Genomic DNA, 57,235 nt, shown 5'->3' on the forward strand with positions numbered 1-57,235 from the left:
CCGCCGACAGCGACGACCCGGACCTGGTGCCGGCCGCAGAGAATCCCGACCTGAACGAGATGGTGGTGACCACTGATGAGGAGGGCCGGATCACCGCGACCGCGGATCTCGACGTTCTCACCGGGGAAGAGTTGCAGGCCGCGCTCGACCCACTGTGTCGGCCAGTACCGTCCCCGGACGGCTCACCCGACCCACGCAGTACGGGTCAACGTCGCGCGGACGCACTCGGGCAGATCATCCGCACCTACCTCGCCGGCTCCGAACGCCCGAGCAGTGGCGGCGTCCTACCCCACGCCACCCTGATCGTCCCCACCGTCCGGGCGCCAGGAGAGGAGGTCGCCCGGTTCGGGTTCGCTGGCCCGGTCTCCCCGGCCACGGTCGGACTCGCGTTGTGTACCGCCGCCGTCACCGCCGTCCGGGTCGACGGTGAGGGGGTTCCGCTCGATGTGGGGCGCGAGCACCGGTTGTTCACGCCGGGGATCCGGAAGGCACTCGCGGTCCGTGATGGCGGGTGCGCGTTCCCCGGCTGCGGGCGCCCGGTCTCCTGGACCGACGCGCACCACTGCACCCCGTGGGCCCACGGTGGAGACACCTCGGTCGGTAACGGAGTCCTGTTGTGTCGGATGCACCACGTGAAAATCCACCACACCGGATGGGAGGTGTTCATCGGCCACGACGGACACCCCTGGTTCCGCGAACCCACCGACCCGCAGCACCCGAACCGGCACCGCGAACCACTCCGGTCACACGCACGACGCACCATGACCGCCCACCCCACCGCAGTATGAGAGTCGTATCTCTCGTCTACTGCGGGAACGCCTGGTAGCAGCCAAAAATGGAGCGGGCGGCAGGAACGGCTCGCACGATAGCGGTGCCGCAGACGACGGCCCGGTCTGTACGGTGCAAGAAGAAGACCGCATGAAACCACGCACGATTATTGAGCGAAAGGACATGCATGGCTACGCCTGCACCGACGTCATCGACCAAGGCGCCGAAGGAGCCCGACAAGGGATATGTGGCGCTACTCGGCTGGAGCCTGGGAGCGATTGAGGCACTCGACGCCTTCGACCGGCGATACGTGGTGGTCGCCCCCGACTGGGCCGAAGAGTATTGCACCGAACACGACATTCCTTATCTCCCCTGGAACTTCGAGCGGCTCAACGATCGTTCGATGGAGATCGCCGAGACGCTGCAGGAAATGGGCGTCGACGTCGCCATCCCGCTGTTCGAGGAGACGGTCGAGTGGGCCGGCGCCATCAACTCGGTCCTGATGGACAAGCCCCGCCTGTTCGGACAGGCCATGCTTCTCCGCGACAAGGCGCTGATGAAGCGCCGAGCCCAGCTCGGCGGCATCCGCGTCGGCATCTTCGAGGAGGCGCACGACCGCGAAGACGTGATCCGGTTCCTGCGGCGCGTCAACCAGACGCTCCTCAAGCTCGACGGCGACCCGAACGACCCGATCCACCTCAAGGCGTTCGACAAGGCCGGTTGCTTGGGTCACCGCGTCGTCCGCACTCCGGACGACGTCGACTCGATTCCGGACGAGGAGTTTCCGGTCCTGATGGAATCGCACCTGGACGGCTGGGAGTTCGCGGTCGAGGCGTGGATCCACAACGGCAAGATCAAGTTCCTCAACATCTCCGAGTACGTGACACTCGGATACTCGGTGTTCGTGCCCGCGACTCCGGAACTCGAGAAGTACCGGCCGCAGATCACCGCTCAGATCGAGAAGCTGATCAAGGCCTTCGACATCGACTTCGGCTTCGTCCATCCCGAGTACTTCGTCACCAACGACGGCGAGATGTACTTCGGTGAGGTCGCGTACCGGCCGCCAGGGTTCAAGGTCTTCGAACTCCTCGAGCGCGCCTACGGATTCAACGCATACCAGGGCATGGTGCTCGCGTTCGACCCGAAGACCACCGAGGAGGAGATCGACGCGTTCTTCCCGAACGAAGTGGTCGACGCGAACGGTGTCGCCGGATGTTTCGGCGTCTACCCGCGACGTCGCGTGGTGTCGTCACTGGAAGTCCCCGAGGAGACGGCCGACGACGACTACTACGAGACCAACGACCTCGCGGCCCCGCTCGAAGAGACCGTCACCAAGCGGACCGCGTTCGGTACTCACTGGGGTCTCCTGTACTTCTTCGGTGACGATCCGTATCGGATGCGCGACCTGTTGAAGAGGCAGGAAGAACTCGACTTCTACGTATAAGGAATGATCGGGCGATGGAAGACTCTCAACCGAGCCCGGCGCTGACCTCGCGGGTGGAGCAACTCGATCACGCGGTGACGTCGATGCGCGAGGCGCCCGATTACACCAAGTCGGCGAAGCTGCGCCGAGTGTTGGACTCGCTGCGCCGGGTGCTCACCCAAGACGGTGGCCCCGGTGCCGTCCGCGAACGCGCACAGGTGATCGAGGCTGCCGGCGTCTTCGGCGGAACAGACTGGGACAGTCCCGCGATTCTGGTCCCGGCGCTGGCCGGCCCGAGCCTGCACAGCGAGAACGTCGACACCGTGGTCTTGGAAGCGGTCAGCGAACTGCGTCTGGTGGCGATCGCCCAGGGCGACTACGAGCACGCGGACATGACAGCCGACGATGCGCGACGCTTCCTGTCGCAGGTCCTCGCGATCAACCTCGACCTTCTCCTCGCGGCGCCCTCGGAGGCCGAGCGTGTCCAACAGGGCAAGTCGGCGACGATGACCCGCGATGTCGTGGCATACATCGTGGACCAGATCGGTTACGCGGCAGTGCTGGACGAGTTGGGCGACGAGATCTGGCGAATCCTGCGGCAACGGCCGATCCAGGTGGACCACGTGAAGGCGATGGTCACCCGAATCGCCATCGTGCGCAGCGACCCCGACACCGAGCACGGCGCCGCCGGACAAGGACTGGACCGACTGACCACTGCGCTCTTCGGCCCCACCGAAGCGTGCCGTGAAGACCCGGGCACCGACGTGTACCTGTCGCGTATCGAGGCGATGGACGTCGAAGCGCTCGAATCGGAGGCTCGCGGCTTCGCCCGCGCGATGCACGACACCGGACTGGTCTCCGCGTACCACGCCGTCCTGGTCACGTATCTCGCCGAATCGAACGTGTACCTGCTGCCCGAAGTCCTCGGCGTCTCCGAGGTCGGCCGCAACTGCATGCTCCGCTACGCCGACCTCGTGCAAGAACTGATCCGACGGGCGGTCTCGCCGCAGAACGCCCAGTGCCTGTACGGGCTGGCACTGCTGCTCGACCGCGGCATCCTGCACCAGCCGCCCGTCGTTCCGTCGCTGTGGCGTCAACTCGCTCTCAAACTCGCACCCCGAGTGCGGGAACGACTGCAGTCCGCCTTCGGGCCTGCGGTGGAGCCGGAGTCATTCCTACTCGGCGGCCTCCTCTCGATGCTCGGCCAGCCCCTCGGCGTCGGCCAGGGCGACAACCCCACCTGCCAGTCCGCGCGCGCACTCTCGATGTGGGCGTACAACGACCCGGACTACCTGCTACAGGTAGTCGCGTGGGCAGCGCGCGACGACGAGGTGACCGCGCACTTCGAAGGGCAGTCGATCTCGTCCTCCGACCTCATCGCCGGGGTCGCTTCCGGGGACCCCATCGACCTCGACCCCGTCTCACTGTTGGTGGTGCCGCACCTGGACCGCATCTACGCCGAGATGATCCGGCGATGCGCCGACCGGCCGGGCGATCCGCATCGGTGGGTCAATCCCGAATTCCACGGCTGGTGGGCGGCACGCGGCTTCCGGATCAACGTCGACGTCGGGACCGGAAGTCTCGACGCGCCCGACGAGTTCATCCGGCGGTTCTACGCCGCGTACCACCCGGAGTACAACGGCAACCAGCCGCTGATCCACCCGCAGCCCGCCGGCATCGCCTTCACCGACAGCGCAGCCCGCTATGTCGGCTGGCACGCGATCACCATCCTGCGGGTGGCGAACGATCCAGACGGCGTCGTTCGCGTCTACTTCTTCAATCCGAACAACGACTCCGGGCAGGATTGGGGTGACGACGTCGTCGTCGGCACGGCGGGCAACGGAGAACGTCCAGGAGAAGGCTCACTGCCGTTCGACCAGTTCGCGTCACGCCTGTACATCTTCCACGCCGATCCGCTCGAGGACGGCTCAGCCGACCTGGTTCCGGACGCCGACGTCGCCCGCGTGCTCGGATACGTGGAACGCAGTTGGGGCGTCGGCCGGATGCCCGCCTGACGTTCGGCGTTCACTCGTGTCGTGGCGCAGCGCCCAGGCGCCAAGGACCGCCGCGACGAGGCAGACGCCGACCGCCACCCACGTCGCCTGCCCGAGCCCGTCCACGAACACGTCGGCGACGACGACACGGATCTGTTCCGATGCCGCCTGCGGGGCACGGCCTGCCACCTCCGCGCCGGCCATCACCGACTGCTGAGCGATCTCGCTCACTTCGGCCGGAACGCCCAATCGGTCGAGACGCAGTCCGACGTTCGCGGCGTAGACCGACGTCATCACCGACCCCAGCACGGCGACGCCCAGAGTGCCGCCGACCTCCCTCGTCGTATCGTTGATCGCCGAGCCGGCTCCGGTCTGATGCTCGGGGAGCGCGTCCATGATCACCTGAGTGCACGGCCCCGAGATCATCGCGAGCCCCGCGGCCATCAGCATCATCGACCAGATGATCAGACCGAAGTAGGTCGACTGCCGATCGGTCAGTTCCACCACCGCGAACCCCGAGGCCATCAGCAACGCGCCCGCGGCAGCCACGGTTCGCGGACCGAATCGGTGCGAGAACGCCATCGCCACCGGTGACAGCACTGCGACAACGACCGCGAACGGCAGAGTTCGAATACCGGCCTGCAGCGGCGTGTAGCCCATAACGCCCTGGAAGAACTGGGTGATCAGGAAGATGAAGCCGAACAGGGCGAAGAAGGCGACGCTGATCATCCCGGCCGCCGCCGCGAACCTCCTGTTGGCGAACAGTCGGACGTTGAAGATCGGGTGGGCGCTTCGCGCCTGATGGACGACGAAGACCACCAATACCGCGACCGCGACGAGGAGACCACCGATCGTCCGCACCGTCGCCCAGCCGACCGACGGTCCTTCGATCACGGAGTACGTCAGCAATCCGAGGCCGACGACCGACAGCGCGATGCCAGTGGCGTCCAACCGGTGAAGCAGTGCCGGCCGCCGTTCCGGAGCGCGCACCGCAACCACGATCGCGGCTGCAGCGACAGCACCGAAGGGGACGTTGACCCAGAACACCGACGCCCAGGAGAAGTGGTTCAGCAGCCATCCGCCCAACACCGGTCCGACCGCGACCGCCGCTCCCGACGTCGCGGCCCAGACGCCGACCGCAGTCGCCCGCTCCCTGGCCTCCGGAAACGCCGCGATGATCAACGCGAGCGTCGCCGGAAATACCAGGGCCGCGAACATACCGAGCCCCGCACGCGCCGCGATCAACTGCCCGAGAGTCGTCGAGGCGGCCGCGGCGACCGAGACGACCACGAATCCACCGATGCCGGCCAGGAGCATGCGCCGATGACCGAATCGGTCGCCGAGGTAGCCACCTGTCAGCAGGAGACCCGCGAAGACCAGCGTGTATGCGTCGACGATCCATTGCAGACCGGATACTCCGGCGCCGAGATCCCGGCTCATAGTCGGCAACGCCACGTTCACGATCGTGTTGTCGACCATCACCAGGAGCTCGGCGATGCACAGCGCCACGAGCGCAGCCCATCTGTTTCTCATGGTTCTCCCCATATCGTTCAGTAGTACGTTGTTCTACAACAGAAGAACACCGTGCTATTGGTGCTGTCAAGGGTTTTGTAGAACAACGTTCTGTAACCTGAGGGCATGACTGACACGTCTTCCCGGGCCGCACGAACACCCGCAGCGCACATCCGCGCCGCGCTCGTGGCTGCGGGCCGGAAGATCCTGGAGGAGGAGGGGCCCACCGGGTTGACTGTGCGGGCGGTCGCAGGCGCCGCAGGCGTCGCACCGATGGGCGTCTACAACCACTTCGAAGGCAAGAACGGACTGCTCGACGCAGTCGTCACGGACGGTTTCCGCGAGTTCGCCACGATCATCGCGGCGACCGACGCCGACCCCACTGCGCGATTGGCTGAATCCGGCCGCGGCTACCGCCGTTTCGCGATCGCCAATCCCACGGTCTACTCGCTGATGTTCGCCAAAGACTGCAATCCAGACGTGGAGTCGGCGACGAACGCGTTCGAGGTGATCGTCGAGATCGTGCGGTACGGCCAGACCGGCGGCGTCATCCGCGACGGCGACCCGAACCAACTGGCGATGAACATCTGGTCCTGCGTCCACGGCGCCGTCAGCTTGGAACTCGCCACGCCCCAGCCGCCGTCCGTCGACATGCAGGCCAACTACGAGAGCGTCATCGCGCTGATCGGGCGCGGCATCGCGCCCTGACTCACACCTCGATCGGCGATCCGTCGTACAGGACGTCGAAGAACTGGGTCGCAACCAGAGTCTCGCCCTTGTCTCGATCCATGCCGAGCGATTTCCGGTAGGCATAGACGTGCTGCAACGACAGCGCTGAGTAGAGCAGCGGTTTCACATCGTGCTTGCCCGCGTACACGTCCGACGAGCCCTTCGCAGCGTGCAGGTCCGATTTCAGTTTGGACGGGTGCATCAGGAGGTCGCGCAGGACTGCCGACTCGATGGCCTTCTTGCGCCCCGCGGGTACGACGACCAGATTGCTCGGCGCGAACATCGCCGTGTCGAACTCTTCGGTGGTCGCGATGGTGCAGCCGTCAGTCGGACGTGGATTGCACTCCACCATGTAGTGAGTGCCGTCGTCGGTCTTCATGTAGTCGAAGCTGATCTGTCCGTGCCAGTTGAGTTCCTTCGCGAACTTCTGCGCGGCGGCGAGGGTCTCCGGTGCGTCGACCGACTCGAACACGATGCCGCCGCGGTCGTCGATCGTCAACGCATGCTCGTAGGTCGAGTGCAGAACGATCTCACCGTGATGCGCGACGCTCCAACTGCAGCGGTCCACGCCTTTGAGGTACTGCTGGACGAGCCACGGATTGTCAGCCGTCGGCACGATCGCGTCGACGCTCGACTCACCGGCGAGCGGACCGGTGTTAGTGATGATGTCCATGCCACCGCGCCCATACGCGGCGCGGGCGAACCAGTGCTCCCACCTCTGGGTGGCTGCCACGAACTCGTCGTGAGTCCGGGCCGTGACTGGCTCGGCGACGGGCAGTCCGAAGTCCTTGCACATCTGGGTGAACGAGACCTTGTCGTGCACTCGGTGCAGGGTGTCCAGGTCGGGGAAGAAGAGCTCGACGCCGGGATGAGCGGCCAGAATCTTCTCGCGCGCCGCGGCGAGGTAGAACACCTCCTCGAACATGGGAACTACCCAGTTCACGTCGTACTTCCCGATCAGCTCGATGACGGCGTCGATGAACGCCGCGGATTCCTGAGTCGGGGCGGGGGTGATCGCGTGATCGCGCGCGCCCCGCGAATGGCTGCCGGGCGACGCTCTGAACGTGTCCGTCGCGATCACGTGCCGGCCGGCCTCACCGAACTTGCGGATCTCATCCACGGCGAACGGCATGCGAGAGGTGGTCGCGAGAACACGAGTATCGACTGAGCTCATATCCGAGACGGTATCTGCAGATGTCCGACGACTCTCCCCGATGGCACAGCTACCGCCTGCGGTCTGGCACAGATACGAGCTCACCCGTCCGTGAGCAGATACTTCGCGATGACCGCGACCCCGTCGTCCGGGTCGTCGACGAGCTCGCGAAGCGCGGATTCGGCGGCACGGCCACCGATCTCACCGAGCGCCTGCGCGATCCGACGGCGGACAGCGGCATCGTCTCCGAGCCTGGCGACCAACCCCTGGACGGCGTCGCCGCCTGCGATCGACGCCAATGCCTCGGCCGCATCGACGTCGGCCACCCCGGCGACCACCAGGTCGATCAGCTCGGGCACCACGTCGCGTTCACCGCGCTCGACGAGCCCGAGCACCGCACGGCTTCGTACGCCCGGATCCGTGTCCGACACCGCAGACCTCAAGGCTGCGGTCGCAGTCTCACCCGTTGTCTCCACCAGCGTCAGAACTGCTCGCCGCCGCAGCTCGACGTCGTCGTCGGCGAGGACCGACACCAACACGTCGGTGACGTCGTCGCCGGACCTCGACAGCGCCCAGCGCAGCGCCCCCGCGACGTTGAGATCGCTTTCCGCGAGTACGGCCCGCGCCAGCACCTCGCCCGCCACCGCGTCGCCCGCCAACGCGGCGCGCTGTCGGCCCGACGGGTCCTCAGAGTCGAGCCCGGACAACAGAGCGACGACGTCGAGGACTTGTTCCCAGTCGTCGGGTCCGGAGTCGACGACCTGTCGCAGCCGGTCCAGCAGCGCTCGTTCGCGCACGATCCGCTGTTCGGTGCGCGCCGCGAGGTCGGCGACGACGTCGCCGGGCGCGAACGTCGGGTCGTCGAGGGCCTGGCCGACCTCCCGCAGGGAAAGCCCCAGAGCGCGAAGGCTTTCGACGTGGAAGATGCGGACGATGTCGTCGGCCCCGTACTCGCGGTACCCGGCCGACGATCGTCCGCTCGGCGTCACGATGCCGAGCGCCTCATAGTGGCGGAGCATCCGCGCACTCACGCCCGATCGCCTAGCCACCTCTCCGATCCGCACCGGTCACCTCTCGACGTCGAACACGAACGCCGACTCCGGATCTGCCGCCAGTCGCTCGGTAGCGGCCGCGTGGCCGCGGACCACCGGATCGGGTGACTGCCGCGCCATCGCGACGGCCTCCTCTGCGGCATCGCCGAGTTCGACGAGGGCTCGGCTGAGGCTCCGGTGCAGGTCACCGGAACCTCGCCCGAACTGTGTCGCCAGTATGGCAGCCAGCGGCGCCCTCTCGTCGTCGGGAACGAGAACGACCGCGGCCCGCCACGCGCTGCGGGCCGTCTCATCGTCGACGTCGGTGAGGAGCGCTCGTGAGATCGCAGGCCACGCCGAATCGTCGCCGATCTTCGACAACGTGTGCAGCGCCTGGCTCCGTGCCTGCGGCGTCGCGGACGCGAGCTGTGCGATCACCGCGGGGACCGTGCGCGCCGCCGGGTATCGGGTGATCGCCCACGTCAACATGTCGCGGACGTAGAAGTCCGGCTCCACCCGGCACCGGTCGATCACGACGTCGAGCAGGTCGGGTATCGGGTAGGTGCCGGCCTCGAGCGCCGCCCGCAACCTGACCTCCGAACGCTCGGCTCCCAGCGCCGCCGTGATGTGTGCTTGTGACCTGTCCATTGCGATCACCTCCTGCCATACGACTGGACACCCTGACACCGTGTGAGGGTCAAGCGAGTCGTACATACTGGCCGGATGGGACTTCGAATCGTCGCGGTGCTGACCGCTGTCGTGCTCGCTCTGGTTCTCGCCCCGCCCGCGGGCGCGAGCCCGCGACCCGCTCCGCTCCCCGACGACTTCCTCTGGGGCGTGGCGTCATCCGGATTCCAGTCCGAGGGCAGTTCGCCGGACAGCAACTGGACGAGATACATCCGGCGTGGCGAGACCGCCGACCCGATCGGCACGTCGGTCGACTTCCGGCACCGCTACCGGGAGGACGTCGCACTCGCGAAGGGGCTCGGCGTCGAGGTCTACCGAGTGGGCGTCGAGTGGGCTCGCGTGGAGCCGAGGCCGGGAGTGATCGACCGCCACGAGCTCGCCTACTACGACGACCTCGTCCAGAGCATCGTCGACGCCGGGATGCGACCGATGATCACCCTCGACCACTGGGTCTACCCGGGCTGGATCGCCGACCGCGGAGGGTGGGCGTGGAGCGGCACTCCCGCTGCCTGGCTGCGACACAACACGATGATCGTCGACCGGTACACGAAGTATCACCCGCTGTGGATCACGATCAACGAACCGACCGTCTACGTGCAGAAGGAACTCCAGAAGGGCGGGATCACCCCCGACCGGGTCACGACGATGCTCGACCGACTGGTGCGGGTCCACCGCACGATCTACGATCGCATCCACCGCCGCGATCCAAACGCGATGGTGTCGTCGAACATCGCCTACCTCCCGACCGTTGAGCCGCTCGTCGACGAGGCCTTCGCGGCCCGGGTCGCCGACCGGCTCGACTTCGTCGGCGTCGACTACTACTACTCGGTGTCGCCGACGGATCTGAGTGCCGCGAACGCCGCCGTCGACCGCATGTGGGATGCGTCGATGGCCGCCGACGGAATCTATTACGCACTCCGTGACCTGCACGAACGTTTCCCCGGCAAGCCTTTGTACGTGGTCGAGGCCGGCATGGTCACCGAGAACGGGAAGCCTCGGCGCGACGGATACCGGCGCGACGACCATCTCCGCGACCTCGTCTATTGGATGCAACGTGCCCGCGCCGACGGGATGCCGCTCATCGGCTTCAATTACTGGACGCTCACCGACAACTACGAGTGGGGCAACTACGCGTCCCGCTTCGGCCTGTACACGGTGGACGTCAAGACCGATCCGAGCCTGACTCGCCGCCCGACCGCAGGCGTCGCCGCGTATCGTGCGGTCACTGCAACCAACGGCGTCGGACCGTCGTATCGGCCGAGCCGACCCGCGACGTGGTGCTCGCTGGTGTCCGCTCCCTCGAGTTGCGCGCAACCGGTGCGGAACTGACATCCGGGTCGCTTGGCCGGGCGGTTCACCTCGGTCATCCGCGCAGCGAGCCGGCGTTCACCACGGGCTGGGTTGCTCGATCGCCGCACAGGACGACCAGCAGGTTCGACACCATGGCGGCGCGCCGCTCCTCGTCGAACTCGACGACGCCCTGCTCGCTGAGACGATCCAACGCCAGACCCACCATTCCAACCGCGCCCTCGACGATCTGCGTTCGCGCGGCGACGACCTGCGCGGCCTGCTGCCGGACGAGCATGGCCTGCGCGATCTCGGGTGCGTACGCCAGGTGCGTGATGCGGGCCTCGATGACTTCGATGCCAGCCGTCGCGGTGCGCTCGCCCAGCTCGACGGTCAGCTCTTCGGCGACGGTCGCTCCATCGCGCAGACTCGTCCGGTCGGCCTCGTGTGCGTCGTACGGGTGGATGGTGGCCAGATGCCGGACGGCGGCCTCCGACTGCGTGGCGACGTACTGCTCGTAATCGTCCACGGCGAACGCCGCCTTGAAGCTGTCGGTCACCCGGTACACGACCACTGCGGCGATCTCGACGGGATTACCGTCGGCGTCGTTCACCTTGAGCATCTGTGTCTCGAAGTTCCGGACACGCAACGAGATCGACTTCTTCTCCGACATCGGTACGAGCAGCGAGAATCCGGGTTCGTCGATCGATCCGATGTAGCGCCCGAAGAACTGGACGACTTTGGCCTCGTTGGGTCCGACGACGGTCAGCCCGGTCAGCGACCCGAGCGCCGCGACTCCGACGGCCACGGCGCAGACGACGAGGACACCCCACGCCGGGGATCCGCCGTCGGAGAGCATCGCGACCGACGCAATGGCGGCGACCGCGCAGACGACGATCACCACCAGCCCGCCGATCAACCCGAAGAAGCCGTTCGCCCGCCATGCACGACGTCGTTCCATCCCGTTCCCCTTGCTATCGCAGTGATGTCGCGAAGCTATCAGGACCTCGTCATACGGCGTGACTGATTTTTCACCGTCCACGACTGCGCGAGCCGCTGACCGGTGCGGCGGTCGGTGAGTCTGTCGACGAAGTACCAGTCCATTCGCGCGGCAGCGGGCGTCACGGTCAGTACGCCGTAGCCGTGCTCGTCGGTGTCGACCCACCGAGTGTGATGGTTCGTCGCCATGATCGCGGCCGACGCGGCGCCGCCGACGGTGTGCTCGGGCGCCTTCACCATGTCGTCGAGGTTGTTGGACGTCACCGACGTGACGACGAACTCGGTGGCGACGGTGCCTGCTCCCGGATAGTTCGCGGGCTTGCGCGGGATGTCGTTGGCCCACGACATGTGGATGTCGCCGGTGATGAACACGACGTTCTTCCGGCCCGCGTCGTCGATGGCGTCGAGCAGTCGCCGGCGGTCGGCGACGTAGCCGTCCCACTGGTCGCCGTTGAACGGGATCCCGTTCTCGGGGATGCCGACGAGATCGGTGATGATCTTGGTGCGAGCAGGGTCGAGCGGCGGGATGAGCAGCGGCGAGATCATCACCGAGTTGCCGACGATCTGCCACGTCGCGTCCGACGTGGTGATCGAGTTCTTGACCCACTCCATCTGGCGGCGACCCGTGATGGTGCGCCCCGGATCCTCGGACTCGCGGGAGAACTGACCTGCCGAGACGTCGCGGTACGTGCGCAGGTCGAGCATCGAGAGTTCCAGCAGTTTGCCGTAGGCGAGGCGACGGTAGATGTGCCGATTGTCGCCGGAGACCTGCGGTCGCACCGGCATCCACTCGAAGTAGGCGCGGTCGGCTCGAGCCTTCCGCTGCGCCCACGACCCCTGAGACGGCTTGTGGTTCTCGGCGCCGCCCGACCACTGGTCGTTGGCGGCCTCGTGATCGTCCCACGTCACGATGAACGGGTGTTGGCGGTGCACCGCCTGCAGGTCGGGGTCCGTCTTGTACTGCCCATGCCGGATCCGGTAGTCGGCGAGAGACACGATGTCGTGGGACGGCTCGTGACGGCGGACCACGCCGTTCTTGCCCGCATATCCGCTCGGACCGTATTCGTAGATGTAGTCGCCGAGATGGATGACGGCGTCGAGATCGGTGCGGTCGGCGAGGAAACCGTACGAGCTGAAGTACCCGGCCTCCCAGTTGGAGCAGCTGACCACCCCGAAACGGGCTCGGGCGACGTCGGAGCCTGCGGCAGGCGCGGTCTTGGTCCGTCCGACCGGTGACACCGAGCCCGCAGCAGGCCCGCTCGTGACACGGAATCGATACCAGTAGACAGTCGCCGGCCGCAGACCCGACACGTCGACTTTGACGGTGTGGTCGCGCGAGGCGTCGGTCGTGGTCGTCCCCGAGGCGATCACTGCGCCGAACGATCTGCTTCCGGCCACCTCCCAGGTGACGTCCGACGCACCGCCGCGTCCGGATCCCGGCGTCGCCGTCGCCGTCGGCGTCACTCGGGTCCACAGGATCACTCCGCCGGGCAGCGGATCTCCGGACGCGACCCCGTGACGAAACGCCGAACGGGCGGCGTCTGCAGGGCCGACCGCGAGCGGCAGTCCGACGGCGAGCGCGCCCGCACCCGCCGCTCCGATGAAACCGCGGCGGGTGAACGTGAGGGGACTCTTCGCTTCAGACACCTCGCCGACGGTTTCACGGCTGAGTTGCGCCTCGGTGACGTCAATGCGAACGAACGGGGCCGACCCGTCGACGTCTTCGTCACCTCCGGTTCACGCGTCCATGCCAGAATCGATCGCATGATCGAGAACAGCCCCGAATCGGCAGGACCGAGCCGTCGCACGTTCCTCGCAGGCACCGCTGTCGCTGCCGGTACCGCCGCTGTCGTCGGAGCGTCCGGAGCGTTGGCTCCGGACGCCGCGGCCGCTGGGCACTTCCCGCTCCCGTTCCAAGCCGAGCGCCTCCGAGTCCTGGTCACCGGCGATGCAGGCACCGGTGAGAAGCCGCAGTACGCGGTCACCGCCGCCGCTCGACGGCTGCACGCCGCCGACCCGTTCGACGTCGCCGTCGGGCTCGGCGACAACATCTACGAGGCCGGACCGAACGGCCCGGACGACGCACAGTTCCGAAGCAAATTCGAGAAGCCGAACACCGGCCTGGACTTCCCGTGGCTGATGACACTCGGCAACCACGACAACACGGCGATCTTCCCCGGCGACGGCGGTTGGCTTCTTCGGGGCGACGACGAGGTGCGGTACCACTCGCGGTCACGCCGCTGGTACATGCCGTCTCGCTATTATTCGGTGGAACTCGGAGTGGCCGACTTCTTCATCCTGGACCTGAATCCGTTGGCCGCCTACATCCCGCCGTTTCTGTCACCCGAATGGGAGCCCGGCGGGCACTACATGACCCGCCAGGCGCGATGGCTCGACAAGGCACTCGCCGCGTCGAGCGCGCCGTGGAAGTTCGTGTGCACGCACCACCCCTACGCGAACAACGGTCCGCACGGCCCGGCCGGTGATTACGACGGCCTGCCCGCGCCGTTGAACGGCGACGCCGCGAAGGCGTTCTTCGAACGACATGTCGCGGGGCGCGCCCAGTTCCTGCTGTCCGGCCACGACCACAGCCAACAGGTCCTCGAGAACGTCTCGGGTCTGCGCGGCACCCGTCAGATCGTGTCCGGCGCTGCGGCGAAGACCGTGAACAAGCCGTCTACTAAACGGTTCCGGGCACGCTACGAGAATCTGCACGACCGCGGCTTCATGGCTCTCGACGTGACACCGTCGACAGTAGGTCTCACCGCATACGAGGTGTCCCCCGACCGCCCGCGGGCGACCAAGGCGTTCGAGACCTCGTACCGCAAGAACTGAAATACGTTCGGGTTATGCTCCGAACGTGAAGATTCGACGCGTCTCCTCGATTCTGGCGCTCACCGCTGCGGCAGCCGCACTGCTCGTCGCTCGAGGCACGGGCGACGGCGTCGCCAACGCAGGACCTGCCTCGTGCGTGCCGTTCGGAACGGCGCAACTACCGCCCGGAGCCCCCGCCAGCGGCAGCCGGGCAGGCCTTCAGGACTTTCCCGGTTACACCGGTAAGGCCGCGCCGAAGCGAGTCGACCTGCGCACCGAGACAACCCAGTTCAACCGACACTGGGATTTCGCGTTGGTGGGGCACCGCCTGATCGCCCGACCTCGCGGGTCCGCCGGATCGTGGCGGACGGTGCCGTTGCCGACGTGCCTGCGCAACCGACTCGTCGCGATCTCGCTCGACGACGACGGCATGCGGATGACGCCGAGCAAGCCCGGGCTGACCGCGACTCCACGCCACCTGATAGGGGCCGTCGAACTCGACGACGCGACCGGCTCCGGCCCCGCGGTCAAGGCGTTCGTCCGTGATTGGATAAAGGGCACGTCGATCGCGCCCATCACACTGAGCGCGACGTCCACGGATCTGGTGATCCGATGACCGGGGAACTGATCGATGTCGGCGACGACGTCCAGATCTGGGCGTCGAGCCGAGGTGACGGCCCGACGGTCCTGCTGTCGGCGGGGCTCGGCATGCCTGCCCAGACGTGGACGTTCACCGGGCTCCCCGACGCCCTCGTCGACGCCGGGTTCCAGGTCATCGAGTACTCAGCGCGCGGCATCGCCCCGTCGTCGGCTCCGCCCGCCCCGTACTCGGTGCACGACATCGCTGCGGACGCGGCCGAAGTCCTCGACCGCTACGGCGTCGATGAAGCGATCCTCGTCGGCTACTCGATGGGCTGCTACGTCTCTCAAGCAGTGCTGGATGTGTGGGGCGGCACGGTTCGCGGGCTGGCGATGGTCGCCGGACTCCGGTCGTCGACCATCGGCGTGGTCGTCAACGAGATGGAACTCGAGTTGATCGACAGGCTCGGGCACGTGCCCGACTCGGTGTCGCTGTTCGAGCAGCTGATGACGATCCCGTCCTCTTCGGTCCTGCGCGACGACGCCGAGGTCGCGAACTGGCGCGCGATGCTCGATGGCGCGAGCGGCGACGTCTGGACGTCGATCGAGGGGCAGCACGGCTGCACTCGCGCGTCGTACGACTGGATGCGATCGGGCGAGCCGACCGTCGAACGCTTGGCAGCCATCGAGTGCCCGACGTTGGTCGTCGGCTTCGGCGACGACATGTTCTTCCCCGCGTCCGGTTCGCAGGAGGCCGCGTCGCACATCCCGAACGCGCAGTGGACGCTCGTCGACGGCCTCGGCCACGGTGGCCTCATCTTCGACCCCGAGCACCGCGCGACCGCTGCCGTCGCCGCCTTCTGCCAGAGCCTCTGAGGAGCCACCGCTGGTCGAGCCTTCCGCTGCTGGTCGAGCCTTCCGCCGCAGGTCGAACGGAGTCGAGACCGATCTCGACTCCGCTCGATCAACGGGAGGCCCGCTCGATCAACGGGAGAGCCGCTCGATCAGATCGGCCGACCGTCCCACTCGTGGTCGTGCATGAAGCCGCCGTCGAGGCCGACGTGGTATTTGCGGGCGTCTCGCAGGATTCCCGCGTACGCGATGGGCATCATGAAGCCCGGCTTCGGATCGGTCTTGGAGGCGATGACGTCGTCGGCCTTACGCATCTCCGCAAGGAACCGTCGGAACGTGTTGTTCGGGTAGGAGCTCTTCTTCCAGCCGTAGATCGTCATGCCTGCACCGATCATCGTGGTGCGCCCCGCCTGCGGGGTGATCAGCTCCGTGTTCTCGCCGAAGAACGCGCGGTCCACCCGGTCCTCGTCCTTGAACATCATGATTCCACTGGTTGCACGCGGGTTGCACTCGATCGTGACGAGGCCGCGTCCGGGGTGCTCGATGAAGTCGAGCCCCATGTGGCCGGTGAATCCGACCTCCTTGACCAGTCGACGAGTCCATTCGATGATGCCCGGGTGGTCGACCTGCTCGAACGTCAGGCACGACTGTCCGCCGATCGCGTAGGCGACCGGGTAGGTGGCGTGGGCATACATCTCGCCGTCCCGGCAGATCGAATACGTGCAGTAGCGGTCGCCCTCGAGCCACTCCTGCGCGATCCACGGATTGGTCGGATCGTAAGTGAGGTAGCTGAGGTCGTCACCCGGGTAGGCCTTGTAGACCTTCTGCGAGCCGCGCGAATACGCCTGCTTGATCGCGAACGGCGTCGTGAATTCCTCCGACGCGGCGACCGCGTCTTCCGGCGACGAGATCTCCCTGAACTTGAGCGCTTCGATTCCGCGGTCGACGAGCGCCTGCTGGTACGACAGCTTGTTGTGGAGCATGTCTTCGATCTCGAATGCGGAGAGGAACAGCTCGCAGGTGGCGGGAAAGAGCCCGGCCATCATCGCGAGGATGTCGGTCTCTTCGTGAATCGGGATGACGATGTCGACCTTCTCCCGTTCGACGATCGCCGCCAACTCGCGGCAGTACTCCTGAGGCTTGTACTTGGGCGGGCTCACCCGGTGAAAGGCGGAGACGGCGTTCGAGTACTTACTGACGCCGACCGCCATGCTGTCGACCACAGTCACCTTGTGCCCGGCAGCGGCCATTCGGCGCGCCAGGTTGAGGGTCAGGAACGACCGCGCAAAAGTGATCAGGACATGTCTACGCTCACCGGATACCACGCATACAGAGTAGACATAGCCCGGTGGCTGCCGTGTAGCCTGTTGCACCGAGTGACTTTTCTCTAGCTGAATAGGATTCGCTTTGTTCGCAATCGGCGTCATCGCCGCTGCCATGGCGGCCGTGGCGTACGGCGTTTCGACCGTGCTGCGCGCTCTCGGTGCTCGACGGGTCGCTGTCGAGATGCGCGAGAACGCGGACAGCGGAGGCCCCGGATCACCCGGGCAGGACACGACGGCTCCGTCCGTCACCTCGACGATGTCGACGATCGCCGATCCGGCGTTCATTCTCGGCACGCTGATGGTCGTCGTCGGTTTCGGTGGCGGCGCGCTCGCCGCACGTTTCCTGCCGCTGTTCCTCGCGCAGTCGATCGTCGCGGCGAACCTCGTGGTCACCGCACTGCTCGGCACCCTGTTGCTCAACATCATGTTGCACACCCGCGACTGGGTCGCGATCTGGCTGGTCGTGTTGTCGCTGTTCCTCCTGGGCGTCTCGTCGGCGCAGCATGCAGAGGACTCGGTCGACCGAGGCTTCCACTGGGGTCTGCTCGGTGCGACCCTCGTGGTCAGCGCCGTCGCGCTGATCGGCGTCTACACGCTCGGCAAGTACGCGGCGGTCCTCGGCGGCGCCGCGGCAGGTCTGTTGTTCGGCATCATCGCGATCGCAGTCCGCGTCCTCGACGGCGTGTCGCCGTTCAACGTCGTCACGCTGCTGTCTGATCCCGCAGCCTGGTCGATCGCGGTGGCCGGAGCCGTCGGCTTCTACGTCCAGACGGTCGCGTTGCAGGTCGGAGCCGTGAACGGGGTGACCGCCCTGCTGGTGGTCTGCGAAACGGCCGGTCCGAGCCTGATCGGCGTCCTGTTCCTCGACGACTCCGCCCGCCCCGGACTCGCGTGGCTGGCGTTCGTCGGTTTCATCGGCGCCGTGGTCGGCGCCGTCCTCGTCGCCTGGTACAGCACGGGCGACCCAGACCACTTCGGGGAGGCTCCTCCGGAGAAGGGCGGCTGGCGTCGCGGCCGCGAAGAGCTCTCCGACGCCGACTAGTCCCCTCGCGCACTGTCACTCGCGGGCGGGGCTCGACGCCTGCGCCCAGAACCGTTTCGGGATCCGTCCCGCGCCTGCTGCGAGTCGGCCGCCGAGCACTGCGTGCCGCATAGCCGACGCCATCGCCTCCGGATCGTTGGCGCGGGTCACCGCGCTGGCGAGAAGTACTGCGTCGCAACCGAGTTCCATGGCCAGGGCGGCGTCGCTCGCGGTACCGACTCCGGCATCGAGAACGACGGGGACCCCGGCACGCGCGACGATCATCTCGATGTTGTGCGGGTTGGAGATGCCCAGCCCGGTGCCGATCGGCGAACCCAGCGGCATCACTGCAGCGACCCCGACGTCTTCGAGATGACGTGCAAGTATTGGATCGTCATTCGTGTAGGCCATCACGTCGAAGCCGTCGGCGACGAGGGCCTCGGCGGCGTCCACGAGTTCGAGTGGGTCGGGCAGCAGGGTGTGATCGTCGGCGACCACCTCGAGCTTCACCAGGTTCGTCTCGACGGCTTCCCGTCCGAGTTGCGCGCACAAGACGGCTTCGGACTTCGTATGGCACCCCGCGGTATTGGGCAGCACCGCGATGTCGAGACGGCGCAACAGGTCGAGGACTCCGGTTCCGGACGTCGCGTCGACGCGACGCATTGCGACGGTCGTCAGCTCGGTTCCGGATGCGATGAGCGCACGCTCGAGGACGGCGAGGTTCGACGCCCCGCCCGTCCCGGTGATCAGCCGGGACGTGTATCCGCGGCCTGCGACGACGAACGGGTCAGCCACCCTGCACCGCCGTCAGGACGTCGATCTCCGCGTACTCGCCGATCTCCTCGCTCCACCTGGACTTCGGGCGCACCACCCCGTCCACCGCGATCGCGACGCCCTCGTCCGGAAATCCCATGTGCGCAAGGAGTCCCGGCACGTCGACCGGGCCGTCGATCTGCACGGCGTCGCCGTTGACAGTCAGTTCCATGATCGTCTCTTCTCTCTCGGTCTCTCAGGCCAGCAGTTCCATGACGCGACTCGCCGTCCACGGCGCCAACGCGATCCCGTTGCGCCCATGTCCGGTCGCGACGAGCATGCGATCGTCGATCCGCTGCACGATGGGAAGGCCGTCGGCCGAGCACGGCCGGATCCCCGCTGCGGCTTCGACGAGCTCATAGGAGCTCAACCCCGGCATGACGGCGATCGCGTCGGCCAGGAGGTCGGCGACTCCGACGGCTTGAGGCCGCCGGTCATCGGGACCTTGGGCCTCGTACTGGGTGGCGCCGACGACGACCCCGTCGGCACGCGGCACGAGGTAGACGGGCCTGCCGTGACGGCGTCCGCGGATGACGTGTCGTGGAGGCGGCACCGACCATCGGGTCCGGCGCAGGCGGAGGATCTCGCCCTTCTCGCCGTGCACCGGGACTCCAGCTCCGGCGAGCGCGGCGCTGCCGAGTCCCGCGGCGATCAGCACCCGATCGCCCGGCAGTTCCGTCGGGTCGTCGACGGTGGCGTCCACGACCTGTCCGCCGCTCGCGCGGAGCGCTGCGGCGAGTGCGTCGATGAGCAGCCGGTTATCCACTGCGCCTTCACCTTCGGCGAGGTATCCGCCCGCGAGCCCCCGTCCGAGCGACGGCTCCGCTCGACGCAGCTCGGAGCCCGTCGACCTGCGCAGCGACGCTGCGGGCAGCCGGTCACGGACAAAAGCGACCTGGTCGTCGAGGTAGGCGAAGTCGGTGCCGGAGGCGGCCATCAGGATGCTATCGGAGGCGGTGTGGACAGCAGGGTCGCCGAGGCGACCGAGGAAGTCCGGCCAGAGCGCCGCCGACTGCGACGAGAGGTCGAGGAGGCGGTCCTCACCCGGCTGTCCTTCTCCGAGGCACCCGAGCATGCCGCCCGCGACGTGAGTGGCGCGCGCTCTCGGTCCGGCGTCGTGCACGGTGGTCGTCCAGCCTGCGTCCGTGGCGGCCAGCGCGCACGCCAGGCCGATCACGCCGCCGCCGACGACGGAGAGTTCTCTTCCCACCTTGATCAAATCCCTTCGCCGGCATTATCCGGATCAGGTCAGACGGTCAGCGACGGCTCGCGTCGCACTCTCAGCCCGGCGCCCCGGACTCCCGTGTGTCTCACTTCTTGTGCCACCAGCCTACCGTTGCGGTATGCCAGTCGATCCTCGCACCGCACTCTCGAACGCTCGCCTCTACCTCTGCACCGATGCTCGCACCGAGCGCGGCGACCTGCTGGATTTCGTCGCCGCAGCCGTGGCCGGGGGCGTCGACATCGTCCAACTGCGGGACAAGGAAATGGATGCGGCCGCCGAGTTGGAGACGCTCGCGCAGCTGCGCGACGTGGTCCACGCCGGTGGCGCATTGCTGGCGGTGAACGACCGAGCCGACCTCGCGCACGCCGCCCGGGCCGACGTCCTGCATCTCGGGCAGGACGATCTGCCGCCGAGCGCGGCTCGCGTGATCGTCGGTCCGGACACGGTGATCGGACGGTCTACTCACGACGTCGACCAGATGCGTGCTGCCGTCGAGGACCGCGACGTCGACTACTTCTGCACCGGCCCGCTGTGGGCCACGCCGACGAAGCCCGGCCGCGCGGCGACCGGTCTCGATCTGGTCCGGGCGGCCGCCGCGGGCGCCGCAGGCAAACCCTGGTTCGCGATCGGCGGCATCGACCTGCAACGGGTCCCCGAGGTCACGGCGGCGGGCGCCTCCCGGGTCGTCGTGGTGCGGGCGATCACCGCCGCCGACGACCCAAAGCAGGCCGCTTCCGCGCTCCGCGAAGCGGTGCTAGGCTGTCCGACATCATGATGTGGAAGCTTCTCGTAACCCGCCGCAGCGGGGTCTGATTCGACCGACCCCCCGCTGCGGGTTCGTCGTTGCTCCACTCATTCTCGTCGGTCACCGATTCTTCGATCGAAATGAACCGACATGATGCACTCCATTCAGATTCAGCCGACATCCTGGACTCGTGACGGGCGCGGCGACCGCCGCATGCCCGCCTGGTTTCCCCGGGAGGCGGCCACCATGACCACTGCACACTTCGACACGACGTACGCTCCGACCGGTTCTATCTCGTTGGAGGCCTTCACTTTCGAGCCGTGCCGCGCCGACCTGGTCCACTGCACCGCGAAGCTGCGAGTCAGTCAGCGCGCGGTCCGCCTGGAGGCGACGGCGTCCGGCGTCATCGGCGCGATGACCTCAATGCTCTACGACATCGACGCGGGCGTCGAGATCGTCTCGATCTCGCAGCAGGTCGACGACGAGGAAGTCACCACGTATCTGTTGTGCGACTCCAACGGACGACGCTGCTGGTCGTACGGAATCGGAAGCACCGCAGACGAATCGGCAGTCGCCGCCCTGATCTCCGGAGCCAACCAGCTGTCGAAGAACTGAGTCGCGGGCTCAGGCGAGCCGGTCGACCAACCCCGGCCATGCCGCGGCCAGGCCCGGATGGAGCGGGAGCGCCGCGACCTGCGTCGCCGGGACCCACCGCAGTTCGGTCGACTCCCCGTTCGGGGTCGTCGCAACCTGCGACGCTGCGCGGGCGAGCACCGTCGTGTACGTCCAACCGCTCGAGGCGCGATGGGTGACGACGACGTCGACGACGTCCACCTGGTCGTCGGTGATGCCTGCCTCTTCCCAGGCCTCCCGGACGGCGGCCTGCTCGACCGTCTCGTGCGAGTCGCGGGCTCCGCCTGGCAGCCCCCACGTCCCGCCTTGATGCGACCAGATCGCGCGGTGCTGCAGCAGGACGGCGACTCCGTCGTCGGTCGCGGCGGTCAACAGCAGTCCGGCGGCTCCATGCCGACCCCAGTACCGCTGGCCGTCGGCGTCGAAGACCCAGCCGTCGCCGTCTCCCTGCACGCTGCCTCCCACGCCGTCCGACGTCGATTCCGGTGTCGCCGACACCGGTGACCGGCGACTCGCCCCTCACCGTACCGGGTGTTGCCGGACGACCGCAGGCCCGACGACTAGGCTGAAACCAACCCGAGTGAAGGGATTGTCGTGACCGGCCAGGTTTCGGGAGTGCGCTCCGCGCTCACGCATGCCGGGCGAACCGTGATTCCGGAACGCCCCGGATCCGGACCGACTCTCCGACAAGTCATAGCCGACCGCCGCGAACTCGCCGCGATGACCCGGGAGCGCGTGAGCTCTCCCCTTGTCGCCTTCCGTTTCTACGCCACCACCACGCCGGGGAAACTCGTCATCATCCTGCTCGCGATGATCCTCGCCTGCACCCTGACCGGCTGGTACTCGTCGGCGGCGCTGACCACCCGAAGCCAAACGCTCTCGTCTCTGATCGACCGCAGCGAGCCACAGGCCGAGGCCGCGGAGACCCTGTACAGCTCGCTGTCGGTGGCCGACGCTGCCGCCAATTCGGCGTTCATCTCGGGCGGCCGCGAGTCGCCCGAGCTGCGCGCCTCATTCACCGATTCGATCGCCACCGCGTCCACCGCGCTGATAGCCGCGACCGACGGCTACCGGGACGACGCGTCGGCGCACACCGACGACGAGGAGGGCGCCCGCGCCGACCTCAACACGCTCGCGGTCAAGCTGCCCGAGTACACAGGCCTCGTCGAGACGGCACGGACCAACAACCGACTCGGGTACCCCGTCGGCTCGGCGTATCTCACTGTCGCGTCGACCCTCATGCAGGACACGATCCTGCCTGCGGCCCAGCGTCTCTACGAGCAGCGTTCGGCGGCGATCTCCGAGCCGCAGCGCACCCTGACGGTTCCGCCGTGGGGCGTTTACGTTGCGTTGTTCCTGATCATCGGCATGCTCCTGGTGACCGGACGATATCTGGCCCGTCGAACACGTCGCCATTTCAACGTCGGCCTGATCGCCGCGCTGACGGCCCTCGGACTCGGCACCGTGTGGCTCCTTGTCTCCGGCTTGACCTCGGTCGCTGCGGCGAACACGGCGAAAGAGTCCGGAGCCGACCCGCTTCACACGCTGACCAGCATGCGGATCCTCACTCAGCAGGCCAGATCCGCCGAGACCCTGTCCCTGGTCCGCCGGTCCGACCCGGGCGAACTGGATCGACAGTTCGAGACGTCGATGGCCCAGATCGTCGACCGCGCCGACGACCTCCAGGGCTCGGCCGAACTCGACGACGACGCCGGGATCACCGACCCGCTCGGCGACGTGAAGTCGGCCGTCGAGCGCTGGCGCTCGGCACACTCCGAGGTCGGCCGGCTCCTGACCGCGGGCGACTTCACCAGCGCTCGAGCGCTCACCATCGGCGACGGCTCGATCAGCACGGCCACCGGCTACGAAGAGGCCAATGCCGCACTCGTCGAGGCGATCGCCGAAGCGCGGTCGACCTTCCGCGCCAATATCAACACCGCTCAACGGGTCCTCGGGTTCACCGGAACCGGCATCGCCGTTCTGTGCGGCGTCGCGGCGATCGCCGTGTTCGGCGGGCTGTTTCCTCGAATCAGGGAGTACCGGTGACCAGGCGATCGGGAATCAAGCTCAGGCGCGGCCTCTCGGTCGCGGTCCTTGCCCTCGCCGTCACCGTCGGTCTCGGCGCCTGCGGCGTGACGACGAGCGAGAACGGCGATCCGCCGACGACCACGGCCGACATCCCGCTCCCGCCCAACGTCTCCTTCGACGAAGGCGACCACAGCCCGTCGGAGTCCACCGAGTCGACCGACTGCGACACCTCGAGTCTGCGGCCTCGGGGCGAACTTCCGACTCCCGGCCAGATGCCCGCGCACTCGATGATGGACCAGATCCTCAAACGGGGACGGCTGGTCGTCGGCACCGACCTCGGCTCCAATCCGCTGAGCTTCCGCGACCCGTTGAGCGGCGACGTCATGGGATTCGACGTCGACATCGCGCACTGGATCTCCGCGGCGATCTTCGGCGACCCCAACCGGGTCGATTACCGGATCGTGTCGAGCGACGACCGCATCGAGGCGTTGCAGAACGGCACCGTCGACATGGTCGTCAAATCCATGTCGATCACCTGCGAGCGGTTGGCCGCCATCGATTTCTCGATCCCGTACTTCGAGGCCTCGCAACGCATCCTCGCCTACCGGCACACGGGGATCGAGAGCGTCGCCGACCTCGACGGGAAACGGGTGTGCGTCTCGTTGTCGTCGACGTCGGCGAACCGAGTCAAAGAACTGGCGCCGACGGCGCGGTTCGCGACGACCGCCAGTTGGGCCGACTGTCTCGTGATGATGCAGCAGGGACAGGTCGACGCCATCACCTCCGACACCCCGATCCTCGCAGGCATCGCCGCCCAGGACCCGTGGGCGAAGGTCGTCGGGGAGAGTCTCGGCGCCGAGGACTACGGGGTCGGCGTCGCCAAAGGCCACCCCGAATTCGTCGAATTCATCAACGCGGTCCTCGAGAAGCGACGCGCCGACGGCAGTTGGCAGAGTTCCTACGATCGGTGGCTCTCGGTCCTTGGCCCAGGATCGCCCCCGCCGTACACCTACCGCGATTGAAGACGATGAGCGACGACGACCAGACTGACGAGACCCAGACGCAACCGGTCCAGACCATGCCGTCTGCGCCCGACGACGGGCCGGCGACGCAGGCTGCCGCCCCGATATCCACGGTCGGCACCACACCAGTCCATCAGAGCACTCAGGGGACCCAGGTCCGGCGGCTGTTCGAGGACATCACGTCGTCGCGCCGCAAGATCCGCAAGGCTCCGTCGCACATCCACGACCGCAGGCTCGGAAGCGGTCTGGTACAGCTTCCGGACGTCACCGACATCGACCCGGCGGACGCCGTCCTCGCCGACCCGATGATCGTCGAGTCCAAGCGAACCTGTTGGAAGTGCGGCGCCGAGGTCGGCCGGAGTTCCGGGCCGGGAAAGGGTCCGGCCCAGGGCACCTGCCCCAACTGCGGGTCGCGCTACTCGTTCGTCCCCGGACTCGCCCGCGGGACGATGGTCGCCGACCAGTACGAGATCGCGGGCGCCATCGCCCACGGCGGCATGGGGTGGATCTACCTGGCGGTCGATCACAATGTGTCCGACCGCCCCGTCGTCCTCAAAGGCCTGCTGAACTCGTCTGATTCACAGGCCCAGGCCGTCGCGATCGCCGAACGGCAGTTCCTGGCGTCCGTGAACGACCCGGGCATCGTGAAGATCTTCAACTTCGTCGAATGGGCCGACGACGACGGTCGGCTGTTCGGGTACATCGTGATGGAGTACGTCGGCGGTCACACGCTGAAACATCTGACGACGGGTCCCACCGGCAAGACGAAGCCGATGCCCGTCGAACAGGCGATGGCGTACATCCTCGAAGTCCTCTCGGCCGTCGGCTACCTGCACTCGGTCGGCCTGGTCTACAACGACGTGAAACCCGACAACATCATGATCACCGCCGACGAGGTCAAGCTCATCGACCTCGGTGCGGTCTCGTCGATCAACGGGTACGGCCGCCTGTACGGCACCCCCGGATTTCAGGCGCCGGAGATCGTCGATACGGGTCCGCAGGTCGCGACGGACATCTATTCGATCGGCCGCACGCTGGCCGTGCTCACCGTCGACATGCCGATGGAGGAAGGTCGGTACGTCGACGGGCTACCCGACCCGGAGACCACCCCGGTCTTCGTCGCCAACCCGTCCTTCTACTTCCTGCTGCAGCGTGCGACATCGACGGATCCGACCGAGCGGTTCGAGTCCGCCGAGGAGATGACCACGCAAGTCCTCAACGTGCTGCGTGAGACCGTCGCCCTGCACACCGGTGTGCCACGACCGTCGTTGTCGACGGTGTTCACTCCGCAGCGCTCGACCTTCGGTACCGAGCTGCTGCTGGCACCGGTCGACGGCTTCTTCAATGCGAAGGACGCCGCCATCCACGACCCGGCGGACATCGCCCGCGCACTCCCCATCCCACTGGTGGACCCGACCGATCCCGCAGCGAACGTGTTGACCTCGGCAGCGCTCTCGTATCCGCGCCAGACGTTGGACACGATCAAAGCCGCCCGCGCCGAAGGGTTCGCGTCGCTGATGTCGCCGGATCAGGTGCCGTTTCCCCGACGGAACGCCGAGCATCCGTCCCTGGAGATCGATCTCGCCGAAGCCCGAGCGCACTTGGAGCTGGGCAACCTCGACACCGCACTGCAATTGCTCGGGGAGGTCGCCGACAACCATGGCGACTCGTGGCGACTGCACTGGTTCCTCGGCATCTGTGCCCTGCTGAACGCCGAACCGGAACTCGCCTTCGACCGCTTTCACGAAGTCCTCGAGGCCCTGCCCGGCGAGGTCGCACCGAAGCTGGCCGTCGCAGGCACTGCCGAACTCATCGGCTACTGGCTGTCGGCCGAAGGCCTGTCGACCAACGATCAGGCGGCCCAGGTCGAACGGTGGTACGACATCGCCCGCCAGGCCTACCACGACCTCTGGCTCACCGATCACGCCATCGTCACCGCTGCGTTCGGTTACGCCCGGATGCTGCTCGCCGAGGGTGAGATCGCGCAGGCGATCGAGCCGCTCGACGAGGTGCCGATCACGAGCCGACACTTCGGCACCGCCCAGATCAGCGCGATCCTGTCGCTCGTGCACGGCCGACCGCCGGCCGAGATCACACCGGACGAATTGTTCGAGGCGTCGGCTCGCTTCAATCAGATCGGGCTCGACGATCCGCGCCGCCGCCGTTTGAAGCTGATCGTCCTCGGGAGCGCTCTCGGCTGGGTCGACGCGCACCCCGGGGCGGGCGAGGGCGAGGACTTCCTCGGCTTCCCCTTCACCGAGCCCGGCCTGCGCGCAGGTACCGAACGATCACTGCGCGAGCTGGCGCGCGCCACGCGAGACAACCGCGCCCACCGCTTCCTTCTCGTCGACCTCGCGAACCTGGTCCGTCCCGCGACGTTGTTTTAGCGCGCCAGCGCCGCTGGTCGAGCTCTACTTCCGCTGGTCGAGCGAAGTCGAGACCCTCGCCGCTGGTCGAGCGGAGTCGAGACCCTCGCCGCTGGTCGAGCCCTACTTCCGCTGGTCGAGCGGAGTCGAGGCCCCCTAGAACCGCACGTCGACGGCATCCGCGCCGGACAGCGACAACGCGGCGAGGGAGGTCGGGGTGATTCCTCCGCGGAACGTGGCCTTCACGCCGGAGACGTCCTGGCTCTGCGCCAGTCGCGCCGCCTGCGCGGCCGTGAGGTGCAGATCGGCGACGTCGGTTCGGCGGAGGTGGTCGTCGCCGTTCATGTCGGTCGACGATGTCTTCATCGACAGGACCCCGCGGGTCCCGCTCACGCGGATGATCGGGTCGGCGAGCGCGATCTCGAGCAGGTGGAAGCGCGTGTAGACGACGGCGGTGCCCCGGTAGCGCAGTTCGCCTCGACCGTTGCGGATGGTGTTGTCGGCGAGCTCGAAGGTCATGCGGCCGCGGGCGTCGACGTCCGCGCCGTCCTTGCCGACGAGGGCGCCTTCGGTCGCGTCAACCGCGTTCGAGAAGCTCGGCGAGTAGCCCCACACCAGGTTCTGCGCGGCCGGCTTCGGCGTGTTCGGGCCGTCCGCGGTCGAGTAGTTGAGCGGGACGTACTTCTCCTGCGCGGCGTTGATCGAGTTCGCAGCGCCGTAGGTGTAGACGCCCCACCGCTTGTTCGCGGGAGTCTTGTCCGGGGTCGCGAGCGTCAGGCGCGCGGTGAACCGGCCCTGCGCGTCCAACGGCACCCACTGCTGACGGATGGTCCGTCGGAGGTCGAACGGCGCGGCGGGCACTCTGCCGAGCGCTGACCGCGAGAGCGCCCACTTGGTCTTGCCGCGGACCTCGGCGCGCGAGGACGCTGGCGCATTCTTCGATGGCTGCCAGATTGGCGCGAAGCCGCCGAAGGTCACGAAGGTGCCGTGTGGGACGCCGGGCGGCACGGGCACGGGGAGCCCCGACGTGTTGGCTGCGGGATCGAATCCGGTGCCCTTCACGACCACCTGATCACCTGGATGCAGCACGGTGTTCCCGATCGGCGTCACTCCGTCGGCCGCATACACACTGATCTCAGGTACGAACCGCTCCGCCTGCGCCGGGCCGACTCCGGCCACGGCACCCGAGAACGCCAACGCGCCGACCACGAACAGAACGACAAGACCACGTAATCTAGACATGAGCGGAGCCTAACCTATTGCACTTCTCGGCCGATTCGGACCTTAGTCCCGTATCCGTGCCGATTTCTTCAAGACCCGATGCTCGTCTGGCGGGAGAATTCGAGTCATGAACACACGCAAAGACATGAACATCTGGCCCGGCCTCACGTGCAACGACCCACTCGCCGAACGCGACTGGCTCACCCGGTTGGGCTTCGAGCCCGGCATCCTCGTCGAGGGCGACGGTCCAGGCGAAGTGATCCACTCGGAGATGCTGTGGCCCGACGGAGGTCGCGTCATGGTGAGCTCAGCGGGCAAGACCGATTCGACGTTCGCCACCCCGATCGGAACCGCCAACGTGTACGTGGTGGTGTCCGATCCGGATGCCGTCTACGCGAAGGCCACCGACCTCGGCGCGAAGCTGGTGCGCGACATGGCCGAAGAGGACTATGGATCTCGAGGGTTCTCGATCGCCGACCCGGAGGGCAACCTGTGGAGCTTCGGAACGTACGCGGGCTGACCGCCGATCTGCACCGGGTCGGCGTCGAGGTCACTCCGTACGAGATCACGGGAGTGCGCCCCGGCACCCACCTGGGCATCCCGTCGCCCACGGTCACGCTCATCGTCGATCTGGGAGACGGCCTCGTCCTCACCGGACCAGGCTTGGCACAGGAGACGAGCTTCACGTGCGGTGTCGGCGAGCTCCACCTCGAATCGTTCACGATCCACCACGACGGGACACAGGTCGGCGTCCAGCTCGATCTGAGCCCGGGCGCCGTCCGCCGACTGTTCGGCATACCGGTCGGAGCCTTGTCGTCGATGGTCGAACTCGATCAGATCGACGCTCGCCTCACCTCGCGTCTGCGAGACGCCGTCGGAGCCGTCCCGCATGCGACGCGACGCCAGACGGCGTCGGAGGTCCTCGTCGACCACCTGACCGCGAGGTGGGACGCCCCCGGCCGCCCCGACCCGGACGCTGTCCGTGCGTGGCAGAGAATTCTGCGCACGCGCGGTCGGGTTCGGGTGTCGAGCCTGGTCGAGGAGTCGGGTTGGTCCGCCCGCAGGCTGACCGGGGTGTTCGCCGCCGAGTTCGGCATGGGACCGAAGCAGGCGGCCCGGCTCGTCCGGTTCGACGAGGCCAGGCACCTCCTCGAGGGCGGTCGCGTACCCGCGGACGTCGCCGCCGACCTCTGCTACGCCGACCAAGCTCACCTGACCCGCGAGTTCGCGTCGTTCACCGGCTGCTCGCCGACGCGGTACCTCGCGGACCGTCGCGCTGACGTACTCACCGACTCCGCTCACCTCGACGACGTTCGCTCCCCTCGGGAGGCGAGCGAACGCGCTTTACAGGAGCGGATGTCTGCGAAGTGAGCGGTTACTTCTCGATCGGGTTGCCATAGTCGTCCCAGTGCTCGGCGACCTTCTTGCTCGGCTGAACACGAGGCGGCTCGCCCGGCATCTTCGGATACGACGGCGGGTAAGGCAGATCGCCGAGACCGTCGGCATCGTCGCGGGCGACCATCTCCAGGAGTGGCTCGAGCCCGACGGCGTGATCGGCGATGTCGGCCCACGGGTCACCGCGGTGTTCCACCAGTGCGGGCACGGTGGCGATCGTCAGGTTCTCGGGGTCGACGTCGGCGAGTTCGTCCCACGTCAGCGGTGTCGACACTCGCGCGGTCGCCGACTTGCGCACCGAGTACGGGGCGGCCATCGACCGGTCGCGGGCGTTCTGGTTGTAGTCGATGAAGATCCGTTCGCCGCGCTCCTCTTTCCACCACGACGTTGTGACGAGCTCCGGTGCGCGACGCTCCAATTCGCGCCCCAACGCGATCACCGCACGCCTCGTGGCGATGAAGTCCCACTCGGGCCGGATCGGGACGAACACGTGGATGCCGCGACTGCCCGACGTCTTCACGAATCCCGTGTACCCGAGTTCGTCGAGCAGCGGTCGGACGTAGTCGATCGCCACCGCGCGCACATCGTCGAAGTCACGCGTCGCCGTCGGATCCAAGTCGATCCGCAACTGGTCAGGGTGGTCGTTGTCGGGATCAAGGGTGGGCCAGGTGTGAAGGGTGACGGTTCCGAGGTTGGCGGCCCACACGACATCGGCTGGGATCCGCGGACAGAACGCCTGGCCGGAACGCTTGGAGGGGAAGACGATTCGCGTCGATTCGACGTGGTCGGGATGATATTTCGTCAAGTGCTTCTGGTAGATCTCGTCGCCCTCGACACCGTCGGGGAAACGCTGCAGGAAGTTCGGACGGCCACCGATCGCGTCGAGCAGCGGCCCGGCGAGCGCCATCGCACGGTAGTACTCGACGAGGTCGGCTTTCCGTCCGCCTGCCTCGCCGAGTTCGGGGAAATAGATCTTGTCGGGGTTGCTGAGCTTGACCTCGACCCCGTCGACGTCGAGCATCACCGGCTTCGGTTTCGAACTCTTACTCGCCATCAGTACCTTCCAGCACGTCGTGAATGTCGTAGGTCAGCGGAACTTCGAGTTGGTCGTACCCGCAGCTGGACGGGTCCCGGTCCGGTCGCCACCGCACGAACTTCACCGTGTGCCGGAACCTTCCGTTCTCCATCTGGTCGTAAGCCACTTCGACGACGAGTTCTTGGCGGACGGGCAGCCACTCGCTGCTGCCTGCAGTGCGCCACCGCGACACCTCCCCCTGTGCGACGCAGTCCGGATCGAGCCGCATGGGCTCGAACATCTCCTGGAGTTCGATTCGCTTCTTATCCGAGAACGCACTCGACCCGCCGACCATCCGGAGCTCGCCGTCGTCGCCGTACAGTCCGAGGAGCATCGAGCCGAGACCCGTTCCGCTCTTGTGGACGCGATAGCCGAGGACCACGCAGTCGGCGGTCCGCTTGTGCTTTATCTTGACCATCTCGCGTTTGTTCGGCACGTACAGCCCGTCGAGTCGTTTCGCGACGACGCCGTCCAAGCCTGCGCCCTCGAACGCGGTGAACCACTGGTCCGCGACGACGGGATCTTGCGTCACCCGGCTGACTTGTAGGGATCCCCCAGGTCCGATGGCTTGACGCAGTGCGTCACGACGGACCGTGAACGCCTCCCCGGTCAGGTCGATGTCTTCGAGCGCGAGCGCGTCGAATCCGATGAAGATCGCGGGCGTCTCGAGCGAGAGCTTCTCGATGCGCGATGCTGCGGGGTGGATGCGTTGGCTCAGCGAGTCCCAGTCGAGGCGCCGGACACTGTCGATCTCGCGAACCACGCCGACTTCGCCGTCGACGACGACCCGCTCAGGCAGTTCGGCGCGCGCAGCCTCGACGAGTTCGGGAAAATACCTGGCCAGGTCCTTGCCGCCGCGCGAGACCATGACGACCTCGTCACCGTCACGGAAGATCAACGCGCGGAACCCGTCCCACTTGGGCTCGTACGACCACGTCGGTCCTTCCGCCGGCTGGTCGGGAACGGACGCCACCGCCTTCGCGAGCATCGGCGCGACGGGCGGGTTGATCGGAAGGTCCACCCGTTCATCGTCCACGACACCACCGACAGCGGCAACGGATTCGGCCCAACCCATGGGCGAGGCCATCATGCGCGCGCCCGCTGCTGGCCGACTGGTCGCCCTCCCGACACTGCGCCGACACCGTCAGGCCACCCGACGCCCCTAACGTCTGGAGACGATGGCGACCACACCGAAATCCGTCTCGGCCCATTCCCGCAGACATTTCCTCGGCTTGGCGGCGACCGCCACCGGAACTGCCGCTGCCGCAACTCTTCTGCCGCCCTCGCTCATCGACGCAGTCGCGCGCGGCAGACCGGCCGGAAGTCTGCGCGATGTGGAGCACGTCGTCGTCCTGATGCAGGAGAACCGTTCGTTCGACCACTATTTCGGGACGTTGCGCGGGGTGCGCGGATTCGCCGACAACTCCGCGAAACCGGGTGTCTTCGATCAGGGCGGCGTGCGCCCGTTCCTCGCTCGGGACGCGGCGAACCGTGGCGATCTGTCCGTCGAATACCTGGCCTCCCTTCCACACTCGTGGCCGGACGGTCACCAAGCTCTCAACGAGGGTCACTGCGACGGGTGGGTCGGCGCGAAGGGCACCGCAACCATGGCCGCCTACGATCGCCGCGACATCGCATTCCAGTTCGCGCTGGCCGAGACGTTCACGGTGTGCGACGGTTACTTCTCGTCGTGTCCGACGTCGACGAGCCCGAACCGGAACTTCCTGTTCTCCGGCGCCAGCGGCTTCGAGCCCTCGGGGCCGCGCGCGGTCGGCAACGACGCCTACGACTCCGCGCACCCGGGTTACACGTGGAAGACGTATGCGGAATCGCTGCACGAGGCAGGCGTCGCCTGGCGCGTCTACCAAGAATGGGACAACTACACCGACAACAACCTCGACTTCTTCGCGACGTTCCGCACCCTCGGACGCGCCGCCGTCGAAGCCGCAGGCGAGCGCGGTGGCGATCTGACCGGCTTCTACGAGGACCTGTTGGAGGCGTCCGACGTCGACGAGCAGCGTGAGCGCGCCCAGAGAGTGCACGACGCCGCAGCCCGGATCGGCGACGGATTCACCGGCCTCTACCGCCGCGGACTGCACCGGGGCGAGCCGGGCTCGCTCGTCTCGCGGTTCCACCGGGACGTGGAGGCCGACGAGCTGCCGACCGTGTCGTGGATCGTCGCGTCGGCAGCCGACTCCGAGCATCCGTCCGCGTCGTCGCCGATCCAGTCGTCCACGCTCACCTACCGTCTACTCGACGCGCTCGCGTCGAACCCTCGAGTCTGGGCGAAGACCGCGATGCTACTGACCTTCGATGAGTTCGACGGCTACTTCGATCACGTCGTACCGCCGTTGCCCCCGGAGGGCGAGCCCGACGAGTGGTGGGACGGCAAGCCGATGGGGTTGGGTTTCCGGGTGCCGATGACGATCATCTCGCCGTGGACCGTCGGCGGCCGCGTCTCGTCGGATGTCTTCGACCACACCTCCGTGGTGCGATTCCTCGAACGGGTCACCGGCGTGGACTGTCCGAATATCTCGAAGTGGCGACGCCGGGTATGCGGCGACCTGGTGTCGGCGTTCGACTTCGGTCGCTCGGACGGCCTCCGGCTACCCGCTCACCCAGGACCGGTGCCGTCATTCGAGAAACGTTGGGAGGCGACGCCGGGCGGCGGCCATCCAGTGCAGGAGAGCCAACGAGCGGTGGCGCTCCCGACCCCGTACCGGTTATCGGCGGTCGTCGTCGACGGCGTCCTGCACCTGCGGAACGACGGATCGCGCCCTGCCGTGTTCGGCGTGTTCTACGACGGTCGCGTCGACCACCACACGGTGCGCGGCAGACGGCGCGTCCAGTTGGCGTCGATCACCGAACACGTCGTGGTGACTGGACCCGACCGGTTTCTCCGCGACCTGTGGTTCCCGCGGAACGGTTCCTCCGCCGACGTCGTGCTCGACCATGCGAGTCGACGGATCCGAGTGAACGGACGCGATGTGACTGCCACCGCGGTGACCGACGGCTGGTACGAGGTGTCTCTCGCGGGTACCGCCGGTCGCCAGTACTACACCGGTCGTCTCGAGAGCGGACGGCCGACGGCGACGTCGCCGCTACGCGCCGACTGATCGCCGGACGGCGGTGCCTTACGGTGTTGAGCGTGGCCAACGACTTCGCCCCCGCAAGCCGATTCGCCCCGGCAGGCCGTTTCGCGCCCTCCCCGTCCGGCGACCTGCACATCGGGAACCTCCGAACGGCGGTGCTCGCCTTTCTCTTCGCTCGATCGTCTGATCGGCGGTTCCTGATGCGCGTGGAAGACCTCGACCGAGTGCGTCCCGGAGCGCAGGAGCGACAACTCGCGGACCTCGCCTCCATCGGGCTCACCTGGGACGGTCCGGTGCTCCAGCAGAGCGACCGGTACGACGCGTACTCGTCGGTGATCGGCGGACTCGTCGCCGAGGGCGACACGTTCGAATGCTTCTGCACCCGCCGCGAGATCCTGGATGCGCCGACGGCTCCGCACGCCCCGCAGGGCTCGTATCCGGGCACGTGCCGTGACCTGACCGACGCCGAACGCGACGAACGACGACGCACCCGTCCCGCCGCGATCCGCCTCCGCTCGGAGGTCACGTCGTTCACGGTCACCGACATCCTGCACCGCGAGTTCACCGGCGACGTCGACGATTTCGTCCTGCAACGCAACGACGGCACGCCTGCCTACAACCTCGCGGTAGTCGTCGACGACGCAGCGTCCGGCGTGGATCAGGTGGTGCGCGGCGACGACCTCCTGACGTCGGCGCCGCGCCAGGCATACCTCGCGACCAGGCTCGGCTACTCGCCGCCCGAGTACGCGCACGTCCCGATGGTCCTCAACGCCGACCACAAGCGTCTTGCCAAACGCGACGGTGCGGTCACCGTCGCCGACCTGGCCGAGCAGGGCGTCGACGCGGAGTCGGTCCTGTCGATGATCGCCGCCTCACTCGGCCTCGCCGACGACGGCGAGAAGGTCACGATGAACGACCTCGGCGAACGCTTCTCCCCCTCCGCCCTCCCCCGCGATCCCTGGATCTTCGACGCCGGGTAGCGAGTGTCCCGACTGGTCGAGATCTCGACTCCGCTCGATCAACGAGGGAAAGCGCTCGATCAACGGGAGTGACGCTCGATCAACGGCAAGACCGCACGAGCAACGGGGCGAGCCCACCTCTGGTCGAGCGGAGTCGAGAGCCTGCACAACGAGATCTCGACTCCGCTCGATCAACGGGGTGACGCTCGATCAACGGGAGTGATGCTCAATCAGCAGGAGTAGCGACTGCTCAACTATTACGACCGCGAGCGGCTACCTGCCAGGTGTCGACGACGAGACCGCCTTTGGCGACGGCGACGGCGTCGACGAGGTTCAGGACCGTGCACACGTGGTTGGGTACAACGCGGATACGGGACCCGCAGACGGGAAGCGGTGCACTGTCGGGGAACTCGACGGTTGCGTGGTGTTCGGAGAGGGCCGTGATCCGCGCGTCGGGGTAGTCGATGAGCCGTCCGTGCCCGGAGACGTACCCGGGTCGGTCGGCCCCCAGGATCTTGCTGCCCGAGTCGAGCACGATCCGGCGGCCGTCGGACTCGTCGCACCGGCTGATGACGGTGGCCAGAACGGTCAACGCGATGTCGGACGGCTCGGTGCGCCCCAACTCCCATTGCTGCGCGTCGCCGAACACGTACACGCCCGGGCGCGCCTCGGTGAGGACGTCTCCGTCGGACAGCACGGCACTCGGGGTAGAGCCGCCGCTGCGGATCCGCACCGGCACACCCGACTCGGCGAGAAGTCGGGTCGCCCGTCGCAACGACTTCGCTTCGTCACGGGCCGCCGGTTCTGCCTGGTCGGCGCCGTAGCTGTGCCCGGGAAAAGTGAACACACCGGAAACCCGCAGACCGGCTTCGACGGCGGCCGCGGCGACCTCGGCGGCTCTGTCCGGGTGCACTCCACTGCGGCCGTGACCGCTGTCCACCTCAATCAGCACCTCGAATCGCGATGCTGCGTCGCCGAGTCGGGCGCCCGCGTTGCGCACACCGTCCACCGAGTCGGCGCCGAACGAGACGCGAGCGCGCTCAGCCACGTCGATCAGCCGTGCGGCGCTCGACCGCGTGAGCCACAGCGGGTAGGCGATGAAGAGGTCGTCGAAACCTTCGCCGTCTGCGTACGCGAACGTCTCGGCCTCACCGATCGTCGCGACAGTCAGCCCGCAGGCGCCCGCCGCCTTCTGCTTACGCGCGATCTCGACGATCTTGTGCGTCTTCACATGCGGGCGCAGATCGATCCCTTTGGCGCGCAACACATTGGCCATCGTTGCGATGTTGCGGTCCAGTCTGTCGGCGTCGACGATGACCATCGGCGTGCTGACCATGTCACCCATCGGACTGCTCCCGTGCTCGCTTGGTCCCCGCGTAGTAGCGACCGAGGAACTCGTCCCGGTACTCGTAGTAGTCGCCGTTCTTGATGGCCTTGCGCGCGCGGTCGACGAGGGTGATCGTGAACGACAGGTTGTGGAGGGTGGCGAGCGTCGACGCCAAGCCCTCCTTCGCCTTGAACAGGTGGTGAAGGTAGGCGCGCGTGTACTGGGTCGAATAGTTGTCGAGTTCGGCGTCGAGCGGACCGAAGTCGTCCCGATACTTGCGATTGGTCACGTTGTAGCGGCCGTCGAACGAGTAGATCGCCCCGTTGCGGGCGACCCGGGTCGGCGACACGCAGTCGAAGGTGTCGGCACCGTTCTCGATGGCCGTGAAGACGTCGTCGGGTTCGCTGATCCCCAACAGGTGACGCGGAGCCTCGTCGGGAAGTTCATCGGTGACCCAGCCGACGATCGTTCCGAGATTGTCTTTCTCAAGCGCGCCGCCGATCCCGTATCCACCGAATCCCTTGCCGCCGTTCTCGCGGTCGATGCGGCTCAGTTCGACGAGGTCCCGCGTCGCCTTGCGCCGCAGGTCCTCGTACTGTGCGCCCTGGACGACTCCCCACAACGCCTGCTGCGGTCGGTGTGTCCGCTCGGTGGAGAGGCTGTTGTGTTCGGTGAGGCAGCGGATCGCCCACTGACGCGTCCGTTCGAGCGACGTCTCCTGATATCCGCGGGTGTTCATCAGCGTCGTCAGTTCGTCGAACGCGAAGATGATGTCCGCGCCGAGCTGGTGCTGGATCTGCATCGATACTTCGGGGGTGAACCGGTGCATCGAACCGTCGAGATGCGATTTGAAGGTGACGCCGTCGTCGTCGACCGCAGCCAGCCGCTCCTTGCCCTCGGCGATCCGCGAATCGTCTTGCGGGCCGGTCGACTCCATCGAGATGACCTTCTTGAAACCGACGCCGAGCGACATCACTTGGAATCCGCCGCTGTCGGTGTAGGTCGGGCCGGGCCAGTTCATGAAGGCCCCGAGGCCGCCCGCCCGGTCGAGAATATCCGGTCCCGGCTGCAGATACAGGTGATAGGCGTTGGCGAGAACCGCTTGTGCGCCAAGTGCCGCAACCGATTCCGGCAGCACCGTCTTCACGGTGGCTTTTGTGCCGACGGGCACGAAGGCGGGCGTGTGGATCTCGCCGTGCGGGGTGGTGATGGTGCCGGTGCGACCCGCCGTCCCGTCGAGGGTGGCGCGTCGGATGAACTCACTGCTGGTCACATGGCAATACTGCCCCACCTGCGCCGTACGGGATGGTCCGACCCGCGGTTCGCTTACCACTCAGAGCACAGGTGCCTGCATTACCGTGGAGGTCATGACCCGAACGATGAAGCTCACTGCCACCGCGGTCCTCGGCCTGTCGCTCGCCCTGTCCGCCGCCGCCTGCGGCGACGAACAGGAGGCTCCGAGCGCCGAATCGTCGGCCACCTCTGTGGTGACGCCGCCGAGTGACCGCAGCGTGCCCGTCGTCCCCGGCCCGAAGCCCAAGACGTCGACGGCGACCCCCAGCAGCGCGGATCGCGAGAGCACGCCGGACGACGCAGAGAGCTGCGGGTCCGCCAAGGGTCCAGACGGCGCGCTGCAGATCAAGCTCGTCGAGGGAGACATCACCTGCGACACCGCGGAGGGGATCGCCAAGGAGTACAGCCCGCTCATCGCGACCGGTCAGCCTCAGGACGTCAAGGGATGGGAGTGCGGACCATCGACGACGGCCGGCGAGCTCGCCCGCTGCACCAAGGACTCGCAGGCGTTCGCCCTTGTGCCTTAGTTACTTGTGCCCTCGTTACTAGTAGTTCCTTGGTTACTAGTTCCTTGGCGCTCTGAGCTCAGCTGAGCGCCTGAACGACCCGCTCAAGCGCGGCTACGCGGCTGCCCTTGACGAGGACGGCGTCACCGTCGGCCAGCTCGCCGAGAGCAGCGACGGCCCCGCCGACTCCACCGACGTGGGCGACGCCGTCGCCGTACGCAGGCTCGTCGACGGCGATCACCGTGATACCCAGGTCAGCGGCTTGTCTGGCCACCTCCCGGTGGGCGGCCGGTCCGTCCGAGCCGAGCTCTGCCATGGTCCCGACCACAGCGAAGCGTCGTCGTGCGTCGAGCCGGGCCAGGGAGGAGAGTCCGGCGGCCATCGACGTCGGGTTCGCGTTGTAGGCGTCGTTGATGACGACGACCCCCGACGCGGTGGTCGTCATCTCCATGCGCAGGCCCGACAGCGTGGCGTCGCTCAATCCTGCGGCCAGCGCCTCGATCGGAACACCGAGCCCGCAGCCTGCGGCCGCGGCCGCGAGTGCGTTCGGCACCTGATGCTCGCCGCGGGCCTGCAGTGCGATCAACGTCGACCCCCACGGACTGTGCAGCGTGAACGACGCCCGGAGCTGCTCGTCCAGGACGATATCGGTGGCGCGGACGTCTGCGTCGTCGGCCACGCCGTAGGTCAGCACGCGCGCCTGCGTCCGGTCCCGCATGCCGCGAACGATCTGGTGATCGGCGTTGAGCACGGCGATGCCGTCGGACGGGAGGGAGTCGACGAGCTCGCCCTTGGCCTGTGCGACGTCGTCGAGCGTCCCGAACATCTCCAGGTGGACGGCTTCGACGCGAGTGATCACGCCGACGGTCGGCGACGCGATGTCGCACAGCAGCGCGATGTGCCCGACGCCGCGCGCGCCCATCTCCAGGACGACGGCTTCGGTGTCGTCGGCGGCCGCGAGCAAGGTGAGCGGCAGACCCAGTTCGTTGTTGAAGCTCTTCTCGCTCGCCGCAGTCGCATAGGTCGTCGCGAGAACTCCGGCGAGAAGGTCCTTCGTCGACGTCTTGCCGACCGATCCGGTGACCCCGACGACACGCGGCGGCAGGCCTGCGCGCACTGCGCGCCCGAGGTCGGCGAGAGCCAAGGAGGTGTCGGCAACCCGAACCGCAGTGGCCGCCACGGCGGGGTCGGGGGCGCGATCGGTCAGGTAGACGAGTGCGCCCGCATCCACCGCGCCGGCGATGAAGTCGTGTCCGTCGCGGTCCGCGACGATCGGGACGAACAACTGCCCTCCGGCGATGGAGCGCGAGTCGATGCTCGCCGAGGAGACCTCGACGTCCGGCCCGTGGAGAGTCCCGCCGGTGGCGGCTGCGATCTGACTGGCGAGAAGGTGCACGGGAAGAAACGGTACAGGCGAGCACGTATCCTGGCAGCCATGAGTACCCCCCTCCTGCGGCTGGTCGTCCTCTACGGCGGAGTCTCTGCTGAACACGACGTGTCCCGGGTCAGCGCGGCGCACGTGCTGGCCGCCGCAGATCGCGACAAGTACACGCTGGTCCCGGTCGGTGTCGACAAGAACGGCGTCTGGCACCGCAACGACGCTGTGGCCGCAGCACTGGCGGCAGGCGAAGCCCTGCCGAACAGCCTCGACGTCGAGGGACCCGAGGTGAATCCCCTGCAGATAGTGCGCGCAGACGGCGAGCTGACCGTCGTCCTCCCGCTGCTGCACGGACCGCACGGCGAGGACGGGACCGTCCAGGGCATGCTCGAACTGTTCAAGGTCCCCTACGTCGGCTGCGGCGTCCTCGGTTCGGCGTTGTGCATGGACAAGGCGATGGCCAAGGAAGTCGCGGCCCGCGCAGGAATCCCGCAATGCGGCTGGATCACGTTCCGCGACGGTGTCGACGACGCGCGCGCCATCGTCGACCGTGCCGTCGATCAGCTCGGACTTCCGATCTTCGTCAAGCCCGCGAACATGGGATCGTCCGTCGGTGTCTCGCGGGCGGGCTCTGCTGACGAGCTCGACAAGGCGATCAACCTCGCGTTGCGGTACGACGACGTCGTCGTCCTCGAAGAGGCCCTCACCGCCCGCGAGATCGAGGTGGGAGTCCTCGGCAACACCGCGCCGGACACCACCGCGCCCGGAGAGATCAAGGTAGGCAGCGATTTCTACGACTACGAGGACAAGTACGTCACCGGTTCCGCCGAACTGATGATCCCGGCACCGCTGGAGGACGACGCAATCGCGCGCGTGCGCGAGCTCGCCGCCCACGCGTTCGTCGCCCTCCGGTGCGCGGGTATGGCGCGTGTCGACTTCTTCTACGAGGAGGGCGGCCGCGGCTGGCTCCTCAACGAGATCAACACGATCCCGGGGTTCACGCCGAGCTCGATGTACCCGAAGATGTGGGAGAACTCGGGCATCGCCTACCCAGACCTCATCGATCGTCTCGTGACGCTGGCTCTCGAAGTCCACCGCCGCCGGAGTTCGTTCTCGACCGAGCACTGACGAAGCGTCAGCTTCAAATCTCTGCGCAGGGAATCGAATCCTGCGAGAGTGAAGCGGTGACCTATCTCCTCGCTGTCGACTCGTCCATCACCGGCCCGGACTCCGTGTCCCGCCCTCTCGTCGCCGAGTTCGCCGACGCCTGGTGTGCTGCCGGATCCGACCGAAGCGTCCTCTCCCGCGATCTCGCCGCGAATCCCGTCCCACATCTGACCACGGCCGGGCTGCATTACGCCGAAGCGATGCGCCGACCGCACGAGAGCGTCGATCCAGCCGCAGCAGAACTGCAGCGGCAGTTGATCGACGAGGTCGCAGGCGCAGCGGCCGTCGTCATCGGGGCCCCGATGTACAACTGGTCGATTCCGTCGACCCTCAAGGCGTGGCTCGACCACCTGCACGTGTTGGGCGCGACCACGTCGAGCGACGAAGAGCCCGGGAGTCTGGCTGGCATCCCCGTCATCGTGGTGTCACCTCGCGGCTTGGCGTACGACAACTCCGATCCGGAGCAGGCAGGCGACTACACGGTGCCCGCGATCGAGAAGATCCTCGCCGAATCGATGGGAATGGCCGTGACGAGCGTGGCCGTCGACTTCACCCTCGCCGACCGTCTGCCGCCACTGGCCGAACATTCGGCGACGGCCGCCGCGTCGAAGGCCGAGGCTCTCGAGCGACTGCGCGAGCTTGCCCGGACGCTCTGACTCCTGGACTGAAGGCCCACGGCATGGGCTATCTAACCCCGCGGCATGGAAAAGGCCCCCGATCTGTAATCAGATCGAGGGCCTTCGGCGGTGGCGGGGGGATTTGAACCCCCGGTGCAGGGTCACTACACACGACATTTCGAGTGTCGCACCTTCGGCCGCTCGGACACGCCACCGCGAAGAACTATACGGTAGTCGTCAGTGAGTGTGAAATCAGCTGGTCAGCAGTCGTTTCCGCCGTGTTTCGCTACGTGATGCCCGACTACTTGCTGCCCGACGATCCGTTGCCCGACAACTTGTCGGCGATCTCGCCGAACTTGACCTTGGCCGTGTTCATCGCACCCTGCACGTTCTCGTTCTTGGAGACCTCGTCGAGCTTCTCGCGGGCCGTCGACACCGCGCCCTGGACCTGCTCGCTGTTGGCGACCTCGTCGAACTTCCCCTTCGCGGAGTCGACTGCGCCCTTGACCTGATCGCTCTCCGCGAACTCGTTGACCTTGCCGATCACCTGGCCCGCGAGCTTGGTGACTTTGTCCATCGGATCCGACATGACTTCCCCTTCGATCGTCGTCCTTCAAGTGTGCCGCAGATTCAGCGGCGGCGGGTGGCGAAGAAGTCGGTGACCAACTCTGCGCACTCGTCGGCCAAGACTCCACCGAGGACCTCGGGCCGGTGGACCAGCCGCGGGTCGCGCAGCACGTCCCACAACGACCCGACGGCACCGGTCTTGGGCTCCCATGCTCCGAACACGACGCGGGAGACGCGCGCGAGCCCGATCGCGCCGGCGCACATCGTGCACGGTTCAACGGTCACGGCCACCGTGCAGCCTTCCAGCCGCCACCCGTCGCCGTACCGTCTCGTTGCCTCCCGCAGCGCAAGGACTTCGGCGTGCGCCGTCGGGTCTCCGTCTGCCTCACGACGATTCGCGGCGCGCGCGAGCTCGGAACCGTCGGGTCCGTACACGACGGCTCCGATCGGCACGTCCTGGTCATCGGCCGACCGGGCCGCGTCGAGGGCGACCCGCATCATCGTCTCGGCGTCGCGGTGCACCGCTCCCCGATCGACGCTCATCGTCGAGTCAGTGGCCGATCTTGTCGAGCACGGCGGACAGTTCGTCCGCGAACCCGAGCCGCGCCGCGATCATGCCGATCTGCTCGTCGGCGTACAGATCGGTGTCGCCGACGATGATGCTCATCACGGCGTCCGGAAGTCCGAGGTCGGCGAGGATCGCGAGATCGCCTTCCTCCCACGGGTCGACGTCGTCGATCTCGTCGGGATCCAGATCCGGCACGTCGACGTTCAACGCATCGAGCACATCGACGGCGATGTCGTAGTCGATGGCAGCGGTCGCGTCCGAAACCAGCAGTCGCGCGCCAGACGGTGACGGCCGCACGACGACGAAGAACTCGTCGTCGACGTCGAGCAGCCCGAACATCGCACCGGCGGCACGCAGCTCGCGCAGTTGCAGCTCGGCGTCGTCGAGGCTGTCGAGCGCGGACGGCTTCAGCGGTGACAGCTGCCAGCCGCCCTCATCACGGACGACGGCCACCGCGAAACCGTCGACATCGGGGTAATCGCTCTGCGCGACAGGCTTCGCCATGTCCGCCACGGTAGTCGGTTTTCCGGGCACTCCCAAGTCCGATTCCCTGGCTCGCCAACTCGTTTGCGCCGCCGACGCCCCGATCACAACGGAACCGAACCCGTACGGCGCAGACGGTGCTGCGTTCGGGTCGGTCGATCTCGCCTCCACCCCGACGGTGTGCCACGGTAGATACATGCCTGCTGCGTCGTCTCGCCCCGTCTGCGTCCTCGGTCTCGGCCTCATCGGCGGATCGCTGCTGCGGCGACTCGCGGGGACCCGGACGACATTCGGATACAACAGGTCGGTCGCCACCGTCGAGGCGGCCGTCGCCGACGGATACGACGCCTCGGGCGACCTGGCTCAGACGCTCGCGCGCGCCGCCGCCGAGGATGCGGTGATCGTGCTCGCGACACCGGCCACGGCACTCGGGTCGATCATCGACGCCGTCGCCGAGCACGCTCCGACCTGCCTGGTCACCGACGTGGTCAGCGTGAAGGAGGAGGTCGCCCGGATCGTCGCGGACCGTCACCCGCGGGCCCGCTACGTCGGCGGCCACCCGATGACGGGCACCGTCCACTCCGGCTGGGACGCGACCGACCCCGATCTGTTCACGGACGCGATGTGGATGGTCACCACCCACGACGACACCGACGCCGACGACTGGCTGGCCGTCGCCGAGATCGCCCGTGCGGCAGGCTCGTACGTGGTCCCCGCCGCGAACGACGCACATGACCGGGCAGCAGCAGCAATCTCCCACAATCCGCATCTGACCGCGGCCGTCACCGCCGCCGTCGGTGCAGGCGAGAGCCGACTGCCGCTGCGTCTGGCGGCAGGGAGTTTCCGCGACGGAACGCGAGTGGCGGCAACCCCGCCCGAATTGCAGCGCGCCATGCTCGAAGCGAACGCCGTCTCGCTCCTCAACACGCTCAGTGAGACGATCGACCGGCTCGTCGCCGCACGTGACCGGCTCCGCGACCTCGGGGACGTCGCCGCAGTCGTCGAGGCCGGGCATCGTGCCCGACTGGCCTACGAAGAGATCGCGTCAGGCGAGGTCGAGCCGATCGTCGGCGTCACCGTCGGCGAGGCGGGGTGGGCGCAGGAATTACGTCGTCAAGCCCACCAGGCGCGTGTCTGGATCGGCTGACGCGCGTCAGATGCGGGTCGCGACGCCCGGATAGTCCAGGACCAGGCCGCCCTCGTCGAGGACCAGTTCGACGGTCCCCGACGCCGTGGTGATCGTGGCCGTCCCGTCGCCGATCGTGTACGACGCGGCGGCGGGCTCCACCTCGAACGTCGGCAACCGCAGACTCACCAGCGGAACATCGGTCAACGCTCCTCTGCCGAAGAACTTGTGACGGAAGATCGGAAGAGCCGACAGGAACGGCGACATCGCGACGTCCACGCCCTCGGCGCCGTCGAAGTCGCTCTGCACAGTGCTGTACGGGGTCTGCACCATCCACCGGCCGTCCATGTCACGACTCAGGTCCAGGGGAGCGTCCCCGCCGGCCTTGAGCACGCGGAACGAGAGCCTGCGGGTGACGCCGATATCGTTCGCGACCAGTTCGTACGACGACGAGTACGCCTCGACTTCGGGCGTCTGCGCCGAGATGATCCGCCCGTAAGCACGCAGGCGGCCGCCCACCGTGTTGAGTCGCACCTGCTCGAAGCGTCCACCGTCGACGGATCGCCAGGTGAACATCGTCTTGGCTCCGGTGTCGGCTGCCTCTTCGGAAGAAGTCACACGTCTACGTTAGGGCATCGGACGCGACACCACCGGCGCGCACACCTGAAGTTCAGCCGACCGCGCGGCAGGCGAGGACTCCCGACGTGCCCTCAGCGGTCTCCTCGTGCGCGACGACCTGACCGTCGACGGTGATCGTGCACGACGCCGGAGCCCCCGGCGCGACGACCACGCGGATCTGAAGGAGACCGGTCGACGCACGTATCGTCTGACGCCATTGCGGGCCTTGCATGTGGACGAGTTGGACTCCGCTGCTGTCGATGTACAGCACGGCGGAGCCCGGAGCCGCGTCGACCGCGAGATCCGCTTCGAGTCCGGCGGGCGCGGGCTGCTTGGTCTCGCCAGGCACCTCGTCGGTCGGCTCGATCGACTTGGGCAGATACGGGTCGGTGGTGTTCTGCGAGACCGGCGTGTCGTCGCGGACGGTCGCGGTGTCGGTGCCGTCGCCGCCGGACATCAGTTTCAGCCCGCCTGCGACCACCAGAACCAGGAGGACGACCATGGCCACACCGAGCGCCGTGCGCTTACGCGAGTCGCCGGGTCCGGGGGGAGGCGTCGGCGCCGCGTACTGAAGCTGCTCGGGCTGGACCGACTGAGGCTGCGCGTCGGGGTCTGGGTCCGGTCGATACGTGTAGCGCGGCGCGCCGTCCGGCCCGTAGCCCAACGCCGGGTACTGCTGACCGACAGCCAGCGGCGGCCGGTAGCCCGGCTGCTGCGCGTGTTCTGACCGTCCCGAATCCATCTCTGTCAGAGTACGCGGAGCCCGGACACGCGAACGCCCCCGGTGAGATGAACTCACCGGGGGCGTTCGAGGTCTCGTCTCTGCTCTCGCGAGCAAAAGATCCGACTACTTGACGAGGTTCTCGTTCGTCAGCTTGGTCACGCCGGCTTCAGCCTTCTCGACGAGCGAGGCGGGCGGAGTGAAGTTGTCGCCGTACTTGGCTGCGAGGTCCTTGGCGCGGGCCACGAAGCCTGCGACACCCCCCTCGTAACCGTTGATGTACTGGACGACGCCACCGGTCCAGGCCGGGAAGCCGATGCCGAAGATCGAACCGATGTTCGCGTCCTCGACGGAGGTCAGAACACCTTCGTCGAAGCACTTCACGGTCTCAAGGGCCTCGGCGAAGAGCATGCGCTCCTTCATGTCCTCGAGCGGGATCTCGACCGAACCCGACTTGAAGTTCTCGCGGACACCCGGCCAGATGAGGCCGCGCTTGCCGTCCTCGTCGTAGTCGTAGAAGCCCTTGCCGTCCTTCTTGGACGTACGGCCCAGCTCGACCATCTTGTCGACCACGGCGTACGAGCCGTGATCGGGGTAGTCGACGCCCGCGGCCTCGGCAGCGGCCTGGGTCTCCTTGCGGATCTTCTGCATGAGAGTGAGCGTCAGCTCATCGGACAGCTGCAGCGGCGGAGCCGGGTAGCCGGCCTGGCCGCCTGCCTGCTCGATGAACGCAGGCTCGACGCCTTCACCCACGGCCGCGAGGGCTTCGTTGATGAACGTTCCGATGACACGGCTGGTGAAGAAGCCGCGGCTGTCGTTGACGACGATCGGCGTCTTGCGGATCTGCAGCGTGTAATCGATGACCTTGGCGAGCACCTCGTCCTTGGTCTTCTCGCCGCAGATGATCTCGACCAGCGGCATCTTGTCGACCGGCGAGAAGAAGTGGATTCCGATGAAGTCCTCGGGACGGTTCACGCCCTCGGCCAGCGTCGTGATCGGCAGGGTCGAGGTGTTCGAGCCGAGGACGGCGTCGGGCTCGACGATGTCCTGGATCTCCTGGAACACCTTGTTCTTGACCTCGACGGACTCGAACGCGGCCTCGATCACGAGGTCGACGCCCTTGAAGTCGGCCGCGTCGACGGTCGGGGTGATGCGGGCGAGCAGGGCGTCGCTCTTCTCCTGCGTGGTCTTGCCGCGCTTGAGTGCCTTCTCCTCGAGCTTCTCCGCGTAGCCCTTGCCTCGCTTGGCGGCGTCGAGGTCGATGTCCTTGAGGACGACCTCGATGCCTGCTTTCGCCGACACGTAGGCGATCGCAGCGCCCATCATGCCTGCGCCGATGACGCCGACCTTCTTGGCGGTGTACTTGTCGAAGCCGTCGGGGCGCGAGCCGCCCCCGTTGATGTGCTGCAGGTCGAAGAAGAACGCCTTGATCATGTTCTGTGCGACCTGACCGGTCACCAGCGACACGAAGTAGCGGGTCTCGACGACGTCGGCGGTGTCGATGTCGACGTATGCACCCTCGATGGCGGCGGCCATGATGGCGCGCGGCGCCGGCATGTTCGCGCCCTTGATCTGCTTGCGCAGCAGAGCCGGGAACGCGGGCAGGTTGGCCGCCATCGCCGGGTTGGTCGGTGCGCCGCCCGGGATCTTGTATCCCTTGACGTCGAACGGCTGCTGAGCCTCGGGGTTCGCCTTGATCCACGCTTTGGCGGCGGGGACGAGCTCGTCGATCGATCCGACGACCGCGTCGACCAGGCCGATCTCCTTGGCCTTGGTCGGGTTCATGCGCGGGCCCTGAAGCAGCACGCCCATGAGTGCCTGCTGGATGCCCAGGAGTCGGACGGTGCGGACCACGCCGCCGCCGCCCGGGAGCAGACCGAGGGTCACCTCGGGCAGACCGAGTACAGCGCCCTTGACGTCGGCGACCACGCGGTAGTGGCAGTGCAGAGCGATCTCCAGGCCGCCGCCGAGTGCTGCGCCATTGACGGCTGCGACGACCGGCTTGCCGAGAGTCTCGAGGCGGCGCAGGACCGCCTTCATCTCATTCGTGCTCGCGTTGATCGAGGTCGCCAGCTCTTCTTTGGTCTGGTCGGCCGGCGGGTTCGTCATGTCCTTGAGGTCGCCGCCTGCGAAGAAGGTCTTCTTCGCAGAGGTCAGCACGACACCGGTGATGTCGTCCTTCTCGGCCTCGAGGCGATCGACGGTCGCGGCCATCGACTCCCGGTAGAGGTTGTTCATGGTGTTGGCGCCCTGGTTGGGGTCGTCCATGGTGAGGGTGACGACGCCGTCGGCGTCCTTCTCCCACGAGATCATGTTGTCAGTCATGGTGAAGTGTTTTTCCTTCTCGTTCCGGGGCGATCAGAGACGCTCGATGATGGTCGCGACGCCCATGCCGCCGCCGATGCACAGGGTGACCAGGCCGTAACGGCCGCCGACGCGCTCGAGTTCGTCGAGGGTGCTGCCCAGGATCATCGCGCCGGTGGCGCCGAGGGGGTGACCCAGTGCGATCGCGCCACCGTTGATGTTGACCTTCTCGTGGGGGACCTTGAGGTCCTTCATCCACTTCATGACGACCGACGCGAACGCCTCGTTGAGCTCGAAGACGTCGATGTCGTCGACCGTCAGACCCGCACGCTTGAGTGCGAGCTCGGTGGCCGGGGTCGGGCCGGTCAGCATGATCGACGGCTCCGAGCCGACCTCGCCGTAGGAGACGACGCGGGCGCGCGGGGTCAGACCGTTGCGCTTGCCTGCCTCTTCGCTGCCGACCAGGACCAGGCCCGAGCCGTCGACGATGCCGGAGCTGTTGCCGCCGGTGTGGACGTGGTTGACCTTCTCCACGCTCGGATACTTCTGGCGGATGACGTCGTCGAAGCCCGCCATGTCGGCCAAGCCCTGGAATGCAGGCTTGAGCTTGCCGAGGCTCTCCGCGGTGGTGCCGGGACGACGGTGCTCATCGTTGTCGAGCAGGACGACGCCGTTGATGTCCTTGACGGGGATGATCGACTTGGCGAACCGACCCTCGTCCCACGCCTGCGCGGCGCGACGCTGAGACTCGGCGGCGTAGGCGTCGACGTCGTCACGCGAGAAGCCCTCGATCGTGGCGATCGTGTCGGCGCCGATGCCCTGCGGGTTGATGTAGTGGTCGTACGCGGTGGCCGGGTCGGTGAACAGCGCACCGCCGTCGCTGCCCATCGGGACGCGCGACATCGATTCGACGCCGCCGGCGAGGACCAGGTCGTCGTACTCGGACTTGACCTTCGCGGCAGCGAGGTTCACAGCTTCCAGGCCCGACGAGCAGAAGCGGTTGATCTGCGTGCCGGGGACGGTCTCACCGAGACCCGAGGTGATGGCCGCGGTACGTGCGATGACCGCACCCTGCTCGCCGACGGGCGACACGACGCCGAGGATGAGGTCGTTGATCTGCTTCGGGTCGAGGTCGCCGTGACGAGCGAGCAGCTCGTCGATCAGGCCCGAGACGAGATCGATCGGCTTGACGCTGTGCAGCGAGCCTCCACGCTGCTTGCCACGGGGCGTACGCACAGCCTCGTAGATGAATGCATCGGACACAGGTGTTCCTTTCACACGAACCGATTGTGGTTACGGAACCTAGGCTAACGCTTCATAACTTATTTGGCTATACCGGGTGGTCATCCTGGCTCGACAATTCATCACAATGAGCTAAGGTCGGTTCACAATGACGGCCTCGAAGCGGTCCGGGACTCCGCGCCCGGCCAACCGGAAACGGCAGCTGATCGACCACAGCGCTCAGCTGTTCCTTCGGCATGGGTACCCCCAAGTGTCCATGGCCGACATCGCTCGCGCAGCCGGTGTCACCGCCCCTTCGCTGTACCGTCATTTCGCGGACAAGCAGTCGTTGCTCTACGCCGCCGTCCTCACCGGTGTCGACGATCTACAGGACTGCACCGACGCCTCGTTGACGGCGGCCGACGGAGATCCCCACGCGTTCCTTGCTGCGATGTGCGGGTCGATGGCGCGGCGTCAGAACGCGTCGACTCTCTGGCGGTGGACGGGCACTTACCTGACTCCGGAGCAGAATCGCGAGGTGGTGCACGGCACTCGCCGCGTGTTGAGTCAGTGGGCCGAGTTGTTGTTCGTCGACCGCAGTCTGGCCGACTGGGAGCAGAGGCAACTGGTGTGGACGCTGCTGAGCGTCGTCGGCAGCCTGTCGGTTCACCGCGCGAGGCTCTCCTCGGCACGGTCGGTCCCCGAACTGACGGCGGCGAGCGAGCGACTCGTCGCCTTGACCCCGTCGTCGGCCCCACCGCTCCGCGTGCCACCGCATGTGGGTCTCCCCGACGACGACCGGCGGACCGAGATCCTCGACGCCGCGGCACGGCTGTTCGCCGAACGCGGCTACGGTCCGGTCACCATGGTCGAGATCGGCGCAGCCGTCGGTATCACCGGCCCCAGCGTGTACAAGCACTTCGCATCCAAGGCCGCGCTCCTCATCGAGATCGGCCGACGCAGCGGCGCCCGCCTGGAGGTCGGCGTCGTGACGGCGTACGCGGCGGGGTCCGGCGACGCCGACGTCCTGGCGCTGCTGGTCGACTCGTATGTCTCCACGATCACCTCGATTCCCGACCTGTCGGTCTCGTTCAACAATGCGTCGGCGCTGGCAGGCGACCCGGGGGCCCGTGAACTCGTCGACGTCCAGCGTCGATACGTGTCGCGATGGACAACTCTGATGACCGCGCTGTACGAGATCGACGACGCCCAAGCCGCGATCGCGGTTCACGCCGCGCTGTCGATCGTCAACGACGCGGTCCGTGTGCGGCGAGGCACCGAGCGCAGCGACTTCCCCGCACAGATGGCGTATTTGATGCGGGGAGTGCTCGGGCTCACCTGACGGCCACGACACTCGGCGCACACTCCCCTCTTCTTTGGCAGCCGCGACGACCTCGTCCCGACAGCCACACCGACGGCACGGGACAATCCTCCGCGCATGTGATTCGCCTACTCGTTGTCACCGATCACGGCACGGTGAACTGTCCTCCGTTCGACAGGAGGATCGCACCGACGACGTTGGCCGCCGCGGGCGACGCGAGATAGAGAATGTTGTCCGCGAGCTCGTCGGCGGTCGCGTACCCGCGGGCGGGCCCCGCAGCCATCGCCTCACGTAGATGTGCAGGCGTCCGCGCCGCCATACCGGTGTCGACCGGACCCGGCGCAACCGTGTTCACGCGGATCCCGAACGGCAGGAGTTCCTTGGCCGCAGCCTGGCTCATCGCGTGGACTCCGGCCTTCGATGCCGCGTAGTGCGGGTACCCGGACAACGTGTCGAGCGCCGACGACGAGCCGACGGTCACGATTGACCCGCCACCGCCCTTCCGCATCAGCCGGGCGGCCTCGCGAAGCACGTAGAAGGTGCCGTCGAGATTGATCGACATAACTCGACGCCACGCGTCGTCGGTCAGCCGCGACAGCACGTCGAGCTTCTCACCGGATTCGCGTGCCTCGTATATCCACTGCTTGCTGACCGGATCGTCGACGCCCGCAGCGTGCACGACGACGTCGACCCGGCCGCTGTCCGCGGCGACTCTCTCGAACGCCTCGCGAACCTGGTCGGCATTGGAGACGTCCATCGCCAGCGGCTGCGCGCAGTCGATCTCGGCGGTCACCTTCGTCACCGCGTCGGTGTTGACGTCGACGGCGTACACCTTCTCCGCGCCCCGCGCGGCGAGCGCACGACACACCGCAGCGCCCATGCCGGATCCCGCACCTGTCACGAAGGCCACGGCGCCTTCGAAGTCCTTCTCAGCCATTACTCACTCCTCGATCACTCGTCGTCACGAAGTCATGCGTCCATCGCACGATTCAGCGCCCGCTCGTGAACAGCTGTTCGAGCTCGTTGCGGTACTTCTGTCCGTCTGCACCGACGGTGACGTCCAGGTTCTGATCACCGATCCCCTGTGCGTTCTCGATGGAACCTTCGATGTCGGGCAGTGCCGCCGCGTAGCCGACCGAGGTCGTCGCCTGGCCTTCCGGTGTCACCATGAAGTCGGCCAGAACCTGAGCGGCATTCGGGTTCGGGGACGATCCGAGGGCCATCCCGTTCCACTTCGCGCCCCAGACGTGCTCGCCTGCGGTCCACTCCACGGGAGCGCCCGCCTCCTTCGAGGGCAGCATGGGGTCGGTCATCAGTCCGGCGCTGATCTCACCCGAGGCGACCGCCTGCCCGAGCGGCTGGCTGCTGGGGTAAATCCGCGGCTTCTGCGCTGCGATCTTCTTCAGGAAGTCCCGACCGCCGTAGTACTTCTCGAGGTGCGCGTAGTAATCGAGGTAAGTCGTGGAGGTCCCCGGGCTGACGATGCCGATCTTGCCCTTCAACGCTGGATCAAGGAGGTCCTGCGGCTTCTTCACGCCTTGCGGAATGGCCTGAGTGTTCCATCCGAGGCCGAGCACCACGGCACCTTCGAGGAAGAAGCGGTCGTCGACGACCGTGGTCGCACGGTTGTACGCCGGCTCGTCGAACGCAGGGCCGACCAGCTTGACCGCAGCATCGTTGTCGGAATTCGCCTGAATCCACGAGACGTCGGTGGTCACGGCGACGTCGCCGATGCCCTTGCCCGACCGGACTTCGGCATCGATCTTGGAGAGGATGTCGGCGTCGACGCCACGTACCACCTGCATGTCGATCTGCGGGTATTTCGCCTCGAACGCCGCTTCCAGTGCGCCCAGGCGCGGCTCAGCCTGCGTGGAGTAGATCGTGACCTTTCCCTCCTTGTTGGCTGCGGCCACCACATCGGCCCAGGGTCCGTCCACCGGGCCCGACGGCGAGGACCCCGCTCCGCACGCGGTCAGACCGAATGCGGCCACCGCCGACACCAGACCGACGACCAGCGCCACACGCCTCTTCTTCACCGGCTTGGCTCCGGTCCGTGAATCAATACCCATCGGTTCGTCCTCTCGTTCTCGATCCGCGCGATGCGCGGTCAGTTGGTCTTCTTGGGGGTGGTGACTCCGGCCGCGGTGCCGCCGTCGACGAGCATGTCGATACCGGTCACGTAGCCGCTACGGTCACTCACCAGGAATGCGATGATGTCGGCCACCTCGTCGGGCGCCGCCCGACGCTGCAGCGGGATGCTCCGCACGTACGCGTCGTAGTCGTCGTTCGAGAAGCCCTGCCCATCGGTGATGCCCGTCATGATGCTTCCCGGGCACACCGCGTTGACGCGGATCCGGCGTGCCGCGAGCTCGATCGCCGCGACCTTCGTCAAGGCGCGGACACCGGACTTCGACGCGCCGTACGCACCGAGTCCGTCGGTCGCCAGCATCCCGCGTAGCGACGCTATGTTCACCACGGCACCACCGTCGACCATGTGTCGGCCTGCGGCGCGCACGCCGAGAAATGTGCCGACGAGATTCAGGTCCAGCATTCGCTGGAAATCCGCCAGCGACGTCTCCTGAAGAGTGGCCTTCATGGCCGCGCCGGCCGAATTAACCAGGACGCCCATCCGGTTGCCATCAGCCGCCATTCGCTCCGTGACCTCGTCCCACCCACGCTCGCTACGGACATCCAGGCGCATGAAGCGGTCGCCCGCACCGATGCGGGCAGCCGTCGTCCGGCCCAACTCCTCGTCGATGTCCGTCGGGTAGACGACGGCACCCCGCTCTGCCAGAGCGTGCGCCGTTGCAGCGCCGATACCCTGAGCCGCACCGGTGACCAGTGCGGCGACGCCGTCTAGGCGCTCGTTCTCGAAGCGCAGCTCCGGTCCGCTGCGATCCACAGCCACTTCTGACATCATTCGCCAGCTCCCGTCGAGCGGGGAAGAACAGCGGGCCGACTCTGTCGAGACCAGAGGATCAGCGCTGCTCACACACACTCGTCAATAGTGAATTGAATTAGGTTCACGTGAACTTTATAGCGCGTCCGATGTCGTGTCAATCACAGTTGAGGACCTCAGTGCCTTGCTCCACTGGCCGGGTCGGACCTACCGCTCCAGGACCCTCACCACGGCGTCGCCTACCAGACAACGATCCATCGCTGCACGCAGTCGAGATTCCGGCTCGGTCAGCCGCTCGGCCCGTTGCGCAGCATAATCACGCAGACTTCCGTACTCCGAGATCTCGACGAACAGCAGCGGATCATCGTGGCCGCGCCACATCGCGCATCGGCGGGCACCCAGGCGCAGCCTCGACCGTCGCTGAGCCGGCCATTCCGCGAGGAACTCGTCGATGTCATCGCCCGCAACCCGGTACGTCGTCTCGACCAGAATCGTGCCGCGTCGTCGTATCGGCGGGGTCGACCCGACATCCGAGTCCTCATCCACTGCGTCGTGCGACCCGCCGGCGACCGTCGGCACCATCTCGTCCCCTCCACGCAGCCGAACCATGAGGGAGACGACCGCTGCGCCGAACATCACCGCCGCACTGGCCATCACTGCGCTCTGCACTCCGACGGCATCGGCGAGCAGCCCCCAGGTCTGCGCGCCGACAGCCTGGACCGCCTGCACGACGATGATCATGATGCCGAGGACCTGGCCGCGCACCCAGGCGGGAAGCGCATGGTGGGCAGCAACCATCCAGGTGCTCTGCACCGCGACCCACGCCGTACCGCCCACCACCATGAACAGCGCCGCCACCATAGTGTTGACGCTCGTCGCCATGCCGACGAGCGCGACCGCGTACGCTGCGGCGCCGAATGAGACGAACTGATTCCAGGAGAGTCGGCGACGCAGCGGCATTAACGCGACCGTTCCGAGCACCGCACCCACACCGACCGCGCCCGACACCGCCCCGAACTCGAATGTGCTGGCATGGAGACGCTCGTCTGCGACGACGGGGAGCAGCGCCCACAAGGCGCTCGACGGAATACCGAACATCGCGACCAACACGAGGAGTCGCGACGTCCACGACGAGTAGCGGATGAACCGGAGCGCAGTGCCGACATGCCTGGTCCACAAATCCGGGGCCGCCGAACGCCCCGCATCGGATGGCACCCGTAACCAGGCCTGAACTGCGCACGCCGCGGCGATGACCGCGACGACCGTGAACATCGTGACCCCACCCCAGGCCGCGAGAACCGCACCGCCCAGAATGGGCCCGACGGCACGGGCCCCGTTGAACACCGCGCCGTCGACGGCCGGAACCACAGTCATCAGCCTGCGCTCGACCAGATTCGGCAGCAGCGCCTGCCAAACGACGCCAAGAACGGCCAGGGTGGAGCCTGCGACCAGGACCGAGGCCATGATCGGGGCGAGTCCATCGAGCCCGACCGACACCAGGAACGCGGCGACAGCGGCGTCCGCGGCGAGGACCACCGCGGCACCGGTGAGCAGGCGGCGGTGGCCCGCGACGTCGGCCACCGCCCCGATGGGCAGTCCGAGTAGGAAGAACGGAAGGCTGACCGCCACTTGCACCGACGCGACGACGGACGCCGAGTATCCGCCGCGGGTGAGGATCCACTGCGCGGCGAGGACGACCATCCAGACGCCGACCGATACGCCCAGCTCGACCGGGAGCATGGCGCGGAACCGCCGAACCTTCAGCGGATCGAGTAGGCCGACCCGGTCGACGACGGCCACGGGCGACGCGCGATCAGACGAGCCGGCACAGCGTCTTTCCTCCGTGTCGGCCGTGGAGCATGTCGACCATCGCTTGTGGGGCCTGCTCGAGCCCGTCGAAGACGGTCTCGGCGAATGTCATGCGCCCGGCCTCCAGGTGCGATCCGACCTCCTCGCGCATCGCCGGCGCGAGGTGATTGAACGACCCCGCCCGAAACCCCTCGATGCGGATCCCCTTGGACACGAGCTGGAAGAGATTCTGCGGTCCGGACGGCGACTGCGCGGCGTCGTAGTCGGCGATCGCACCGCACATCGCGATTCGCCCGCCCGGGCGCATCGCGTCGATCGCTGCAACGAGGTGCTCGGCCCCGACGGAGTCGAAGTACTTGTCGATCCCCGTTGGCGCGGCGGCCGCCAGCGAATCGGCAACGGGACCGTTCCGGTAATTGAATGCGGCGTCCAAGCCGAAATCGTCGAGCAGATGCGCAACCTTCGCGTCGGATCCGGCCGAGCCGATCACCGTGCACCCTCGCAGGCTCGCCAGTTGTGCCGCGATGCTTCCGACCGCTCCGGCGGCCGCAGACACCCACACCACATCACCCGGCTGGATCTCAAGGATCGCGGACAGGCCTGCATACGCGGTGAGTCCGGAACTGCCCAGCGGGCCGAGGTTCCATTCGATCGGATAGTCGCTCGACTCCACGGCGCTCAGCTCGCCGTAGCCTCCGATACTGCTTCCGGGTCGAACAACGGCGAAGTCTCGCAATCCGTACATGTGGGACACAATCTGGCCTACGTGGAAGTCCGGCGACCGCGACTCCTCGACGGTACCCAGCGCAAGCCCAACGAGCGGCTCGCCGAGCCCGAACGGGGCCGAGTAGCCTCGCGGAGTCGACTCCGCGAGGCGGATGCGAACAGAAGGGTCGATCGACAGCCAGAGGTTGCGAACGAGAACATCCCCGTCGGCGAGTGCTGGCAGCTTGGATTCGGTTACCTCGAAGTCACCGACAGCGAGCTCGCCAGACGGCCGCGAGCGCAGACATAGAGTGCGACCCATCAACATAAAATCGAATCTACTTCATTTCAGTAGTTAACAAGGCGTACTTGACAGCAGAACCCGTCGGACACCAAAATGAACTCAATTCAGTAATCACGAATACTTAGGATCCCCATGCAGGCTCACGTCGATTCCCTGTACACCGTCGACAGTTCAATTCCGCTAATCGCGACGACGGAAGAGGACGACCTCCGCGATGCGGTGCGCAGTCTGCTAGCAGGCACCGAGATCGAGGACATCCGTCGCCTCTCCGAGACCCCGGCCGGATTCTCCGACGACACGTGGCGCGCCCTATGCACCGACCTCGCGGTGACGGCGATGTCCGTGCCGGAGTCCGACGGCGGCCTCGGCTATTCATACAGCTTTCTCTGCACGGTCCTGGAGGAGTGCGGCCGAGCGCTCCGACCCGAGCCCGTTCTGACCTCTGCCGCCATCGGCGTGCATGCACTGCGCCTCGGATCAGGTCCGAGTCTCAATGCCCTCACCGAGCGCGCGATCAGCGGCGACGCGGTCATCGCAGTGGCCGACATCGATTCCGTGCCGAGTATCACCGCGACGCCGTCCGGCGATTCGTGGCTGCTCACCGGCCGGACCGTGATCGTCGGCAGCACACGCGCCGACGCCGTCGTCGTCGTCGCATCGACGACGGACGGACCCGGGCTCTTCGCCGTCGACTCATCGTCGTGGACCTCTCGGGAAGCGCTCGAATCGATCGATCCGACGCGGCCGACGACCGCAGTCACCATGACCGATTCCGCGGCCGAGCTGGTCACCGATCCTGCGGCCACCGCCGCGGCGCTCCCCGAACTGCGCGATCGCATCCTGATCGGCGCGGCCGCGGAGAACGTCGGCATCGCCGCGCAGATGCTCGAGGACACGATCGCCTACACCACGACGCGTCGGCAATTCGACCGGCAGATCGCCTCGTTCCAGTCGATCAAGCACCGACTCGCCGACATGCTGCTCGCCGTCGAGCGCGCCCGCTCGGCGACGCGCTACGCCGAAGCACTGTTTGACGACTCCCCCGACCGAGCCAGCCTCGCGGCGGCGATCGCCGCCGCGGTCAGCATCGACTCTGCAATCGAGGTCACGACCGAGGCGATCCAGTTGCACGGCGGGATCGGTTTCACCTGGGAGCACAAAGGACACAACTATTACCGGCGTGCCCTCTCTAATGAGGCGACCTTCGGAGCCAGTGCATCTCATCGTCAGCGTGTTGCCGCGCTCGTTAACGCGTGATTATAGGAAGATCACACGGGTTACAGAACCGAACCCAGTTAGAATCGCTCGACATGGAGTCGACACAGATTATCTATTCCAGTTAACAATCGTTAACTCTCGAAGGGGGCACCTTGTCCACGACAACCGCCGATAAGGCCAAAAGCGATGGCCCCAGGTCCAAGCGGAACCGTATTCTCGAAGTCGCCACGCAGCAGTTCGGCAAGGAGGGATACGAGCATACGAAGTGGGCGTCCGTCGCTGGTGAGGTCGGCATCGGACAGACGGCGCTTTATCACTACTTCGAGTCCAAGGCC

54 protein-coding genes, 1 tRNA gene and 1 riboswitch (1 of these 56 cut by a window edge) are annotated in these 57,235 nt (G+C 67.0%); of the genes, 25 read left to right on the plus strand and 30 right to left on the minus strand.

Going from position 1 to position 57,235, the window contains the following annotated elements; translation table 11 throughout:
• The 3 genes from L5G32_RS16385 to L5G32_RS16395 form a co-directional block, all read left to right on the plus strand.
• The coding region (locus tag L5G32_RS16385; RefSeq protein WP_237012150.1) for an HNH endonuclease signature motif containing protein at nt 1-788 on the plus strand (788 nt) is incomplete at its 5' end.
• Between the two features lie 167 nt (nt 789-955).
• On the plus strand, nt 956-2,212 hold the full coding sequence (locus L5G32_RS16390; protein WP_237012151.1) for an ATP-grasp domain-containing protein: 1,257 nt from the start codon (nt 956-958) through the stop codon (nt 2,210-2,212).
• Between the two features lie 14 nt (nt 2,213-2,226).
• Nucleotides 2,227-4,206 carry a hypothetical protein gene (locus L5G32_RS16395; RefSeq protein ID WP_237012152.1) on the plus strand — a complete coding sequence of 660 codons (1,980 nt, stop codon included), beginning with the start codon at nt 2,227-2,229 and terminating at the stop codon, nt 4,204-4,206.
• On the opposite strand, the gene L5G32_RS16400 is transcribed toward L5G32_RS16395, so the two are convergent.
• On the minus strand, nt 4,120-5,718 hold the full coding sequence (locus L5G32_RS16400; protein ID WP_237012153.1) for an MFS transporter: 1,599 nt from the start codon (nt 5,716-5,718) through the stop codon (nt 4,120-4,122). The genes L5G32_RS16395 and L5G32_RS16400 overlap by 87 nt on opposite strands.
• A gap of 105 nt (nt 5,719-5,823) precedes the next feature.
• Between L5G32_RS16400 and L5G32_RS16405 the strand changes: the two genes are divergently transcribed.
• Nucleotides 5,824-6,405, plus strand: a complete 582-nt coding sequence (locus L5G32_RS16405; RefSeq protein ID WP_237012154.1) for a TetR/AcrR family transcriptional regulator — start codon at nt 5,824-5,826, stop codon at nt 6,403-6,405.
• Between the two features lies 1 nt (nt 6,406).
• Here L5G32_RS16405 and L5G32_RS16410 read toward each other — a convergent pair whose 3' ends face one another.
• The 3 genes from L5G32_RS16410 to L5G32_RS16420 form a co-directional block, all read right to left on the minus strand.
• Nucleotides 6,407-7,600 carry an ATP-grasp domain-containing protein gene (locus L5G32_RS16410; protein WP_237012155.1) on the minus strand — a complete coding sequence of 398 codons (1,194 nt, stop codon included), beginning with the start codon at nt 7,598-7,600 and terminating at the stop codon, nt 6,407-6,409.
• 80 nt (nt 7,601-7,680) lie between these two features.
• Entirely contained in the window at nt 7,681-8,643 is a 963-nt protein-coding gene (locus L5G32_RS16415) for a HEAT repeat domain-containing protein (RefSeq protein ID WP_237012156.1), read from the minus strand.
• A 3-nt stretch (nt 8,644-8,646) separates the two neighbouring features.
• Entirely contained in the window at nt 8,647-9,258 is a 612-nt protein-coding gene (locus L5G32_RS16420; RefSeq protein WP_237012157.1) for a HEAT repeat domain-containing protein, read from the minus strand.
• Nucleotides 9,259-9,333: 75 nt separating this feature from the next.
• On the opposite strand from L5G32_RS16420, the gene L5G32_RS16425 reads away from it, so the two are divergent.
• Entirely contained in the window at nt 9,334-10,626 is a 1,293-nt protein-coding gene (locus tag L5G32_RS16425) for a family 1 glycosylhydrolase (RefSeq protein WP_237012158.1), read from the plus strand.
• A 34-nt stretch (nt 10,627-10,660) separates the two neighbouring features.
• Here the strand turns inward: L5G32_RS16425 and L5G32_RS16430 are convergent, their stop codons facing one another.
• Both L5G32_RS16430 and L5G32_RS16435 read right to left on the minus strand, forming a co-directional pair.
• The gene (locus L5G32_RS16430) at nt 10,661-11,545 is read right to left on the minus strand and encodes an SPFH domain-containing protein (RefSeq protein WP_237012159.1); all 885 of its coding nucleotides are present in this window, start codon (nt 11,543-11,545) and stop codon (nt 10,661-10,663) included.
• A gap of 38 nt (nt 11,546-11,583) precedes the next feature.
• Complete coding sequence (locus L5G32_RS16435) at nt 11,584-13,230, minus strand: alkaline phosphatase D family protein (RefSeq protein ID WP_237012160.1); 1,647 nt, start codon at nt 13,228-13,230, stop codon at nt 11,584-11,586.
• 117 nt (nt 13,231-13,347) lie between these two features.
• Here L5G32_RS16435 and L5G32_RS16440 point away from each other — a divergent pair, with 117 nt between their 5' ends.
• The 3 genes from L5G32_RS16440 to L5G32_RS16450 are packed head-to-tail and all read left to right on the plus strand — an operon-like array spanning nt 13,348 to nt 15,852.
• On the plus strand, nt 13,348-14,418 hold the full coding sequence (locus L5G32_RS16440; protein ID WP_237012161.1) for a metallophosphoesterase: 1,071 nt from the start codon (nt 13,348-13,350) through the stop codon (nt 14,416-14,418).
• Nucleotides 14,419-14,443: 25 nt separating this feature from the next.
• Entirely contained in the window at nt 14,444-15,013 is a 570-nt protein-coding gene (locus tag L5G32_RS16445; protein WP_237012162.1) for a hypothetical protein, read from the plus strand.
• Nucleotides 15,010-15,852 (plus strand): alpha/beta fold hydrolase, encoded by an 843-nt coding sequence (locus L5G32_RS16450; protein ID WP_237012163.1) that lies wholly within the window; start codon nt 15,010-15,012, stop codon nt 15,850-15,852. The genes L5G32_RS16445 and L5G32_RS16450 overlap by 4 nt, the downstream gene beginning before the upstream one ends.
• A gap of 128 nt (nt 15,853-15,980) precedes the next feature.
• On the opposite strand, the gene L5G32_RS16455 is transcribed toward L5G32_RS16450, so the two are convergent.
• Nucleotides 15,981-17,153 carry an ATP-grasp domain-containing protein gene (locus L5G32_RS16455; RefSeq protein ID WP_237012164.1) on the minus strand — a complete coding sequence of 391 codons (1,173 nt, stop codon included), beginning with the start codon at nt 17,151-17,153 and terminating at the stop codon, nt 15,981-15,983.
• A gap of 82 nt (nt 17,154-17,235) precedes the next feature.
• Between L5G32_RS16455 and L5G32_RS16460 the strand changes: the two genes are divergently transcribed.
• A complete protein-coding gene (locus L5G32_RS16460) occupies nt 17,236-18,195 on the plus strand; it encodes a DMT family transporter (RefSeq protein ID WP_237012165.1) in 960 nt (319 codons plus the stop codon).
• Between the two features lie 15 nt (nt 18,196-18,210).
• Here the strand turns inward: L5G32_RS16460 and L5G32_RS16465 are convergent, their stop codons facing one another.
• From L5G32_RS16465 to L5G32_RS16475, 3 genes are all read right to left on the minus strand, one after another.
• Nucleotides 18,211-18,969 carry a thiazole synthase gene (locus tag L5G32_RS16465; RefSeq protein WP_237012166.1) on the minus strand — a complete coding sequence of 253 codons (759 nt, stop codon included), beginning with the start codon at nt 18,967-18,969 and terminating at the stop codon, nt 18,211-18,213.
• The gene (gene thiS, locus L5G32_RS16470; protein ID WP_237012167.1) at nt 18,962-19,159 is read right to left on the minus strand and encodes a sulfur carrier protein ThiS; all 198 of its coding nucleotides are present in this window, start codon (nt 19,157-19,159) and stop codon (nt 18,962-18,964) included. The genes L5G32_RS16465 and thiS overlap by 8 nt, the downstream gene beginning before the upstream one ends.
• A 24-nt stretch (nt 19,160-19,183) precedes the next feature.
• The gene (locus tag L5G32_RS16475) at nt 19,184-20,197 is read right to left on the minus strand and encodes an FAD-dependent oxidoreductase (protein ID WP_237012168.1); all 1,014 of its coding nucleotides are present in this window, start codon (nt 20,195-20,197) and stop codon (nt 19,184-19,186) included.
• A riboswitch (TPP riboswitch) is annotated at nt 20,190-20,302 on the minus strand. It overlaps the preceding gene by 8 nt.
• A gap of 28 nt (nt 20,303-20,330) precedes the next feature.
• On the opposite strand from L5G32_RS16475, the gene thiE reads away from it, so the two are divergent.
• A complete protein-coding gene (thiE, locus tag L5G32_RS16480; RefSeq protein ID WP_237012169.1) occupies nt 20,331-20,987 on the plus strand; it encodes a thiamine phosphate synthase in 657 nt (218 codons plus the stop codon).
• 216 nt (nt 20,988-21,203) lie between these two features.
• A complete protein-coding gene (locus L5G32_RS16485) occupies nt 21,204-21,572 on the plus strand; it encodes a hypothetical protein (RefSeq protein ID WP_237012170.1) in 369 nt (122 codons plus the stop codon).
• A gap of 9 nt (nt 21,573-21,581) precedes the next feature.
• On the opposite strand, the gene L5G32_RS16490 is transcribed toward L5G32_RS16485, so the two are convergent.
• Nucleotides 21,582-22,043 carry an NUDIX domain-containing protein gene (locus L5G32_RS16490; protein WP_237012171.1) on the minus strand — a complete coding sequence of 154 codons (462 nt, stop codon included), beginning with the start codon at nt 22,041-22,043 and terminating at the stop codon, nt 21,582-21,584.
• Between the two features lie 141 nt (nt 22,044-22,184).
• On the opposite strand from L5G32_RS16490, the gene L5G32_RS16495 reads away from it, so the two are divergent.
• The 3 genes from L5G32_RS16495 to L5G32_RS16505 are packed head-to-tail and all read left to right on the plus strand — an operon-like array spanning nt 22,185 to nt 27,027.
• A complete protein-coding gene (locus L5G32_RS16495) occupies nt 22,185-23,636 on the plus strand; it encodes a GlnX family signal transduction membrane protein (protein WP_237012172.1) in 1,452 nt (483 codons plus the stop codon).
• The gene (locus tag L5G32_RS16500) at nt 23,633-24,640 is read left to right on the plus strand and encodes a glutamate ABC transporter substrate-binding protein (protein ID WP_237012173.1); all 1,008 of its coding nucleotides are present in this window, start codon (nt 23,633-23,635) and stop codon (nt 24,638-24,640) included. The genes L5G32_RS16495 and L5G32_RS16500 overlap by 4 nt, the downstream gene beginning before the upstream one ends.
• A gap of 5 nt (nt 24,641-24,645) precedes the next feature.
• Nucleotides 24,646-27,027 carry a serine/threonine-protein kinase gene (locus L5G32_RS16505; protein WP_237012174.1) on the plus strand — a complete coding sequence of 794 codons (2,382 nt, stop codon included), beginning with the start codon at nt 24,646-24,648 and terminating at the stop codon, nt 27,025-27,027.
• Nucleotides 27,028-27,162: 135 nt separating this feature from the next.
• On the opposite strand, the gene L5G32_RS16510 is transcribed toward L5G32_RS16505, so the two are convergent.
• Nucleotides 27,163-28,248, minus strand: coding sequence for an HtaA domain-containing protein (locus tag L5G32_RS16510; protein ID WP_237012175.1), 1,086 nt, complete (start codon nt 28,246-28,248; stop codon nt 27,163-27,165).
• Nucleotides 28,249-28,354: 106 nt separating this feature from the next.
• On the opposite strand from L5G32_RS16510, the gene L5G32_RS16515 reads away from it, so the two are divergent.
• Both L5G32_RS16515 and L5G32_RS16520 read left to right on the plus strand, forming a co-directional pair.
• Nucleotides 28,355-28,747 (plus strand): VOC family protein, encoded by a 393-nt coding sequence (locus L5G32_RS16515; protein ID WP_237012176.1) that lies wholly within the window; start codon nt 28,355-28,357, stop codon nt 28,745-28,747.
• A complete protein-coding gene (locus L5G32_RS16520; RefSeq protein WP_237012177.1) occupies nt 28,720-29,598 on the plus strand; it encodes a helix-turn-helix domain-containing protein in 879 nt (292 codons plus the stop codon). Before L5G32_RS16515 ends, L5G32_RS16520 begins: the two co-directional genes overlap by 28 nt.
• Before the next feature lie 4 nt (nt 29,599-29,602).
• On the opposite strand, the gene L5G32_RS16525 is transcribed toward L5G32_RS16520, so the two are convergent.
• Together L5G32_RS16525 and L5G32_RS16530 are read right to left on the minus strand one after the other, a co-directional pair.
• Nucleotides 29,603-30,676 carry a DNA polymerase domain-containing protein gene (locus L5G32_RS16525; RefSeq protein WP_237012178.1) on the minus strand — a complete coding sequence of 358 codons (1,074 nt, stop codon included), beginning with the start codon at nt 30,674-30,676 and terminating at the stop codon, nt 29,603-29,605.
• Nucleotides 30,666-31,718 carry an ATP-dependent DNA ligase gene (locus tag L5G32_RS16530; protein ID WP_237012237.1) on the minus strand — a complete coding sequence of 351 codons (1,053 nt, stop codon included), beginning with the start codon at nt 31,716-31,718 and terminating at the stop codon, nt 30,666-30,668. The genes L5G32_RS16525 and L5G32_RS16530 overlap by 11 nt, the downstream gene beginning before the upstream one ends.
• Nucleotides 31,719-31,875: 157 nt before the next feature.
• Between L5G32_RS16530 and L5G32_RS16535 the strand changes: the two genes are divergently transcribed.
• On the plus strand, nt 31,876-33,813 hold the full coding sequence (locus tag L5G32_RS16535; protein WP_237012179.1) for an alkaline phosphatase family protein: 1,938 nt from the start codon (nt 31,876-31,878) through the stop codon (nt 33,811-33,813).
• A gap of 32 nt (nt 33,814-33,845) precedes the next feature.
• Nucleotides 33,846-34,769 (plus strand): tRNA glutamyl-Q(34) synthetase GluQRS, encoded by a 924-nt coding sequence (gene gluQRS / locus L5G32_RS16540; protein WP_237012180.1) that lies wholly within the window; start codon nt 33,846-33,848, stop codon nt 34,767-34,769.
• Nucleotides 34,770-34,998: 229 nt separating this feature from the next.
• Here gluQRS and L5G32_RS16545 read toward each other — a convergent pair whose 3' ends face one another.
• Nucleotides 34,999-36,093: a D-TA family PLP-dependent enzyme gene (locus L5G32_RS16545; RefSeq protein WP_237012181.1), complete on the minus strand. Its 1,095-nt coding sequence runs from the start codon at nt 36,091-36,093 to the stop codon at nt 34,999-35,001.
• Nucleotides 36,086-37,348, minus strand: a complete 1,263-nt coding sequence (tgt, locus tag L5G32_RS16550) for a tRNA guanosine(34) transglycosylase Tgt (protein ID WP_237012182.1) — start codon at nt 37,346-37,348, stop codon at nt 36,086-36,088. The genes L5G32_RS16545 and tgt overlap by 8 nt, the downstream gene beginning before the upstream one ends.
• A 94-nt stretch (nt 37,349-37,442) precedes the next feature.
• On the opposite strand from tgt, the gene L5G32_RS16555 reads away from it, so the two are divergent.
• Nucleotides 37,443-37,895 (plus strand): superantigen-like protein SSL4, encoded by a 453-nt coding sequence (locus L5G32_RS16555; protein WP_237012183.1) that lies wholly within the window; start codon nt 37,443-37,445, stop codon nt 37,893-37,895.
• A gap of 58 nt (nt 37,896-37,953) precedes the next feature.
• Here L5G32_RS16555 and L5G32_RS16560 read toward each other — a convergent pair whose 3' ends face one another.
• Entirely contained in the window at nt 37,954-39,270 is a 1,317-nt protein-coding gene (locus L5G32_RS16560; RefSeq protein WP_237012184.1) for a UDP-N-acetylmuramoyl-tripeptide--D-alanyl-D-alanine ligase, read from the minus strand.
• 39 nt (nt 39,271-39,309) lie between these two features.
• Here L5G32_RS16560 and L5G32_RS16565 point away from each other — a divergent pair, with 39 nt between their 5' ends.
• Together L5G32_RS16565 and L5G32_RS16570 are read left to right on the plus strand one after the other, a co-directional pair.
• Nucleotides 39,310-40,380 carry a D-alanine--D-alanine ligase family protein gene (locus tag L5G32_RS16565; protein ID WP_237012185.1) on the plus strand — a complete coding sequence of 357 codons (1,071 nt, stop codon included), beginning with the start codon at nt 39,310-39,312 and terminating at the stop codon, nt 40,378-40,380.
• Nucleotides 40,381-40,436: 56 nt separating this feature from the next.
• Nucleotides 40,437-41,075 (plus strand): NAD(P)H-dependent oxidoreductase, encoded by a 639-nt coding sequence (locus L5G32_RS16570; protein ID WP_237012186.1) that lies wholly within the window; start codon nt 40,437-40,439, stop codon nt 41,073-41,075.
• An 88-nt stretch (nt 41,076-41,163) separates the two neighbouring features.
• Here the strand turns inward: L5G32_RS16570 and L5G32_RS16575 are convergent.
• From L5G32_RS16575 to L5G32_RS16590, 4 genes are all read right to left on the minus strand, one after another.
• Nucleotides 41,164-41,251, minus strand: a tRNA-Ser gene (locus L5G32_RS16575).
• Between the two features lie 86 nt (nt 41,252-41,337).
• The gene (locus tag L5G32_RS16580; protein WP_237012187.1) at nt 41,338-41,625 is read right to left on the minus strand and encodes a hypothetical protein; all 288 of its coding nucleotides are present in this window, start codon (nt 41,623-41,625) and stop codon (nt 41,338-41,340) included.
• Nucleotides 41,626-41,666: 41 nt separating this feature from the next.
• On the minus strand, nt 41,667-42,146 hold the full coding sequence (locus tag L5G32_RS16585) for a nucleoside deaminase (protein WP_237012188.1): 480 nt from the start codon (nt 42,144-42,146) through the stop codon (nt 41,667-41,669).
• A gap of 7 nt (nt 42,147-42,153) precedes the next feature.
• Entirely contained in the window at nt 42,154-42,675 is a 522-nt protein-coding gene (locus L5G32_RS16590) for a tRNA adenosine deaminase-associated protein (RefSeq protein WP_237012189.1), read from the minus strand.
• Nucleotides 42,676-42,850: 175 nt separating this feature from the next.
• On the opposite strand from L5G32_RS16590, the gene L5G32_RS16595 reads away from it, so the two are divergent.
• Nucleotides 42,851-43,801, plus strand: coding sequence for a prephenate dehydrogenase (locus L5G32_RS16595; RefSeq protein WP_237012238.1), 951 nt, complete (start codon nt 42,851-42,853; stop codon nt 43,799-43,801).
• A gap of 6 nt (nt 43,802-43,807) precedes the next feature.
• Here the strand turns inward: L5G32_RS16595 and L5G32_RS16600 are convergent, their stop codons facing one another.
• From L5G32_RS16600 to L5G32_RS16615, 4 genes are all read right to left on the minus strand, one after another.
• Nucleotides 43,808-44,398 carry a putative glycolipid-binding domain-containing protein gene (locus L5G32_RS16600; protein WP_237012190.1) on the minus strand — a complete coding sequence of 197 codons (591 nt, stop codon included), beginning with the start codon at nt 44,396-44,398 and terminating at the stop codon, nt 43,808-43,810.
• A gap of 52 nt (nt 44,399-44,450) precedes the next feature.
• Nucleotides 44,451-45,140 (minus strand): hypothetical protein, encoded by a 690-nt coding sequence (locus L5G32_RS16605; RefSeq protein WP_237012191.1) that lies wholly within the window; start codon nt 45,138-45,140, stop codon nt 44,451-44,453.
• A 105-nt stretch (nt 45,141-45,245) separates the two neighbouring features.
• A complete protein-coding gene (locus tag L5G32_RS16610) occupies nt 45,246-47,444 on the minus strand; it encodes a 3-hydroxyacyl-CoA dehydrogenase NAD-binding domain-containing protein (RefSeq protein WP_237012192.1) in 2,199 nt (732 codons plus the stop codon).
• Nucleotides 47,445-47,477: 33 nt separating this feature from the next.
• Entirely contained in the window at nt 47,478-48,686 is a 1,209-nt protein-coding gene (locus L5G32_RS16615; protein ID WP_237012193.1) for an acetyl-CoA C-acetyltransferase, read from the minus strand.
• A gap of 127 nt (nt 48,687-48,813) precedes the next feature.
• Here L5G32_RS16615 and L5G32_RS16620 point away from each other — a divergent pair, with 127 nt between their 5' ends.
• A complete protein-coding gene (locus tag L5G32_RS16620; protein WP_237012194.1) occupies nt 48,814-49,986 on the plus strand; it encodes a TetR/AcrR family transcriptional regulator in 1,173 nt (390 codons plus the stop codon).
• A gap of 124 nt (nt 49,987-50,110) precedes the next feature.
• Here the strand turns inward: L5G32_RS16620 and L5G32_RS16625 are convergent, their stop codons facing one another.
• The 5 genes from L5G32_RS16625 to L5G32_RS16645 all read right to left on the minus strand — a co-directional run bounded on the left by L5G32_RS16625 (nt 50,111) and on the right by L5G32_RS16645 (nt 55,706).
• Nucleotides 50,111-50,902 carry an SDR family NAD(P)-dependent oxidoreductase gene (locus L5G32_RS16625; RefSeq protein WP_237012195.1) on the minus strand — a complete coding sequence of 264 codons (792 nt, stop codon included), beginning with the start codon at nt 50,900-50,902 and terminating at the stop codon, nt 50,111-50,113.
• Between the two features lie 52 nt (nt 50,903-50,954).
• Entirely contained in the window at nt 50,955-52,034 is a 1,080-nt protein-coding gene (locus L5G32_RS16630; protein ID WP_237012196.1) for an extracellular solute-binding protein, read from the minus strand.
• A gap of 38 nt (nt 52,035-52,072) precedes the next feature.
• Nucleotides 52,073-52,846, minus strand: a complete 774-nt coding sequence (locus tag L5G32_RS16635; RefSeq protein ID WP_265739138.1) for an SDR family NAD(P)-dependent oxidoreductase — start codon at nt 52,844-52,846, stop codon at nt 52,073-52,075.
• A gap of 225 nt (nt 52,847-53,071) precedes the next feature.
• Nucleotides 53,072-54,664 (minus strand): MFS transporter, encoded by a 1,593-nt coding sequence (locus L5G32_RS16640; protein WP_237012197.1) that lies wholly within the window; start codon nt 54,662-54,664, stop codon nt 53,072-53,074.
• A gap of 13 nt (nt 54,665-54,677) precedes the next feature.
• A complete protein-coding gene (locus tag L5G32_RS16645; RefSeq protein ID WP_308192058.1) occupies nt 54,678-55,706 on the minus strand; it encodes an NADP-dependent oxidoreductase in 1,029 nt (342 codons plus the stop codon).
• A 108-nt stretch (nt 55,707-55,814) separates the two neighbouring features.
• On the opposite strand from L5G32_RS16645, the gene L5G32_RS16655 reads away from it, so the two are divergent.
• Both L5G32_RS16655 and L5G32_RS16660 read left to right on the plus strand, forming a co-directional pair.
• Complete coding sequence (locus L5G32_RS16655; RefSeq protein WP_237012198.1) at nt 55,815-56,939, plus strand: acyl-CoA dehydrogenase family protein; 1,125 nt, start codon at nt 55,815-55,817, stop codon at nt 56,937-56,939.
• Nucleotides 56,940-57,052: 113 nt separating this feature from the next.
• A protein-coding gene (locus L5G32_RS16660) for a TetR/AcrR family transcriptional regulator (protein ID WP_237012199.1) crosses the window boundary here: on the plus strand, nt 57,053-57,235 show its 5' end (the start). It continues 453 nt past the right edge of the window; the window shows 183 of its 636 coding nt (coding positions 1-183); its start codon is at nt 57,053-57,055; its stop codon lies beyond the right edge, outside the window.

It is taken from the genome of Gordonia zhenghanii (assembly GCF_021738965.1).
GTDB lineage: Bacteria > Actinomycetota > Actinomycetes > Mycobacteriales > Mycobacteriaceae > Gordonia > Gordonia zhenghanii.

Bases quoted from the DNA above. Each gene is read 5' to 3' on its own strand.
- L5G32_RS16390 (WP_237012151.1), top strand. From the start codon at position 956: ATGGCTACGCCTGCACCGACGTCATCGACCAAGGCGCCGAAGGAGCCC.
- L5G32_RS16395 (WP_237012152.1), top strand. From the start codon at position 2,227: ATGGAAGACTCTCAACCGAGCCCGGCGCTGACCTCGCGGGTGGAGCAA.
- L5G32_RS16400 (WP_237012153.1), bottom strand. From the start codon at position 5,718: ATGAGAAACAGATGGGCTGCGCTCGTGGCGCTGTGCATCGCCGAGCTC.
- L5G32_RS16405 (WP_237012154.1), top strand. From the start codon at position 5,824: ATGACTGACACGTCTTCCCGGGCCGCACGAACACCCGCAGCGCACATC.
- L5G32_RS16410 (WP_237012155.1), bottom strand. From the start codon at position 7,600: ATGAGCTCAGTCGATACTCGTGTTCTCGCGACCACCTCTCGCATGCCG.
- L5G32_RS16420 (WP_237012157.1), bottom strand. From the start codon at position 9,258: ATGGACAGGTCACAAGCACACATCACGGCGGCGCTGGGAGCCGAGCGT.
- L5G32_RS16425 (WP_237012158.1), top strand. From the start codon at position 9,334: ATGGGACTTCGAATCGTCGCGGTGCTGACCGCTGTCGTGCTCGCTCTG.
- L5G32_RS16430 (WP_237012159.1), bottom strand. From the start codon at position 11,545: ATGGAACGACGTCGTGCATGGCGGGCGAACGGCTTCTTCGGGTTGATC.
- L5G32_RS16440 (WP_237012161.1), top strand. From the start codon at position 13,348: ATGATCGAGAACAGCCCCGAATCGGCAGGACCGAGCCGTCGCACGTTC.
- L5G32_RS16450 (WP_237012163.1), top strand. From the start codon at position 15,010: ATGACCGGGGAACTGATCGATGTCGGCGACGACGTCCAGATCTGGGCG.
- thiS (WP_237012167.1), bottom strand. From the start codon at position 19,159: ATGGAACTGACTGTCAACGGCGACGCCGTGCAGATCGACGGCCCGGTC.
- thiE (WP_237012169.1), top strand. From the start codon at position 20,331: ATGCCAGTCGATCCTCGCACCGCACTCTCGAACGCTCGCCTCTACCTC.
- L5G32_RS16485 (WP_237012170.1), top strand. From the start codon at position 21,204: ATGACCACTGCACACTTCGACACGACGTACGCTCCGACCGGTTCTATC.
- L5G32_RS16505 (WP_237012174.1), top strand. From the start codon at position 24,646: ATGAGCGACGACGACCAGACTGACGAGACCCAGACGCAACCGGTCCAG.
- L5G32_RS16510 (WP_237012175.1), bottom strand. From the start codon at position 28,248: ATGTCTAGATTACGTGGTCTTGTCGTTCTGTTCGTGGTCGGCGCGTTG.
- L5G32_RS16515 (WP_237012176.1), top strand. From the start codon at position 28,355: ATGAACACACGCAAAGACATGAACATCTGGCCCGGCCTCACGTGCAAC.
- L5G32_RS16525 (WP_237012178.1), bottom strand. From the start codon at position 30,676: ATGGCGAGTAAGAGTTCGAAACCGAAGCCGGTGATGCTCGACGTCGAC.
- L5G32_RS16535 (WP_237012179.1), top strand. From the start codon at position 31,876: ATGGCGACCACACCGAAATCCGTCTCGGCCCATTCCCGCAGACATTTC.
- L5G32_RS16545 (WP_237012181.1), bottom strand. From the start codon at position 36,093: ATGGGTGACATGGTCAGCACGCCGATGGTCATCGTCGACGCCGACAGA.
- L5G32_RS16555 (WP_237012183.1), top strand. From the start codon at position 37,443: ATGACCCGAACGATGAAGCTCACTGCCACCGCGGTCCTCGGCCTGTCG.
- L5G32_RS16565 (WP_237012185.1), top strand. From the start codon at position 39,310: ATGAGTACCCCCCTCCTGCGGCTGGTCGTCCTCTACGGCGGAGTCTCT.
- L5G32_RS16580 (WP_237012187.1), bottom strand. From the start codon at position 41,625: ATGTCGGATCCGATGGACAAAGTCACCAAGCTCGCGGGCCAGGTGATC.
- L5G32_RS16585 (WP_237012188.1), bottom strand. From the start codon at position 42,146: ATGAGCGTCGATCGGGGAGCGGTGCACCGCGACGCCGAGACGATGATG.
- L5G32_RS16590 (WP_237012189.1), bottom strand. From the start codon at position 42,675: ATGGCGAAGCCTGTCGCGCAGAGCGATTACCCCGATGTCGACGGTTTC.
- L5G32_RS16595 (WP_237012238.1), top strand. From the start codon at position 42,851: ATGCCTGCTGCGTCGTCTCGCCCCGTCTGCGTCCTCGGTCTCGGCCTC.
- L5G32_RS16605 (WP_237012191.1), bottom strand. From the start codon at position 45,140: ATGGATTCGGGACGGTCAGAACACGCGCAGCAGCCGGGCTACCGGCCG.
- L5G32_RS16610 (WP_237012192.1), bottom strand. From the start codon at position 47,444: ATGACTGACAACATGATCTCGTGGGAGAAGGACGCCGACGGCGTCGTC.
- L5G32_RS16620 (WP_237012194.1), top strand. From the start codon at position 48,814: ATGACGGCCTCGAAGCGGTCCGGGACTCCGCGCCCGGCCAACCGGAAA.
- L5G32_RS16625 (WP_237012195.1), bottom strand. From the start codon at position 50,902: ATGGCTGAGAAGGACTTCGAAGGCGCCGTGGCCTTCGTGACAGGTGCG.
- L5G32_RS16630 (WP_237012196.1), bottom strand. From the start codon at position 52,034: ATGGGTATTGATTCACGGACCGGAGCCAAGCCGGTGAAGAAGAGGCGT.
- L5G32_RS16645 (WP_308192058.1), bottom strand. From the start codon at position 55,706: ATGTTGATGGGTCGCACTCTATGTCTGCGCTCGCGGCCGTCTGGCGAG.
- L5G32_RS16655 (WP_237012198.1), top strand. From the start codon at position 55,815: ATGCAGGCTCACGTCGATTCCCTGTACACCGTCGACAGTTCAATTCCG.